The organism is Thiohalobacter sp. (assembly GCF_027000115.1).
Classification (GTDB): Bacteria; Pseudomonadota; Gammaproteobacteria; order Thiohalobacterales; family Thiohalobacteraceae; genus JALTON01.
The window spans coordinates 1-54958 of the sequence record NZ_JALTON010000029.1 but is presented as its reverse complement, the minus strand read 5'-3'; the positions used below and the strand labels follow the sequence as shown (position 1 = coordinate 54958).

Below are 54958 nucleotides of genomic sequence, written 5' to 3'. Positions count from 1 at the left end.
CAGACAGATCGAGGGCCGGCTCGGAGTCGAGATCAACAACCGCGGCAACCGCTTTCACGTCATCGGCGAGCCGGCCGCGGCGCGGCGCGCCGGTGCCGTGCTGCAGGCGCTGTACGACGAGGCCGGACGCAGCCCGCTCACGCCCGAGCGCGTGCACCTGTGCCTGCAGCAGGCCGAGGCCGAGACCGGGGAAGAGGCGGCCGATACCGAGGAAGTCGTCATCCGCACCCGTGCCGGCGAGATCCGCGGCCGCGGTCCCAACCAGCGCCGCTACCTGGCCGGCATCCGTGATTTCGATCTCAACTTCGGCATCGGTCCGGCCGGTACCGGCAAGACCTATCTTGCGGTGGCCTGTGCCGTGGATGCACTGCAGCGCGAACAGGTGCGGCGGCTGATCCTGGTCCGGCCCGCGGTGGAGGCCGGCGAGCGGCTCGGTTTCCTGCCCGGCGACATGGCGCAGAAGGTCGATCCCTACCTGCGGCCGCTGTACGACGCCCTCTATGAAATGCTGGGCTTCGAGCAGGTGGCGCGGCTGATCGAGCGCAACATCATCGAGGTGGCGCCGCTGGCCTTCATGCGCGGGCGTACCCTGAACGAATCCTTCATCATCCTCGACGAGGCGCAGAACACCACCGTCGAGCAGATGAAGATGTTCCTGACCCGCATCGGCTTCGGGTCGAGCGTGGTGGTGACCGGCGACGTGACCCAGATCGACCTGCCGCGCGGCACCCGGTCCGGGCTGCGCCAGGCCACCGAGGTGCTGCGCGACATCGAGGGTGTGAACTTCACCTTCTTCAATGCCCGCGACGTGGTGCGGCATCCGCTGGTGCAGCGCATCGTCTCCGCGTACGACCGCTATCGTCAGGGGAACGGGGACGATGCTTCCTGAGATCCGCGCCGACGTCGAGGTCGACCTGCAGGTCGCCAGTGCTGCCGGGGACTTGCCTGCGGCTGCCGATGTCCGGCGCTGGGCGCAGGCCGCCTGGCTGCGGGCGCGACCGGCCGAGGTGACGGTGCGCATCGTCGACGAGGCGGAGAGCGCGGAACTCAACGCGCGCTACCGTGGCCGGCAGGGGCCGACCAACGTGCTGTCCTTTCCCTTCGAGGCGCCGCCGGGCGTCCCCACCACCCTGATCGGCGATCTGGTAGTGTGCGCACCGGTGGTGGCACGCGAGGCGAAGGCGCAGGGCAAGACGCCAGACGCGCACTGGGCGCATATGCTGGTGCACGGCATGCTGCACCTGCAGGGTCACGATCACCTGGAGGCCGCAGAGGCCGAGCGCATGGAGGCTCTGGAACGCGAGATCCTTGCCGGGTTGGGCTATGGTGATCCTTACTGAGGGCGGCCCAGGACCCGATGCCATGCGTGCGTGGCATCGGGCCCTGTGCAACCTGTTCGAGGCAACATGAACGAAGACCGATCCAGCAACGGTTCCGGGCAGAAGTCCTGGCTGGAGAGACTGAGCCAGGCCTTCTCGGGCGAGCCCCGCAATCGCGAGGAGCTGATCGAGCTGCTGCGCGACGCTCAGCGCCGGAACCTGTTCGATGCCGATGCCCTGTCCATGATCGAGGCGGTGCTGCAGGTCGCCGACATGCAGGTCCGCGACATCATGATCCCGCGGGCGCAGATGGTGGTGGTGGAGCGCGATGACAGCCCGGAGGATATCCTGCCGGTGATCATCGAATCCGGCCACTCCCGCTTTCCGGTCATTGGCGAGAGCCGCGACGAGGTCGTCGGCATCCTGCTGGCCAAGGACATGCTGCGCTACCGGCTGGACGAGTCCGCCGGCTTCGACATCCGCGACGTCATGCGGCCGGCGGTGTTCATTCCCGAGAGCAAGCGCCTCAACGTGCTGCTCAAGGAGTTTCGCGCCAGTCGCAATCACATGGCCATCGTGGTCGACGAGTATGGCGGGGTCGCCGGCATGGTCACCATCGAGGACGTGCTGGAGCAGATCGTTGGCGAGATCGCCGACGAGCACGACATCGAGGAAGGCAGCTTCATACTGCGCCGTTCGGATACCCGGTATGTGGTCAAGGCGCTCACGCCGGTCGAGGACTTCAACGAGTATTTCGGGACCCATCTCGACGACGAGGAGTTCGACACCATCGGCGGCCTGGTGGCACGTACCTTCGGCCACCTGCCCAAGCGCGGCGAAACGGTGACCCTGGACGGCCTGCGATTCAGGGTGCTGCGCGCCGATACCCGTCGCATTCACATGCTGGAACTGGAACTGCCGGAACCCCTGCCGGCCTCCGATGCCTCCGCTGCGGGCTGAGGCGGGAAGGGCGTGAACGGGGTGCTGGCACGCTGGCTGTTGCCGCCGCTGCTGGGCGCCGTCTCGGTGGCGGGCTTTGCGCCCTTCGGGCTGCACCCGCTGCCGGTTGCTGCGCTGGCGCTGTGGCTGCTGTGGCGGCCGCAAGGCGTGCGCGCGGCCTTTCTTCATGGCTGGCTGTTCGGTCTTGGCCTGTTCGGTGCCGGAGTTTCGTGGGTGCATGTCAGCATCCACGTGTTTGGCCATTCCCCCCTGCCAGTCGCGATCGCCGTTGCCGCCCTGCTGGCCGCCTTCCTGGCCCTGTTCCCCGCCGCCGTTGCCGCCCTGCTGGCCTGGTGGCGCCGATCCGAGGCCGCGAGCCTGCTGCTGCTCTTCCCGGCCCTGTGGTTGCTGGCGGAGTGGCTGCGCGGCCGGTTGTTCACTGGCTTCCCCTGGCTGAGCCTGGGCTACAGCCAGATCGACGGACCGCTGGCCGGCATGGCGCCGCTGGTGGGGGTGTATGGGGTGGGCATGGCGGCAGCGGCGCTGGCCGGTGCGCTGGCCCTGCTGCTGCGGCGCGCCGGCCGCAGCCCGATGGCCTGGGCACTGGTGCTCCTGTTGCCGCTGCTCGGCACCCTGCTCAGGCCGGTGGAATGGACGGAGACGGACGGCGAGCCGCTGCGGGTGAGCCTGATCCAGGGCAACATCCCCCAGGAGCGCAAGTGGCAGCCCGAGGAACGGCTCGCCACCCTGGAACGCTACCTGCTCATGACCCGCAACGAGTGGCGCGCGCCGGGCTGGCATGCGCAACTGGTGGTGTGGCCGGAGACGGCCATTCCGGCCTTTCTGCACGAGGTGGCCGACAGCTTCCTGGCGCAGCTCCGGCGCGAGGCGGCGGCCGCCGACAGTGATCTGCTGGTCGGCATTCCGGTACTGGACCGCGAGGACTGGCGCTACTACAACGGGGTGCTGCATGTGGGAGCGGGCGGGGGCGTCTACTACAAGCGGCACCTGGTGCCCTTCGGCGAGTACCTGCCGCTGCGGCGCTGGCTGGGCGACCTGCTGGCGGTGATGCCGCTGCCGGTGGCGGACTTCTCCGCCGGTGATCCGCAGCAGCCACCGCTGCAGGTGCGCGGTGTCGCCGTGGGTCCCTCGGTCTGCTACGAAATCATATTCCCCGAAGAAGTCCGGCAGATGCTCCCGGAGGCGGGACTGCTGGTGAATGTCTCCAACGACGCCTGGTTCGGCGCCTCGCTGGGCCCCCCCCAGCACCTGGAAATGGCGCGGATGCGGGCGCTGGAGACCGGGCGTCCGCTGCTGCGCGCCACCAACACCGGCATCACCGCGGTCATCGATCACCACGGACGAATCCTGGGCCGGGCGCCGCAGTTCGAGCCGGCGGTGGTACGGGAGACGATCCAGCCGCGCCGGGGCGCGACACCCTATGTGCAGCTCGGCGAGCTGCCGGTGCTGGCGCTGGCCCTGGCGCTGGTGGGGGTGGCGCTGCGGCGGGGGCGGCGCGCATGAGCCTGCCCGCGCCGCTGGCCTCGCCGCGGGCCCTGCGCGATGCCTTCGCCCGCGGGCTGGGCGATCTGCTCGAGGGCGCGGACCTCAGCGGCTTCATCCTGGTGTGCGCCAACGCCACCGCCGAGCCCGAGCTGGCCGCGCGGCTGGGGCCCGTGCTCGAGGCCCGTTTCCGCGTGCTGGCATCCGAGGTGCGCGAGACCCTGGCCGAGGGTCGCCCCTTCGCCGTGGTCGATGAGGACCTGATGGTGTTCCTGAAGCTGATGGCGCTGGGTCTGGAACGGCTGGCGCCCACCGAGCAGCGCGCGGAGGGACCCTGGCAACTGGTGTTCAACCTGCTGCGGTCATTGCGCCCGCGCCGCATCACCGATCTCGTGCCGGAAGACATCCGCGCGCCCTTCGATCCCCACCGATTCAATTTCAACAAGCCCTTCATGCTCCGCGAGCGGCTCTGGTCGGGCGAGCTGCTGGGCCGGCCGCTGGATCTCTACTACAACAAGTATCCCTTCGCGCCGCTGCACGGCCTGCTGGTACCCGAGCGCGAAGCCGGTCATCCGCAGTTCCTCACCCCGGAACTGACGGCATACCTGTGGGCGCTCGGTGAGCTGTTGTCCGGCGCGCTGCCCGGGTTCGGCATCGGTTACAACAGTTTTGGCGGCTATGCCTCGGTCAATCACCTGCACCTGCAGCTGTTCGTCGATGCCACGCCGCTGCCGGTGGAATCGGATCGGTGGGTGCACAACGGGGGTGTTGAGGCCTATCCGCTCGAGGTGCTGCGCTGCAGCAGCGAGGCGGATCTTCGTGCGGCACTCCATGCGTTGCACGCGAGGGGCTGTCCTTACAATCTGCTGCTGAGGGGCTCGGGCGCCTGGGTGGTGCCACGTGCCATGCAGGGCACGGTCGAGGTGCCGGCCTGGAGCGTCGGACTCACCTGGTGCGAACTGTCGGGCCGCATGATCACGGCCAGCCGCGCTGCCTATGACGCGCTGTCGGCAGGCGAGATCGAGGCTGCACTGGCAGCAGTGGCCGTAACCGGCTGAAGGAACGGAATCCGGCCGGGGGGTATCTTTCAGGCGCTGACGCGCTGGAACTCGGTGCCGTGGCAGCGCGGGCAGGGCGGGATGTGGCCGGGCTCGCGGAAATGCAGTTCCTCGCCGCAGGTGGTGCAGCGCAGCACGCCGGGACCAGTGATCTCGCCGGTGTGGTAGCTGGCCGCCCGCTGCATCTGGCGCTCGAACTCGGCCAGCTCCAGGCGGGTGCGGTCGGCCACCGTGAGCAGCATGTCCAGCAGCCGGTCCTCGATCAGTTCCAGGTCGAAGCGCAGCCACTGCGCCAGCTCGCTGCCGGTGTCCTCGAGGTAGTGGGCGGCGTCCTCCAGATCGCGGCGGAGGTAGCCGGCGACCTTCTCGGCCTCCTCGCGGGTCAGTTCGCCCAGCTCGACCGCCTTTTCCTGGGCGCGGCGCAGGTTTTCCTCCAGCGTGGGTTTCGCCTCCTCGCCGGCCTCCTCGATGGCGGCCTTGAGGCGCTCCATCATGCGCCGGTAGCCCTGGACCAGTCGTTCGATCGAGCCTTCGTCGTGCTGCTGACCTTCGCTCATCGTCTGTCCGTCCACCTGCGGTTGAATCCGGGCCCATTGTAGCACCGCCACCCGCACCTGCCGTGTTGGCCGCGCCTCGGGCGCTGGGGTATGCTTCCGCCTTTGCATTTTCGAGGGTTGGCAGGCTCCGATGGACGATCACTACAGGCCCGGCGAGATAGAACCCGCGGTCCAGCGGCTGTGGGAGGCGGAGGGCAGCTTTCGTGCGGTCGAGGATCCGGCGCGGGAGAAGTTCTACTGCCTGTCCATGTTCCCCTATCCCAGCGGCCGGCTGCACATGGGGCATGTGCGCAACTACACCATCGGCGATGTCATCGCCCGCTACCAGCGCATGCAGGGCCGTTCGGTGCTGCAACCCATGGGCTGGGATGCCTTCGGGTTGCCGGCCGAGAACGCCGCCATCGCCAACCGGGTGCCGCCGGCCGAGTGGACCTACCGCAACATCGATTACATGAAGGGCCAGCTCAAGCGCCTGGGTTTCGGTTATGACTGGTCGCGGGAGATCGCCACCTGCCGGCCCGAGTACTACCGCTGGGAACAGTGGCTGTTCACCCGGCTCTACGAGAAAGGGCTGGTGTACAAGAAGATGGCGACCGTGAACTGGGACCCGGTGGACCAGACAGTGCTGGCCAACGAGCAGGTGATCGACGGCAAGGGCTGGCGCTCCGGGGCTCCGGTCGAGCGGCGCGAGATACCCCAGTGGTTCATGAAGATCACGGCCTATGCCGAGGAGCTGCTGGAGGGCCTGGACCGGCTGGAGGGCTGGCCCGAGGCCGTGCGCACCATGCAGCGCAACTGGATCGGCCGTTCCGAGGGCCTGGAGCTTTCCTTCGACATCGAGGGCAGCGATGAGCGGCTCACGGTCTTCACCACCCGTCCCGATACCCTGATGGGCGTCACCTACGTCGCGGTCGCCGCGGAACACCCGCTGGCGCAGCAGGCGGCGCGCGACAATCCCGAGCTGGCGGCCTTCATCGAGGAATGCCGCAGGAGCACCACGGCCGAGGCCGACCTCGAAACCATGGAGAAGCGGGGTATGCACACCGGCCTGTGGGCCCGGCATCCGGTCAGCGGCGAGCGGGTGCCGGTGTGGGTGGCCAACTTCGTGCTCATGGGCTACGGCACCGGCGCGGTGATGGCGGTGCCGGCGCACGACCAGCGCGATTTCGAGTTCGCCCGCAAGTATGGCCTTCCGGTTCGCCAGGTCGTGTTCCCGGCCGACGGCAGCGAGGCCGGCGTCGAGGCGGCGGCCTATACCGAGCGCGGCGTGCTGCGCAATTCGGGACCCTTCGACGGTCTGGATTTCGATGCGGCCTTCGATGCCATTGCCACCCACCTGGAGGCGGCAGGCCGGGGCCGGCGCACCGTCAACTACCGGCTGCGGGACTGGGGCGTGTCGCGCCAGCGCTACTGGGGCTGTCCCATTCCCGTCATCAACTGCCCGGACTGCGGTTCGGTGCCGGTGCCCGAGGATCAGCTGCCGGTCGTGCTGCCCGAGGACGTGGAGATCGATGGCAGCGGTTCGCCGCTGAAGAAGCTGCGCAGCTTCATCGATACCGAGTGCCCGCGCTGTGGCGGACCCGCGGAACGGGAGACGGATACCTTCGACACCTTCATGGAGTCGTCCTGGTACTACGCCCGCTTCGCCTGCCCCGACAACGACCGCGCCATGCTCGACGAGCGGGCCGATCACTGGCTGCCGGTCGACCAGTACATCGGCGGCATCGAGCATGCCATTCTCCATCTCCTGTATGCGCGCTTCTATCACAAGCTGCTGCGCGACGAGGGGCTGGTGCACAGCGACGAGCCCTTCACCCGCCTGCTCACCCAGGGCATGGTGGTGGCGGAAACCTTCTACCGCGAGGACGAGGCCGGCCGGCGCAACTGGTACAACCCCGCAGAGGTCGAGGTCGAGCGCGACGACAAGGGACGCATCATCGGCGCCCGCCTCAAGGCGGATGGGCAGCCAGTCCAGGTGGGCGGCATCGAGAAGATGTCCAAGTCGAAGAACAACGGCGTCGATCCGCAGCAGCTCATCGACCGCTACGGCGCGGACACCGTGCGCCTGTTCACCATGTTCGCGGCGCCGCCGGACCAGTCACTGGAATGGTCGGACGCCGGCGTGGAGGGCGCCTTCCGATTCCTCAAGCGGCTGTGGAAGCTGGTCGCGGCCCACGTCGCTGCCGGCCCCGTCCCGGCGCTGGAAGCGGGCGCCCTGAACGAAGCGCAGAAGGCGCTGCGCCGCCAGACCCACGACACCATTGCCAAGGTCAGCGACGACATCGGTCGCCGCTATACCTTCAACACGGCCATTGCCGCGGTCATGGAGCTCATCAACGCCCTGTCGCGCTTCGAGGACGAGTCGCCCCAGGGGCGAGCGGTGATGCACGAGGCCTGCGAGACGGTGGTGTTGCTGTTGTCGCCCATCGTGCCGCACATCTGCCACGAACTCTGGAAGGCGTTGGGTCACGAGGATCCTGTGGTCGATGCCGCCTGGCCGAAGGCCGACCCGGCGGCGCGGGTGCAGGACGAGATCCAGCTCGTGGTGCAGGTCAATGGCAAGGTGCGGGCGCGGATCCTGGTGCCGGCCGCTGCCGACCGGGAGCAGGTCGAGGCGGCGGCGCTGGCCGATGCCAACGTGCAGCGCTTCATCGAGGGCAAGCCACTGCGCAAGGTGATCCTGGTGCCCGGCAAGCTGGTCAATCTGGTGGTCTGAACAGGGACAGGAACATGCCGTTGATGCAGGTGTTCTTTCGCAGCCTGGTGCTGCTGCTGGTACTGGGTGGACTGAGCGCCTGCGGATTCCATCTGCGCGGAGAGGTCAAGCTGCGCCCGGGGCTGGAGCAGGTACGCCTGTCCGGCGTCAGCCCCCATTCCGAGCTGGGGCGGATGCTGGTCCGCGGGCTCGAAGGTGCCGGTGCCCGGGTGCTGGGCCCCGACGCAACCGGCCCGGCTACCGAACTGCGCATACTCGATACCGGTCGCCAGCGGCGGGTGCTGTCGGTGCGCGCGACCGGCAAGGTCCAGGAATACGAGTTGGCGCAGCGCCTGGCGTTCGAGGTGCGGGCCGCGGACGGCAGCACCCTGTTGCCGCGGCAGACCCTGCGCGCCACGCGCGACTATCTCTACGACCCCAACGATCCGCTGGGCAAGTCGGGGGAGGAGGCGATCCTGTATCGCGAGATGCAGTCCGATCTGGTGCGCCTGCTGCTGCGGCGGCTCGAGGGCCGGGACTGAGCCATGCAGCTCCGTCCAGACCAGCTTGCGGAGCATCTGGGCGGAGCGCTCGCGCCCCTCTATTTCATTCATGGCGACGAGCCCCTCCTGGTGCAGGAGGCCGCCGATGCCGTGCGCCATGCCGCGCGCAAGGCCGGCCATGCGGAACGCGAGGTCTACACGGTGGAACCGGGCTTCGACTGGGCCAGGCTGGACGAGGCGGCGGCCAGCCTGTCGCTGTTCGCCGAGCGACGCATCCTCGAGCTGCGCATGCCCGGCGCGAAACCCGGTGATGTCGGTGCCCGCACCCTGCGGGCCTGGGCCGAGCGTCCGCCCGAGGACACCCTGCTGCTGATCGTCAGCGGCAAGCTGGACGCCGGCCAGCGCAAGTCGAAATGGGTGCAGGCGCTGGAGGGCGCCGGGGTCAGTGTGCCGGTTTGGCCGGTGGGCATGCGCGAACTGCCGGGCTGGATCCGCCAGCGCATGCAGGCCCGGGGCCTGAAGCCCACCCCCGGCGCGGTGCAGCTGCTGGCGGAACGGGTCGAGGGCAATCTGCTCGCCGCGGCACAGGAAATCGACAAGCTGGCGCTGCTGGTCGCCGGCGAGGTGGACGAGGCCGCGGTTGCGGCGGCGGTGGCGGACAGCGCGCGCTACGACGTGTTCGGGCTGGTCGACAGTGCCCTTGCCGGAGAGGCAGCCCGGGCCCTGCGCATGCTGGAGGGCCTGCGCGGCGAGGGTGTGGAACCGGTGCTGGTGCTGTGGGCGCTGGCGCGCGAGATCCGCAACCTTGCCGGCATGGCCGAAGCGGTCGCCGGCGGCGAGGCGCCGGCGGCGGTGCTGCGGCGTTTCCGCGTCTGGCAATCCCGGCAGGGGCCGGTCGGCGCGGCCCTGAAGCGCTTCCGGCCGCGGGCCTGGCAGGCCCTGCTGGCGCGCTGTGCCCTGATCGACCGGGTCATCAAGGGCCAGGCGCCGGGCAACCCCTGGGACGAGCTGGTACAATTGAGCCTCGCCCTGGCCGGCCGCCGGCTCGGGCTGCCGCCGCGCCCGGCCGCCTGAGCAATCGCCGGGTTGCCTTTCAACTAACTGATTTATTTGTAATTATTCGACGCGGATGAACGCAACACCGGATACCCTCGATCTGAACATCCCTGCCTACATGCAGGCCGTGGGCGAGCGCGCCCGCGCTGCCTCGCGACGCATGGGCGTGGCGTCGACCGCGGCCAAGAATGCCGCGCTGCTGGCCATGGCCGACGCCATCGAGGCCGATGCCGAGCGGCTGAAGGTCGAGAATGCCCGCGACCTGGAGGCCGGCCGCGCCCGCGGCCTGGACGAGGCGCTGCTGGACCGGCTGGCACTGAACGATGCCCGCATCGCCACCATGGCCGAGGGCCTGCGCCAGATCGCCGCGCTGGCCGATCCCGTGGGGGCCATCACCGGCCTCGACTACCGCCCGTCGGGCATCCAGGTCGGACGCATGCGGGTGCCGCTGGGTGTCATCGGCATCATCTATGAGTCGCGGCCCAACGTGACCGCCGATGCCGCCGGCCTGTGCCTGAAGTCGGGCAATGCCGCTATCCTGCGCGGCGGTTCCGAGGCTCTGCACTCCAACCAGGCCATCGCCGCCTGCATCCGTCGCGGGCTCGAGGCCGCCGGCCTGCCGCTGGACGCGGTGCAGGTGGTGGAAACCACCGACCGCGCCGCCGTCGGCGAGCTGTTGCGCATGAAGCAGTACGTGGACGTGATCGTGCCCCGGGGTGGCAAGGGACTGATCGAGCGCGTCGCCGAGGAGTCGCGCGTGCCTGTCATCAAACACCTGGATGGTGTCTGTCATGTGTATCTCGACGCCGCCTGCGATCCGGACAAGGCGATACGGGTGGCGGTGAACGCCAAGACCCAGCGCTACGGCACCTGCAACACCATGGAGACCCTGCTGGTGGATGCAATGGTGGCGGAGACGTTGCTGCCGCGGCTGGCCGAGGCCTATCGCGAGGCCGGGGTGGAGCTGCGCGGATGCCCGCGCACCCTCGAACTGGTGCCCGATGCCGTGCCTGCGACCGAGGCGGACTGGGGCACCGAGTACCTGGCGCCCATCCTCGCCATTCGCGTGGTGGACGGTCTCGATGCCGCCATCGAGCACATCACCCGCCATGGTTCGGGCCACACCGACAGCATCGTCACCGAGGACTATGGCCATGCGCGGCGCTTCCTGCGCGAGGTCGATTCCAGTTCGGTGATGGTCAATGCCTCCACACGCTTTGCCGACGGCTTCGAGTACGGGTTGGGTGCCGAAATCGGTATCAGCACCGACAAGCTGCACGCCCGCGGCCCGGTCGGCCTGGAGGGGCTGACCACGCAGAAGTTCGTCGTGCTCGGCGATGGCCACATCCGCGAGTGAGCGCCGGGCGCCCGTGCGGGCTGCCTCAGCCGTGCCTGTCAGTGGCCCGCCGTCCCGGTTGCCGGCCCCATGATCTGCATCTACGGCGGCACCTTCGATCCCATCCACTTCGGACACCTGCGCACGGCCTTCGAGGTTGCCGAGACGCTGGAGGCCGAGGTGCGGCTGCTGCCCGCGTACCGGCCCCCGCATCGGGCGCAGCCCGTCGCCAGTCCCTCGCAGCGGCTGGCCATGCTGGAGCGTGCGCTGCCTGGCCAGAACCGGCTGCGCGTCGACACCCGGGAACTCGATCGTGGCGGTGTCTCCTACATGGTGGATACCCTGGCGTCGCTGCGCGAGGAAGCCGGGCAGACACCGCTGGCGCTGGTGCTGGGTCTGGATGCCTTTGCTCATCTGGACCGCTGGCACCAATGGGAGCGGCTGATCGAACGGGCGCATCTGGTGGTCATGACCCGGCCGGGCGGTGCGCTGCCGGTGTCGGGACCGGTCGCTGACCTGCTCTCGGCGCACCGGGTGGACGACGCCGAGGCCCTGCGCGCGCGGCCCGCGGGGGATATCTGGCCCTGCCCGGTGACGGCGCTGGACATCTCGGCGACCCGTATCCGCGCACTCTGCGCCGCCGGCCGCAGCCCGCGCTGGCTGCTGCCGGATGCCGTGCTGGACTACATCGAGGCCGAGGGCCTGTATCGGAACTGAGGCCGTCCCCGGGCGGCAGGAGCTGGAAGACGACGTGAAACCCTTCAACGAAACCACCGACCGGATCCGCGGCTGCGTCATCGACGCGCTCGAGGATCTCAAGGCCCAGGACATCTGGGTCGCGGACGTGCGCGACATGACCTCCATCGCGGATCTCATGATCGTCGCCAGCGGCACCTCCGACCGCCATGTGAAGGCCATTGCCGACAATGTGGTCGAGCAGGCGAAAAAGGCCGGTTTCCCGCCGCTGGGTGTGGAGGGCGAGGGCGGCAGCGACTGGGTACTGGTCGATCTGGGCGACGTGATCGTGCACCTGATGCTGCCGCAGACCCGTGCCTTCTACAATCTGGAAAAGCTCTGGTCGGTTTCCGAGGAGGCCGCCGGCCATCGTGGCGAAGAGGCGCGCTGAGGCCGGCGCATGCGCATCCGGCTGATCGCCGTCGGCACCCGCATGCCCGGTTGGGTGAACGAGGGCTACGAGACCTATGCCCGGCGGCTGCCGCGCGAGTGCCGGCTGGAACTCACCGAGATCGCGGCCGGCCGCCGCGGCAGGCATGCCGATGTCGCGCGGCTGCTGCGCGAGGAAGGCGAGCGCATGCTGGCCGCCGTGCCGCGCGGAGCGCTGGTCGGGGCGCTGGAGGTCGAGGGCCGCGCCTGGAGCACCCCGCAGCTGTCACGGCAACTGGAAGGCTGGATGAGCGATGGCCGGGACCTTGCGCTGATGGTGGGCGGCCCCGAGGGCCTGGATGCGGCCGTGCGCGAACGCGCCGACTTCGCCTGGTCGCTGTCGCCGCTCACCCTGCCGCACCCGCTGGTACGGGTGCTGGTCGCCGAGGCGTTGTACCGGGCCTGGACCCTGCTCACCGGTCACCCCTACCATCGGGAATGAGGTCATGAGCCCTGATGCGCCCCGCCTGTGCCTGGCCTCCGCCTCGCCGCGGCGCGCCGAACTGCTGCGCCAGATCGGCGTACGCCACCGCGTGGTACGGCCCGGGGTCGACGAGTTGCGGCGTCCCGGCGAGTCGGTGGCGGCGCTGGTGCAGCGGCTGGCAGCGGCCAAGGCCCGGGCCGGTCTGGCGCTCCGGCCCGATGGCCTTGCGGTACCGGTACTGGGGGCCGATACCCTGGTGGTGCTCGATGGCGAGCCGCTGGGCAAGCCGGCCGGAGCCGAGGAGGGCCTGGCCATGCTTGAACGCCTGTCCGGGCGCACCCACGAGGTACTGACGGCGGTGGCGATGACGGACGGTGATCGTTCCGAGGTGTGCCTCAGTCGCAGCGAGGTCCGTTTCCGGGAGATCACCCCCGAGGAGCGGCGGGCCTACTGGGCGAGCGGCGAGCCGCGCGACAAGGCGGGAGGGTATGCCATCCAGGGACTGGGTGCCATTTTCGTCGCGGACCTGGTGGGCAGTTACTCCGGCGTGATGGGGCTGCCCCTGTTCGAAACCGCGGAACTTCTGGGCCGCTTCGGCGTCCCGGTACTGGAGTCCTGAAGGCAACTGCATGAGTGAAGAAATCCTGATCAATGTCACCCCGCAGGAGACCCGCGTGGCCGTGGTCGAGAACGGTGTCCTGCAGGAGGTGCTGATCGAGCGCGCTCGCTGCCGCGGACTGGTGGGCAACATCTACAAGGGCGTGGTCTGCCGGGTGTTGCCCGGCATGCAGGCGGCCTTCATCGACGCGGGGCTGGAGCGCGCGGCCTTCCTGCATGCCTCGGACATTGCGACCTCGGAGATCGAGGGCGTGGCCACCGCCCGCAACGGCGGCACCATCAACGAATTGCTGCACGAGGGCCAGGAACTGCTGGTCCAGGTGATCAAGGACCCCCTAGGCACCAAGGGCGCGCGCCTGACCACCCACATCACCATTCCCTCACGCTACCTGGTGTTCATGCCCAATGCCGGCAATGTCGGGGTTTCCCAGCGCATCGAGGACGAGGCCGAGCGCCAGCGCCTGCGCCAGATCATTGCCGAAGGTGCGCAGGCAGAGGGGCACGGCTTCATCGTGCGCACCGCGGCCGAGGGCGTCGATGCCGACGCCCTGCGCGCCGACATGGATTTCCTGATCCGCCTCTGGCATTCGATCCGCGATCGCGCGGCCGGGGCCAGTCCGGGCAGCATCGTCCACGAGGACCTGCCGCTGGGCTCGCGGGTGCTGCGTGACCTGGTCGGCAGCGAGGTCGAGAAGGTGCGGGTGGATTCGCGCGAGACCTTCCAGAAGCTGCAGTCCTTCGCCGCCGAATATGTGCCCGAGGTAGCCGACAAGCTCGAGTACTATCCGGGCGAGCGACCCATCTTTGACCTGTATGGCATCGAGGACGAGATCCAGAAGGCGCTGGAACGCAAGGTGCAGCTCAAGTCCGGCGGCTATCTCATCATCGACCAGACCGAGGCCATGACCACCATCGACGTCAACACCGGCGCCTATGTGGGGCATCGCAACCTCGAGGAGACCATCTTCAAGACCAACCTGGAGGCGGCCCAGGCCATCGCCCGGCAGCTCAGGCTGCGCAATCTCGGCGGCATCATCATCATCGACTTCATCGACATGACCGACGAGGAGCACAAGCGGCAGGTGCTGCGGGCGCTGGAAAAGAGCCTGGAACGCGATCACGCCAAGAGCCACATCAGCGAGGTGTCCAGCCTGGGCCTGGTGCAGATGACGCGCAAGCGCACGCGAGAGAGCCTGGAACACGTGCTCTGCGAGACCTGTCCCACCTGCGGCGGCCGTGGCTCGCTGAAGACGCCCGAGACGGTCGTCTACGAGATCTTTCGCGAGATCCTGCGCGAGGCACGCCAGTTCGATGCCCAGGAACTGCTGGTGCTGGCCTCCCAGGAGGTGGTCGATCTGCTGGTCGACGAGGAGTCCACCAGTCTTGCCGAACTGGAGACCTTCATCGGCCGCCCCATCCGTTTCCAGGTCGAGTCCCTGTACACCCAGGAGCAGTATGACGTCGTACTGCTCTGACCGCCCGCGCCCGATGGCGCCGGGGGCAGCATGCGCACGCTGATGCGTGCCCTCTGGTACGGTGTCGCGGCGCTGGTGATCCTGCTGGCGGTGCTGCTCAGCACGGCACGCCTTGCCCTGCCGCTGATGGAGGGATACCAGTCGTGGCTGGAGGACTGGGTCCATGACCGCAGCGGCCAGCGTGTCCGCATCCGCGAACTCGATCTCGCCTGGCATGGCCTGGGGCCGGAGCTGCGCCTGCTTGGCGTGCAGTGGCGGCATCCCGTGGATGGCCGGCCGCTGCTGGACGCAGCCGAGGTCGGGGTGGGACTGGACCTGTGGCCGCTGCTCTCCGGCGGTCAGCCCCGCGTCCGCCAGTTGCGGCTTTCCGGTGTCGACCTGCGGCTGGTGCGCGACGAAGCGGGGCGCCTGCGGCTGGCGGGCACCGAGGCGCTGCCCCCGCATGCCGATCCCTGGGGGCTGCTGCTGGGCCAGTCGCGGCTGCAACTGAGTGACATCAGTCTGGTCTTCCACGACCGGCAGCAACGGCTGCCCGAGCTGCGGGTGACCGACATGGCCGGCACGCTGCGTCGCCTGCGCCAGCGGCGCCAGCTCAATCTTTCCCTGGTGCTCGATTCGCAGCGGGGGTCGACGCTGGAGCTGGCGGCCGATGTCACTGGCGACCCCCGCAAGCCGGCGTCCCTGTCCGGCAACATCCATGTGGCTGCCTCCGCCTTTCGGCTGGCCCGGCTTGCAGAGTGGCGGCTGCTGGACGAACTGCAGGTCGGGGGACTCTCCGATATCAATGTCCGGGCCGCCCTCGACCAGGGGCGCTTGCGGGCACTGGCCGGGGTGCTGGATGTGCGGTTGCCGATGCTGTCGCGAGCGGATACGCCCCTGCCCCTGTTCGCGGCGCGCCGACTCAACGGAGCCTTCGAGTGGACGCGTGGTCCGGAAGGCTGGTCACTGGCACTGCGCTCGCTGGAGATCGAGTCCGAAGACGGTGGCCGTTCCGGCAACCGGCTGGTGCTGGCCGTTGCCGGGGCAGCAGAGGAACGCCGCATCAATCTGCGGGTGGGCCGCCTCGATATCGGCTTGTTGCGACGGCTGGCTGCCGGGTTCATGCCCCTGGCACCGGGCGATCGCGAGCTGCTCGAAGGACTGGCACCACGCGGTGCCCTGCGCGACCTGCGCCTGACCGCGGCGTTGGTCGGGCACAGGCTGCAGGACCTGCGTTACCAGGGTCGGCTGGACGCCTTCTCCACCCGACCGTTCGGAGGCCTGCCGGGCCTGGCCGGGGGCGAACTGGCTATCGAGGGCACGGACCGTGGCGGTCGGCTGACCCTGGAAGGGACGCCGCTGGTTCTCGTGGCACCGGGGCTGTTCCGTGGTGCGCTCGGGCTGACTGCGGTCGATGGCCGGCTCGACTGGGGGCGTGACGAGACGCACGGGATCTGGCTGCATGCCGGCGAACTGAAGATCCGCAATCCCGATCTCGCCGGCGCCCTGCGGCTGACGCTGCAACGGCTGCCGGGTCAGTCGCCGCTGCTGGACATGCAGGCCCAGGTGACCGGTGCCCGGGTGGCGGCCGTGCGCGACTATCTGCCCGTTGGCCGCATGCCGGCCCGGACCCTGGCCTGGCTGGACCGGTCACTGGTGAGCGGGGACATCCCGGTCGCCGCCATGCTGTTCCGTGGCCGGCTCGCCGACTTTCCCTTCCGCCATGGCGAGGGGCGCATGGAGATTCGTGCCCAGGTGCGCGACGGGGTGCTCGACTACCATCCCGACTGGCATCGCATCGAGGAAATCGAGGCCGAGGTCGCCTTTGTCAACGCGTCCATGGACATCCACGCACCGTCGGCGCGTCTGCTGGGCGCGACGGCCGAAGACGTGCGGGTGACCATCGCCGACCTCAGGCGCGCCCGGCTCGGGATCAGCGGCCACGCCACGGGACCCTTCGACGACATGCTGCGCTATGTGCGCGAGAGTCCGCTGGGCCGGCGCGGCTATCCGTTGGATCCGCTCAGGGGGCGGGGGCAGGCGCGTCTCGAACTTGTGCTCGATCTGCCCATCCGTCGCGTCGATCGCCGGCCGCTGAAGCTCGATGGGCAGGTGACGCTGGCCGGCAATGCCCTCGAGCTGCGCGACTGGGGACTCGTGCTGAGTGATTTGCGTGGCGAGCTGGGTTTCAGCGAGGCGGGCCTCGATGCCTCGGGTATCGAGGCGCGGCTGTGGGAGACGCCGACCCGGCTCGACATTGGTCCGACGTCCCAGGGCCGGCAGGTGCGCCTGCGCGGGCGCTGGCCGCTCTACGACCACCTGCCTGCGGCGCTGAGCGGTCTGCGCGATCGCATACGTGGCCGCAGCGAATGGATGCTGGCGCTGGATCTGCGACCCGGCGAGGCCGACCTGGGCCTGTCCCTGTCCAGCGACCTGCGGGGCACGGCGCTGGCGTTCCCGGAACCTTTCAGCAAGGCTGCCGACGCGGCCATGCCCTTCCGGTTGCAGACCCGGCTGGTCGATGGCCGGCCGGACCTGTTCCGGGCGCGGCTCGACGGCCATTCCGCCGTCTTCCTGCTCAGCGGCGATACGCGGCGGCTGGCGCTGGAACGGGCCGAACTGGTGCTGGGCGGAAACGATGCGCGGTTGCTGGACGTGCCCGGCATACGCATCCGCGGGCGGCTGGCGGTGTGTCCGGTCGATGCCTGGCGGGCACTGGCACCGGGTTCGGGTAGCAGCTTCGAGACCAGGCGCCTGCTGGGGGTCGATGTCCAGTGCGGCCGGATTCGCTACGCCGGCAGGACATTCGGCGCCGCGGCGATTGCCGCCCGACCCGCAGCCGGTGGCTGGGAGATCGCGCTGACGGGCGAGGACCTGAGGGGCGAAGTGCGGCTGCCCGGGGTTGCGACCGTCGCGCGCCCCCTGTCGGCGCGCTTCGCGCGGCTGGTGATACCCGAGCCGGATGGCAGGCTCTCCGACCGTGACCTGGACCCCCGCAGCCTGCCGCCGCTGGACTTCTCTGCCGACGCCCTGCGGCTGGCCGGTCGCGAGCTGGGCAAGGTGCGCCTGCGGACCCGGCCGCTGGACGACGGCAGTGGCCTGGCGGTGGCACCACTGGAAGTGGACAGCGAGTGGCTGCAACTGACGGCACGCGGACAGTGGCAAAGGGACGCGAAGCGCGAACGCTCGCGGTTCGACATCAACATCACCGGCGGCGATCTCGGCCGGCTGCTGGAGGCCTTTGGCTATGCCGGCAACGTGCGGGGCGGCGAAACGCGCGCCGAGATCAACGCCAACTGGCCGGGTGCGCCCATGGACTTCGAATTGGCGAAGGTGGAGGGTACCCTGGCGTTGCGCATCGGCAAGGGCAGCCTGACCTCGCTCGATCCGGGCGCCGGCCGCGTGTTCGGCCTGCTCAGCCTGCATGCGCTGCCTCGGCGTCTGAGCCTGGACTTCTCCGATCTGTTCAGACGGGGCTTTTCCTTCGACCGCATCGAGGGGCGCTTTACCCTGATAGACGGCAACGCTTATACCAACGACCTGGTCATCGAAGGGCCGGCAGCGCGCATCGAGATCTCCGGACGCACCGGACTGGCCGCACGTGACTACGACCAGCTCGTGACAGTCATTCCCGAGGTGACTTCGGGTCTTCCGCTGGCCGGTGCCATTGCCGGTGGGCCGGCGGTGGGGGCGGCCCTGTTCCTGGCCGACCGCCTGCTGTCGAAACAGGTGGAGGCCCTGACCCGTTACCAGTACAGCGTGACCGGAAGCTGGGAGGCACCCGTGTTCACGCGAATCCAGGACGACGAAGCGGAAACGGAGGGACGGCGATGAGCAGGCGTGCGGCTGTGGTATTCTCTCGTTCATGAAAACGAGGCTGTTCATGACCCTACTGTTCGCGACCATCCCCGCCGTCCAGGCGGCGGGCTGGCGCATTGCCGGAGAGGATTGGGCGCGGCCACGTGGCGGCGAGGAGATCCTGCAGATGCCCGCCTTGCGTTCGGCGCTCGCGGCACTGGATTCGGCGCCGGCAGCCGAGCTGGCCATTCGTTATCCCGGTGGCGAGACCGGCGGGCTGTGGGCGCATGAACTGCGCGGCTGGCTGATCGCCCTGGGCCTGCCGGGGCAGCGCATACGGCTGCTGCCGGGCGGCGTGGACGGCGCCGAGCTGCGCCTGGAACTGTTGCACGGGCGGGCGCCGTGAGCCGGGTGGCGAGCATTCAGATGGCGTCCAGCCCGAAGGTTGGCGCCAATCTGCTGGAGGCCGAGCGCCTGATCGCGCGCGCGTCGGAGACCGGCGCCGAGTTGGTGGTGCTGCCCGAGAATTTCGCCATCATGGGCATGACCGAGCAGGAGAAGGTCGCCATCCGCGAACCCGACGGCGAGGGTCCCATGCAGAATTTTCTCGCCCAGCAGGCGCGCCAGAACGGCGTGTGGCTGGTCGGGGGCACCCTGCCGCTGGAGGCGAGCGTGCCCGACAAGGTGCGTGCTGCCTGCCTGGTCTATGATGCCGCGGGAGAACGGGTTGCGCGTTATGACAAGATGCACCTGTTCGATGTGCAGGTCGGGGACGAGGAGCGCTATGTCGAGTCCGAGACCATCGAGCCGGGCGACCGGGTGGTGGTGATCGACAGCCCCGTCGGCCGCCTTGGCCTCGCGGTCTGCTACGACCTGCGCTTTCCCGAGCTGTTCCGTGCCATGCTCGATCAGGGCGCGGAGGTGCTGGCCGTGCCCTCGGCCTTCACCGCGGTCACCGGCAAGGCGCACTGGGAACTGCTGGTGCGGACCCGTGCCCTGGAGAACCTCTGCTATGTCATCGCCGCGGCGCAGGGCGGCTATCATGTCAACGGCCGCGAGACCTTCGGCGACTCCATGGTGGTCGATCCCTGGGGCAATGTCCTCGACCGCCTGCCGCGCGGTACCGGCGTGGTCAGCGCGGCCATCGACATCGAGCAACTGCGGACCACGCGGCGCAACTTTCCCAGCCTGGACCATCGACGCCTGCACTGTTCCTGACGGCCCGGCCGCTTTCTGCCTGCGGGGCGGAATAGCCGCGCGCCCGCTGGCGGATCTTTACTGTGGCAGGGGGACGCGTAAGCTGGAGCGGAACCTGAATCTTCGAATACACGCATGAACGACAACCGACTGCAACTGGCCACGCAACTGCTGCTCGAACCGGGCGGCCTGGATCAGGGCGACCTCGCCCGGGTGCTGGATCGCCTCATGGGGCGGCAGGTGGATGCCGCCGACCTCTATTTCCAGTCCACCCGTTTCGAGTCCTGGGTGCTGGAGGACGGCATCGTCAAGGAAGGCAGCCACAGCATCGAGCAGGGCGTCGGCGTGCGTGCCATCAGCGGTGAAAAGACCGGCCTGGCCTATTCCGACGAAATCGTGCTGCCGGCACTGCTGCAGGCCTCGGAGGCGGCCCGGGCGATCGCCCATGCCGGGCAGGCGGGCACGGTGCGGGCCTGGACACCCACGGCGGGGCGAAGCCTCTACGCCCCGGTGGACCCCCTGGAGACCCTGAGCGCTGACGACAAGGTGGACCTGTTGCGGCGGGTGGATGCCGAGGCGCGGCGCCAGGATCCCCGCGTGAAGCAGGTCATCGTCAGTCTCGCCGGCGTGCACGAGGCGGTGCTGGTGGCCGCTTCCGACGGTACCCTGGCCGGTGACGTGCGCCCGCTGGTACGCATGAGCGTAAGCGTCATTGCCGAGCACGACGGGCGGCGCGAACAGGGCAGTTCCGGTGGCGGCGGGCGCGGTGGCTATGCGCTGCTGACCGATGACGACAGCTGCCTGTGGCACGCACGCGAGGCGGTGCGCCAGGCGCTGGTGAACCTGGAGGCGGTGGAGGCGCCGGCCGGCAACATGACCGTGGTGCTCGGGCCGGGCTGGCCGGGCGTCCTGCTGCACGAGGCCGTGGGCCATGGCCTGGAGGGCGACTTCAACCGCAAGGGCACGTCCGCATTCGCCGGCCGTATCGGCGAGCAGGTGGCCTCGCCGCAATGCACGGTGGTGGACGATGGCACCCTCGAAGGCAGGCGCGGTTCGCTCAACATCGACGACGAGGGTACGCCCACCGAGTGCACGGTGCTGATAGAGAACGGCATCCTCAAGGGCTACATGCAGGACAAGATGAACGCGCGGCTGATGAACACCCGCTCCACCGGGAACGGTCGCCGCGAGTCCTATGCCCACCAGCCCATGCCGCGCATGACCAATACCTACATGCTGGCCGGCGAGCACGATCCGGAAGAAATCATCGCCTCGGTGGAGAAGGGGCTGTACGCCGTCAACTTCGGCGGCGGCCAGGTGGACATCACCTCGGGCAAGTTCGTGTTCTCGGCCAGCGAGGCCTACCTGATCGAGAAGGGCCGGGTGACACGGCCGGTCAAGGGTGCCACCCTGATCGGCAACGGCCCCGAGGTGCTCAAGCAGGTCTCCATGGTCGGCAACGACCTGGCGCTGGACCGCGGTGTGGGGACCTGCGGCAAGGAGGGCCAGAGCGTGCCGGTGGGCGTGGGGCAGCCGACCCTGAAGGTGGATAACCTGACGGTGGGCGGGACGAGCGCGTGAGGCATGAGCCGGCTTCGCGGATGTATTGCGTGTGCCCCGGCGGCTTCCGGTGTCAGTCCTCCTCCAGCGCCCGCAGGTGGCGAAAGAGTGCGCGCGGACCGGCCGCCTTGCCGGCGGCCTGATCGCGGCGGGCCTGCCGGATGAGCTGGCGCAACTGTTGCCGGTCCACGTCCGGGTGGCGCTCGATGACCTCGCCCAGCGCCGCATCGCCCATCTCGATCAGGCGGTCGCGCAGGGCCTCCAGTTCCCGCTGGCGGCGGGCTTCGGCCTGGCGGCCACGATCGAGATCGGCCAACGCGGCCTGGATGGCGGTCGTGTCGCGCTGGCGCATGAGCTTGCCGATGTACTGGAGCTGGCGACGGCGCCCGCCGCGGGCCTTGATGCGCCTTGCCAGTGCCACGGCTTCGCGCAGTTCTCCGTCCAACGGCATGCCGGCGAGGGTCGCAGCGGGCAGGGCGACCAGGCGTTCGCCCAGCGCCTGCAGGGCCCCGGCTTCGCGCTTGCGCTGCGATTTGCTCGGCGGCTGCTCGGGAGATTCAGTTTGGAGGGGTTCGTCGCTCACGGCAGCCCCATGTCTCGGGATTCGGGAAAACGATTATGAATGAACTGGAAGGCCTGTCCCATACCGAAGTGCCGTTGCCAGCGGTCGAGGCACTCGAGCAGACCATCCGCCAGGTACTGGATCTTGCCAGCGAACGGGGTGCGACGGCTGCCGAGGCCGGCCTGACCCTGGACCAGGGGCTCTCGGTCACGGTCCGCCTCGGAGATGTCGAGACGCTCGAGTTCCACCGCGATCGCGGCGTCGGCGTGACCGTCTACTACGGGTGGCGCAAGGGCAGCGCCAGTACCTCGGATCTTTCCGAGCGTTCGCTGGCGGAGACGGTAGAGGCTGCCTGCGACATCGCGCGCTACACCCACGAGGACGACTGCGCCGGCCTGGCGCCGGCCGAGCTGATGGCGCGCGAGGTGCCGGATCTGGATCTGTATCACCCCTGGCACATCGGACCCGAGGCGGCGACCACGCTGGCCCTGCGTTGCGAACAGGCCGCACGCGAGCTGGACCCGCGCATCAGCAACTCCGAGGGCGCGACCCTGTCCAGTCACGAGGGTCTGCGCGTCTACGGCAACAGCCATGGCTTCGTCGGCGGTTACCGTTCCAGCCGTCACAGCCTGAGCTGCGCCGTGGTCGCCGCCGAGGACGGACGCATGGAGCGCGACTACTGGTACACGGTGTCGCGCCGGCCCGATGCCCTGGAGGCGGCGGAGGCGGTCGGCGAGCGCGCGGCCCAGCGCACCCTGCGCCGGCTGGGCGGGCGCAAGATTGCTACCTGCAAGGCGCCGGTGATCTTCAGTGCCGAGCTGGCCTCCGGCCTGTTCCGCAGTTTCGTGGCCGCGGTGCGGGGTTCGAACCTGTACCGTCGTTCCAGCTTCCTGCTCGACCAGCTCGACCATGCCGTCTTTCCCGCCTTCATGCATATCCACGAGCAGCCGCACCTGCCGCAGGCACTGGGCAGCGCGCCCTTCGACAGCGAGGGCGTGGCCACCCGAGAGCGTGACCTGGTCAGCGAAGGCATCCTGCGCGGCTATGTGCTGGACAGTTACTCCGCCTGCAAGCTGGGGATGCAGACCACCGGCAACGCCGGCGGCGTGCACAATCTCACCATCGACAGCAACGGCCCCGGGCTCGACGGCCTGCTGCGTGAAATGGATCGCGGCCTGCTGATTACCGAATTGATGGGGCAGGGCGTGAACATCGTCACCGGTGATTACTCGCGCGGCTGTGCCGGCTTCTGGGTGGAGAACGGCGAAATCCAGTACCCGGTGGAGGAGATCACCGTGGCCGGCAACCTGCGTGACATGTTCCGTCAGATCCTGCGGGTCGGGTCCGATGTCGACCTGCGCGGCAACATCCGCACCGGTTCGGTGCTGATCGAATCCATGACCATCGCCGGGGACTGAACCTGCATATGCGTGTGAACCTGCTCTTGATCTGGGTCATGGGCCGCGGGGGTCCGCCACGGCACACTTCCCCGTATCAGAATAAGCTGATGCAGGAGGTGCCGGATGCCCCGGCCGCAGGTCATGGTCGTCGATACCGGGCTCGGATCGGCGCATAGCAATCTGCTCATCGATCGCAACTGGCTGGCGGAGGCCGCGCGTGGCGCCCGGCCCAACCTGTTGCGTTTTCACCGCAGTACGACATCCGTGTGGCTCGGCCGCCATCAGTGGCCGGACCGTACCCTGGATACGGCTTTCGTGCGCCGGCATCGTCTGCCGGTGCTACGCCGCGCTACCGGTGGCAGTGCGCTCTACGTCGATTCCCGGCAGCTTTGCTGGTCGCTGGTGCTGGGCCGCAGCCGCCGCGATCTCCCTGAAATGTTGGAGGCCGCTGGCCGGGCCATGGCCGTGGCCCTGTGCGAGACAGGGCTGGATGCGCGCTTCGAGGCACCGAATGACGTGCTGATCGGCGCGCGCAAGGTCGCCGGCGTGTTCGGCGCGCGCTACGGGGCCGCAGTGCTGCTGCAGGGCTTCGTGCTGGTCGACATAGATGGCGGGCGGATCGCGCATGTGCTCCGCTACGCCTCCGAGGGGCACGATGGCAGGCCGCGCCCGGCACGGGACTGGCTCACCGGTCTTGCGCAGGAGACTGGTCGCAGGCCCTCGCTGATGCGTCTGCGCCGACAGCTCACCGACGCGCTGCTGGAAGGGCTGCAACTCAAGTCGCGCAAGCCCAGCAAGAGCATCTACGTCGGACTGCGTTCCTTCGAAGACAGCCCCGAACGTCTCCCTACCGGCTTGCCGGCAGAGGTTGAAGAGCGAGCTGTCACCCGCGGGCCGTCACAGAGCGAGGCTATCCGGGTCACCTCGGCCGGTCTGCTGTATGCGCGGCTGGCGCTTTCAACGGATGGCGAAGTGGTTTCGGAGCTGACGCTGGGTGGCGATGTGCATTTCGAGCCCGCGGACCTGCCGCAACGGTTCGGCGATGCGCTGGCGGGTATTCCGGTGGCGGAACTCGCGGCACGCGCCCGCGCGCAGTGCGCGGCGCTGGATGCCCATGTGGCCGGTGCCGACACGGGGGACCTGGTAGCGGTATGTACCGAAGCCCTTTCGCATGCACTTCTGGCACGACGCCTCGGTCTGCCACCCGGGTTACTGGACGGGCTGCAGGCCGTCGGTGGCGAGGGTCGGACCGCGCTCGAGCTGGCGGCGCAGGCGGATGCGGTGCTCGTGCCCTATTGTGCGAAGGCCCCGGACTGCAGCGAGCGCCATGCCGATGGCTGCCATGAGTGCGGACGCTGCGAGGTGGGCGAGGTGCGCGCCCTGGCGCGGCAGGCAGGCCTCTCGCTGCATACCCTGGTGGGGCATGACGACCTGTTCGGCCAGCTCGAAGCGTTGCGTGAACAGGGTGCCCGTGCGGTCATTGTCAATCTCTGCGAGCCCTTTGTGGCCAAGCATCGGGAACGCCTGATTGCCATTGGTCTGCCGTTGGTGATGCTGGACCTGGCGGGTGCAAACTGCCACCGGCTGGGCCAGGAAGCCGAGGGCTATGCCGGCCGCTTCCGGCGCCAGGTCCGGCTGGAGCAGTCGCCGATCCGCCACCTGCTGCGACCGGAGCCGAAGCGCGCCGCCGCGGGGAAATGATTCACCCGCCGGCGCGCTGGAACATCTCGGCGTTGATCAGGAAGTGTACCCAGATGCTCGCGGCATAGCCCAGTGCAATGGCCCATGCCCACTTGAGATGGGCGAAGAAGGTATAGATCCCGCGCGCCTGGCCCATGACGGCCACGCCCGCGGCGGACCCGATGGACAGCATGGATCCGCCCACGCCCGCGGTGAGCGTGACCAGCAGCCACTGCCCGTGACTCATGTCCGGGTACATGGCCAGCACCGCGAACATCACCGGGATGTTGTCGATGATGGCCGACAGCAGGCCGACCAGAATGTTGGCCCGGGTTGCGCCCAGGTCGGTGTACATGAATTCGGACACAATGGACAGATAACCCAGGGTGCCCAGGCCGCCGACGCACAGGATAATGCCATAGAAGAACATCAGCGTGTCCCACTCCGCGCGTTCCATGGAACGGAACACGTTGAAGGCCTTGATACGGCTGCCACCTCCCCGCGGGCCCCCGCCCACCTCGTGCTCGCTTTCCAGGGCCTCGGTCAGCAGTTCGCTGTCTTCCGGATCGAAATGCACGCCGGCCTGTCGCTTCAGGTAGTAGCCATAGAGTTTGAGGAAGCCCAGGCCGGTCATCATGCCCAGCACCGGCGGCAGGTGCAGGAAATTGTGCGCGGACACGGCCATGGCGATGGTGACGATGAACAGGCCAACCACTACCCAGCCACCCGCCTGGACCTCGACCTCGGCCTCGATCGGGTCGGGCTGGGTTTTGGGTACGGTCAGGCTGAGAATCGCAGCAGGCACCAGCCAGTTGACCAGCGAGGGCACGAACAGCGCGAAGAATTCCTGAAACTGGACGATACCCTTCTGCCATACCATCAGCGTGGTGATGTCGCCGAAGGGGCTGAAGGCGCCACCGGCATTGGCGGCGACGACGATATTGATGCAGGCGACCACCACGAAGCCGGTGTTGCTGCCGCCCACTGCCATGGCGACGGTGGCCATCAGCAGGGCAGTGGTCAGGTTGTCGGCCACCGGCGAGATGAAGAAGGCCAGCACGCCGGTGAGCCAGAAGATGGTGCGCAGGGAAAAGCCGCGCGACACCAGCCAGGCGCGCAGCACATCGAAGATGCCGCGCTCGTCCATGGTGTTGATGTAGGTCATGGCCGCCAGCAGAAACAGGAACAGTTCGGCGAATTCCAGCAGGTTGTGGCGAACCTGGATCTCGGCGGTGTGAGTGTCGCCCGCCGCGCCGTAGAGCAGGGCCACGATCAGCCAGATGAAACCTGCCGCGACCATGACCGGCTTGGACTTGCGCATGTGGATGGCTTCCTCGGCCACCACCAGGGAATAGGCGGCCACGAACAGGCCGATGGCCAGCCAGCCTGCCCAGTGGGCGGTGAAATCCATGAGTTGTGCATTTTCCCCGGCCCAGGTCGAGGCAGGGAACGAGAGAAGGCTCAGCGCCAGAATGCTCTTGAGGGGGCGATTTCCGTTCATGTCGTGGTTGCTCCTTGAGAGGGTGCCTGTTCTGGGAGTTAACGGCCGTCGGTGATCGAGGTTTAGGGTCAAGCCTATGGAACCTCGGAAGTTTTTGCGGCATGCTCGGGTGGAAGACAGTATAGTCGGCGTTAGCCCGCCTGTTGCACCGAGGCGGGAGCGGAAGACGCTGCGGAGGAGAGATGCGGCCATTGATCGAACGGCTGGCACGAGGCCGGGCCTGGTGGGGATTCCTGCTGCTGCTTGGCATTGCCTTGGAGGCCGTCGCCCTTTATTACCAGTATCGGCTCGACTACGGCCCCTGCGTCCTCTGCATCCACGTCCGGTTGTGGATCGCGGCCTGGATGCTGCTGGCAGTGCTCGGCCTGTTGCTGGACGACCGTCCTCACGTGCGTCGCCTGTTGCACGGGCTCAATACTCTGGTCATGGCCATTCTGGTCGAGCGTTCCTGGCGGCTGCTGGGTGTGGAACGGGGTTTCATCGAAGGCAGTTGCGAGATGGATGCCGGCCTCCCCGACTGGCTGGCGCTGGATCGCTGGTGGCCGCAGGTGTTCGAGCCCTGGGAGCCCTGCGGCTATACCCCGGAACTGGCCTTCGGCATCACCATGGCCGAGGCGCTGCTGGTGATGAGCCTGCTGTTGGGCCTGGTTTCTGCACTGCTCGCCTGGGCAAGCCTCCGGGCTAGAGCAGGATGAGCGTGCCCAGGCCCAGGAAGGCCATGAAGCCGATGACGTCGGTGACGGTGGTGAGCAGCACGCTGCCGGCCAGTGCGGGGTCGATGCCGACCCGGTGCAGGATCATGGGGATACTGAAACCGGCCAGCGCGGCGGCCAGCAGGTTGAGGATCAGGGCAGCGGCGATGACCAGCCCTATGTCCATGTCCTGGAACCAGGCAGTGGCGATCACCGCTACTACCAGGGCCCAGAGAACACCGTTGAGAGCACCCACGGCCAGTTCCTTGAACATCAGCCAGCGGGCATTGCTCTGGCCGATCTGTCCCAGGGCCAGGCCGCGGATCACGATGGTCAGGGTCTGGCTGCCGGCGATGCCGCCCATGCTGGCCACGATGGGCATGAGCACGGCCAGGGCGACCACCTGTTGCAGGGTGCCCTCGAACAGGCCGATCACCCAGGAGGCCATGAAGGCGGTGACCAGGTTGATACCCAGCCAGACCGCGCGGCGGGTGGCGCTGGGCACCACCGGGGCGAAGATGTCGTCTTCCTCGTCCAGACCGGCCATGCTCATCAGCGAGTGCTCGGCCTCGTCGCGGATGACGTCCACCACGTCGTCGATGGTGATGCGACCGAGCAGGCGGCCGTTTTCGTCCACGACCGGCGCGGACACCAGGTCGCGGTCCTCGAACAGCTTGGCCACCTGGTCCGCGGGCGTATCGGCGGGTATGCCTTCCACGCCGCGTTCCATGACCTCGGCCACGGTCAGGTCGGGGTCCCGGGTGAGCAGGGTGGTCAGCGGCAGCAGGCCGAGATAGCGGTCCTCGCGGTCGACCACGAACAGGCTGTCGGTGAGATCCGGGATGCTGCCGCGCAGGCGCAGGTAGCGCAGCACCACGTCCAGGGTGACATCGGCGCGGACCGTCACCGTATCGACGTTCATCAGGCCACCGGCGGTATCCTCCGGGTAGGAGAGCACCGACTCGAGGCGGTGACGGTTCTGCTGGTCCAGCGAGCGCAGCACCTCGTCGATCACGGTGCTGGGCAGGTCCTGCAGCAGGTCGGCGAGATCGTCGGTATCGAGTCCCTCGGTGGCGGCGATCAGGTCGCCGGTCTCCATTTCCTCGATCAGGCCGGAGCGGACCTCGTCGTTGACGTGCAGCAGGATCTCGCCCCGGTCCTCGGGGTCGACCAGTTCCCAGAGTATGAAGCGGGGCCCCTTGGGCAGCGATTCCAGCAGGTGGGCGATCTCGGCGGGATGCAGGTTGTGGATCAGCCTGCGCACGCGGCCGGCGGCTCCCGAGGCCAGGGCCTCGGAGATCCGGCTGAGATGCTGTTGGGTTTCGTGCTGTTCGGTCTGGGTTTCGGGCATGGAAGGATCCGCGCGGTCCGTGGCTGGTCCGTGTGTTCTGGGCGTGCAGTTTAACAGGGCCGGCGAAAGCCCGTCACCGCGGAAACGCTGCGGATTGTCACACTCAGTGGGTCTGCCCCGGGCCGAGGTGTGCCAGCAGCCGTCGCCGCTCCGACGCCTCGTCGGCTTCGAGCAGGGCCAGTGCCAGCGGTCTCAGCCTGCTGGCCTCGCTGTTGTTGACGATGCCCTTGACTTCGAGCAGTGCCGCCGGCTGCATGCTGAACTCGGTCAGCCCCAGTCCGAGAAGCAGCCGGGTGTAGTTTGGGTCGCCGGCCATCTCGCCGCACATGGCGACCGGCGTGTTCTCGGCCCGGCCGGCCTCGATCACCCGGTGGATGAGTTCCAGCACGGCCGGGTGGGTGGGGTCGTAGAGATAGTTCACCTCGTCGTCGACGCGGTCGATGGCGAGGGTGTACTGGATGAGGTCGTTGGTGCCGATGGACAGGAAATCCAGCCGCCGCGCGAAGGCCCGCGCGGTGAGCGCCGCCGAGGGTACCTCGATCATGGCGCCGATCGGCAGCCTGGGGTCGTGTTCGAGACCCTCGGCATCGAGCTGGGCACGCGCCTCGCGGACCAGTGCCAGCACCTGTTCCAGTTCGCTGATGCCGGACAGCATCGGAATCATCATTCGCACCGGGCCGCGTGCCGAGGCGCGCAGGATGGCGCGCAGCTGGGGCAGGAACAGGGCCGGATCATGCAGGCACAGGCGAATGGCACGCAGGCCCAGGGCCGGATTGGTGCAGGGCCGCTCGTGACCCTCCAGCGGCTTGTCCGCGCCCAGGTCGAGGGTGCGGATGGTCAGTGGCCGGCCGCCGAGCGCCGCCATTACGCGGGTGTACTGTTCGAGCTGTTCTTCCTCGCCGGGCAGGTCGTCGCGGTTCATGAACAGGAATTCGGTGCGGTACAGGCCAACACCCTCGGCGCCGTTGTTCAGCACCTCCGCAACATCTTCGGTCAGCTCGATGTTGCCCAGCAGACGGATGGAGAGGCCATCGCGCGTGCGCGCGGCCTGATCGCGGAGGCTGACCAGGCCGGCGACCCGGGCCTGTTCCGCGGCCTGCCGGGCGCGGTACTCGGCCAGAGTGCGTTCGTCGGGATCTGCGATCACGACGCCGCGCTCGCCGTCGACGATCACCAGTTCCCGGTCGCGTACATAGCGCCGCACCTCGTGGGCGCCGACCACTGCGGGTATGTGCAGCGAGCGGGCGATGATGGCGGTATGGGACAGCGGGCCGCCATACTCGGTGACGAAGGCCGCGATGCCCTGGTGCTGCATCAGCACGGTATCGGCCGGAGTCAGTTCGTCTGCAAACAGAATGCTGCCTTCCAGGCTGACATCCTCGGTGATGCCGTTGTGCACGTCGCCGGACTGGAGGATGCGCTGGATGCGCGACACTACATGGTCGATGTCATCCTTGCGGGTGCGCAGATAGGGATCGTCCATTTCCTCGAACACCTGGACCAGAGCGTCACGCTGCTGTTTCAGTGCCCATTCCGCATTGACCTGCTGTTCGACGATCAGGTGTTCCGGTGCCACCGTGAGGGTGGAATCCTCGAGCATGAGCAGGTGGGTGTCGATGAATTCGACGATGTCGGCGCGGGTGCCCTCGGGGATGCGGTTGCGGATGTCGCGCAGCTGGCCGCGGGCGATCTCCAGGGCCTGGCGGAAGCGCCTTACCTCGTCATCCAGCAGTTCCTGCGGGATGGCATATTCGGTGACCTCGATCTCGCCACGTTGCAGCACATGGGCCTCGCCAATGGCGATGCCCCGGGATACCCCGATGCCTGTCAGTTGCACGCTCATGTGGCGCGACTTTCCCTCTGGTGGCGTTCGGCCTGTGCGTCTACTCGCCCTCGCCGAACTTGTCCTCGATCAATGCTTCCAGTTGCTCGATGGCCTCGGCCTCGTCCGGGCCGTCGGCACGAATCACGATGGGCGTGCCCTGGGAGGCTGCCAGCATCATTACCCCCATGATGCTCTTGCCGTTCACTTCCTGGCCATCGCGCGCAACCGTGATGTCGCTGGCGAACTGCGAGGCCAGGGTGACGAACTTGGCCGCCGCCCGGGCATGCAGGCCCAGCTTATTGCTTATGGTGACTTCCTTCTCAGTCATGGACTCGGTCCAGTCGGGGGCTGCACAGCAGAACGCCGTCCCGCCCGCCGCTCAGCGCCTTCTGGGCCAGTTCGTTCAGGCTGAGGCGCGGGTAGTTGAGAACGCGAACGAGCATCGGCAGGTTGATCCCGGCCACCACGGTGACCGGCAACTGCTCCGGCAGGCGGTTGGCGATATTGCTGGGGGTCGAGCCATACATGTCCGTCAATACCAGCACCCCGAGCCCGGCTTCCAGGCGCCGTGCCTTCTCCATGGCCTGTTCCAGCACGACATCCGGGTCGCAGTCGAAGGCGACGGCCAGGGTATCGGTGGCAAGCGGACACACCCCCAGCATCTGCGTGGCAGTGGCCAGAAGATCCTCGCCGATGGCGCCGTGGGTAATGATGAGGAGGCCTACGCTCATGAGAGTTCGCGGTGTCTGACCAGCACGGAAGGATAGCGGCTCGCGAAGTACTTGCCCAGCCTTTCGGCAAGATAGACGGAACGGTGCTGTCCGCCCGTGCAGCCCATGGCGACGGTCAGGTAGCGGCGTTTCTCGCGTTCGAACTGCGGGATCCACTCGACCAGGAAATCCCGGATCTGCTCGAACATCCGTTCCACGCCCGGCTGGGTTTCGAGATATTCCGCCACGGCCGCATCGCGGCCGGTGAGTGGGCGCAGGTGGGCTTCCCAGTGGGGATTCGGCAGGCAGCGGACGTCGAACACGAAGTCGGCGTCCTCCGGCACGCCATGCTTGAAGCCGAAGGACTTGAACAGCAGGGAGAGGCGCCCGCTGGCCTCGCCGGCCACGCGTTCCTGAACGAGATCACGCAGCTGGTGGACGTTGGTGTGGGTGGTGTCGATGTGCAGGGCGGCGCTGGCGGAGATGGGTTCCAGCAGATCGCGCTCGCGGCGGATGGCGTCGGCCAGAGAGACACCTTCCCCGGTGAGGGGATGGCGGCGACGGGTTTCGCTGAAACGCTTGAGCAGGGTTTCGTCATCGGCCTGCAGGAAGATGACCTCGACATCGATATTGTCACCCAGCTCACGCAGGATGTCGCGGAAGCGCTGCAGGTCCTCGGGGTGGTTGCGGGCATCGATGCCCACGGCGGCCAGTTCCTGGCTGGGATGCAGCGAAGCGTGGAGCTGGGCGGCAAATGGCGCCAGCAGGCCGACGGGCAGGTTGTCCACGCAGTAGTAGCCCAGATCCTCGAGGGTGTTGAGTGCTATGCTCTTGCCGGAGCCCGACAGGCCGCTGACGATGACCAGTTTCATGCGCCGCCGTTCTCGATGTGCTGGCGCTGGCGGGTGATGAAATCGGCGCCGGCGTCGTAGCCGCTCATCAGCAGAATATGGTTGCGCGCCGCGGCCTCCACCAGCACCGCGAGGTTGCGGCCGGGTGCGACCGGTACCGTGACCTCGGGGACTGCTACCCCAAGGATGTCACGGCTGCGGCGTTCGCCTGCGAGGCGGTCGATCGCTGCGAGTTCCTCGTCACTGAACTGGGCCAGGCGAATGATCAGTCGCAGGTACTTGGTATCCTTGATGGCATTGTCACCGAACATGGCGCGGATGTTGAGAATGCCGAGCCCGCGTACCTCCAGGAAGTCCTTGAGCACCGCCGGGCAGCTGCCCGCGATCAGGTCGGGCGCCACGCGTGCAAATTCCGGTGAGTCGTCGGCAATCAGCCGGTGGCCGCGGTTGATGAGTTCCAGTGCCAGTTCGCTCTTGCCGATTGCCGGGTCGCCGGTGATGAGGACGCCGATGCCCATGACCTCGAGATAGACGCCATGCAGCGTAACCCGCTCCGAGTAATGATGGGCATAGAAGTACTGCAGGTGGTTGATGACCTCGTGCGTGGGCCAGGGCGTGGTGAACAACGGGATGTCGCTGGCATCGGCGCGGGCGATGATGTCATCCGGCGGCGTCACGCCGTCGGCGACGATGATGGCGTCGGTGTTGGTGGAAAACAGCATCCCGATGGCTTCCTCGCGGAACACGGGATCCAGGTTTTCCAGATACTGCAGTTCGGTGGCGCCGATGGTCTGGATGCGATGGGTGTGGATGAAGTTCAGATGACCGATGAGCGAACTGGCGGCCGGGTCGCTACCGGGCTGGAAACGGATCGGGCGATCCCCTCCACCCCGACCTGCAATCCAGCTCAGTGCCAGCCTTTCGCCCAGCGTGCCATGCAGTTCGGCCGGACTGAAGGGTGCGCTGGTCATGCGCTGACGCGCTGAGGCTGTCCGCGTCGGATGGCTTCCATCAGATCGGCGCTGTCGTGGCAGGCGCGCAGTTCGGCACGGAATTCCGGTTTGCCGAACATCTGGGCGAGCTGGGCGAGCAGCCGAAGATGTTCCTCCGTGGCCGCTTCGGGAACCAAAAGCGCGAACAGCAGGTCGACGGGGCGCTTGTCCAGGGCATCGAAGTCGACCGGCTCGCGCAGTGTGATGCAGGCGGCAATGGGCTTGCTGATGCCATCGAGACGGCCATGGGGGAGGGCGACGCCTTCCCCCATGCCGGTGCTGCCCAGTCGTTCCCGTGCCAGCAGGGCTTCGAAGATTTCCTCGGTCGTGAGGTCCGGGGCGGCGCTGGCCAGTCGTTCACTGAGCAGTTCCAGCGCGCGTTTCTTGCTGCCTGCCTCGACACCGCAGGCGACGCGGTCGGGCGTGATGATATCGACAATGTCGGTCACGGACCTGTTCCCTTCGTGTGCGTCCCGCTCAGGTTTCCTGGTGCTTGAGCGGCGCCTCGCCGCGATGATGGTCCTTGAGCTTTTCCTTGTGTTTCTTGAGCTGACGGTCGAGCTTGTCGACCAGGCTGTCGATGGCGGCGTACATGTCTTCCTCGGTGTGGTCGGCGAACAGGTCGTTGCCGGCGAGGTGCATGGTGGCCTCGGCCTTGTGGCGAAGCTTCTCGACGCTGAGGACCACGTGAACGTCGGTGACATGGTCGAAATGGCGTTCCAGGCGCTTCATCTTTTCGTTGACGTAGTCACGCAGCGGCTGGGTGATGTCGACATGGTGCCCGGTGAGTATGATCTGCATGGTGCCACTCCTTCTTGGATCGTCATGCAAGGCGTTTGCGTTCGTTGGAGGGTGGAATGGCCAGGGCTTCGCGATACTTGGCAATGGTGCGGCGTGCCACCTTGATGCCTTCCTTCGCCAGCAAATCGGCGATCTTGCTGTCGCTGAGCGGCTTGGCCGGGTTTTCCGCGGCGACCAGTTTCTTGATCATCGCGCGGATGGCCGTGGCGGAGCATTCTCCCCCGTCGGCCGTGCCCACGTGGCTCGAGAAGAAGTACTTGAACTCGAAGATGCCCCGGGGAGTGTGCATGTATTTCTGGGTGGTGACGCGGGAGATGGTGGATTCGTGCATTTCCACCGCCTCGGCGACATCGCGCAATACCAGCGGCTTCATGGCCTCCTCTCCATAGTCGAAGAAGGCGCGCTGGCGCTCGACGATGCAGCGCGCCACCTTGAGCAGGGTCTCGTTGCGGCTCTGCAGACTCTTGAGAAACCAGCGGGCCTCCTGCAGGTGGTTGCGCAGGTAGTTGTTGTCGGCACTGTTGTCGGCGCGCTTGACCATCCCGGCATACTGCGCGTTGATGCGCAGCCGCGGCGCCGCCTCCGGGTTGAGATCCACCCGCCACACGCCGTTGCGCTTGGTGACGAACACGTCGGGAATCACGTACTGCGCATTGCTGGGCGAGATCTGCGAGCCGGGGCGGGGATTGAGTCCCTGGATCAGGGCGATGACCTGCTGCAGCTCCTCCTGCGACAGCTTCATGCGCCGCATGAGCTGGTTGAAGTCACGGCCGCCGAGCAGGTCCAGATGCTGTTCCACCAGGGTCAGTGCGGCATCGCGCCAGGGCGTGTCCTCCGGCATCTGGCGCAGTTGCAGGGCCAGGCACTCGCCGGGATCACGGGCGCCAACGCCGATGGGGTCGAACTGCTGCACCCGGTGCAGCACGGCCTCCACCTCGTCCAGCTCCAGTTCGGGAAAGCTTTCCAGTAGTCCCTGGTGGATCTCCTCCAGCGGCAGGGTCAGGTAGCCGTCGTCATTGATGGCGTCGATGATGGCATCCGCAACGGCCTGGTCGGTGTCGCTGAAGGGGGTGAGCTCCATCTGCCAGCGCAGGTGTTCCTGCAGGGTTTCCCCCCCGGCGTTGTGGGTCTCGAAGAAATCGCGGTCGTCGTCCCCGGCCGGCGCACTGTAGCTGGTGCTGCCGGAGTCGTAGATGTCGTCCCAGCCGGTGTCCACCGGCAGGTCGTCGGGGATCTGGTCGTCGGCGGTGTTGAGTTCCTGCTCGGTCTCGGCCTTCTCGGCAGGTGCCTCCTGGGTGTCTTCAGCGGTGGTTTCCGCCTCGGTTTCCGTGGTCTCGCTCTCGGCGACCTCGAGCATGAGGTTGGATTCCAGCGCCTGCTGGATCTCCAGCTGCAGTTCCACGGTGGACAGCTGCAACAGCCGGATGGCCTGCTGCAGCTGCGGCGTCATGGTGAGGTGCTGGCCGAGCTTGAGCTGGATCGACTGCTTCATCGGTGGTCGCTGGAAGCCCTGTTCATGACTGCCAATTTACCCCTATAGCATTTATTGTGCCAGTCATTCTTTTGATCCGGATCAGTTGCCCGCTACATCCGGAAGTCCTGACCCAGATAGATCTCCCGGACCCGCTGGTCGGCGAGGATTTCCTCCGGGCTGCCGGCCTTGATCAGGCGGCCCTCGCCGAGGATGTAGGCGCGGCCGCACAGGCCCAGCGTCTCGCGCACATTGTGGTCAGTGATGAGCACGCCGATGCCGCGGTCGCACAGGTGGGCGACGATGGCGCGTATGTCGCCGACCGAGATGGGATCGACGCCGGCGAAGGGCTCGTCCAGCAGCATGAAGCGCGGTTCGCTGGCCAGGGCGCGGGCGATCTCCACCCGCCGGCGCTCGCCGCCGGACAGGCTGATGCCGGGCTGGTCGGCGAGGTGGCCGATGTGCAGTTCGGCCAGCAGTTCCTCCAGCCGCCGCCGGCGCGCGGCGGCGTCCAGGCCGGGACGGGTCTCGAGGATGGCGAGGATGTTCTCGCGCACCGTCAGGCGGCGAAATACCGAGGCCTCCTGGGGGAGGTACCCCAGTCCCTGGCGGGCGCGCCGATGCATGGGGGCGGCGGTGAGGTCGCGGTCATCGAGCAGGATACGACCGCCGTCGCAGCCGATCAGGCCGACGATCATGTAGAAGCAGGTGGTCTTGCCGGCCCCGTTCGGCCCCAGCAGGCCGACCACCTCGCCGGGCGCGACCTCCAGCGACACCCCGTCGACCACGCGGCGGTCACGGTACTGCTTGACCAGGGAATCGGCGACCAGACCCGCCATCGGCATCAGGGCTGCTGACGTGGCTGGAGGATAATGCGTACCCGGTCATTCCCGCCGCCGCCGGCGTTGACCTGGTCGCGTTCGAGGTCGTAGACGATGCGCTCGCTGCGGAAGCGGTCGCCGTCCTGGCGGACCTCGGCCTTCTTCATGAGCACGATGCGACCCTCGCGGGCGAGGTAGTCCATTTCCAGCGCCTCGGCCTCGACGTCGGTGTCCTTGCCGTCCGGGCGCTGGCGGAAGGTCGCGGGGCTGCCGACGGCATGGGCCTTGACGATCTCGCCGTCCTCGCTGTGCACCGTGAGGCGGTCGGCGGTCAGGCGCATGCTGCCCTGGGTGATGCGCACGTTGCCGATATAAATGCTGACACCGGTACGGTCGTCGAGCTCCGCCCGGTCGGCCTCGATGTAGGCCGGCTGCTGGCGGTCGGTCGACAGCGCCGACGCCGGCGGGCTCCAGCCCAGCAGCAGGGCGAGCAGGGGCAGGATCGGCTTCATGCGCAGGATCGGGTTCATGTTCGGGGGCTGTCCGTGGGCCGGTAGGTGCCGCGCACCCGGGAGCGCAATTCTACCCGGCCCTGGCCCAGGAAGGCACGCATGCCCACGCTGTCCACTGCCAGGCCGGTGGTGCGGTAGTGTACGGCGACGTCGGTCTCGGCGTAGTCGCATTCGGGATAGAGCGTCAGCGATTCGGTGCGCAGCGAGACCGGGCGCAGGCGGGCTGCAGCCGGCCGCCGGATGTCCACCGCGCCCTCCAGCCTGATCCGTTCTCCATCGCTGGACAGCCAGCCCTGCCGCGCCCGCGCCTGCCAGGCCGGCTCGTCGGGCCGATAGAGTTCGGCGCGCGGGGCCTCCAGTTCGGTGCTGTCGTCGTCGGCGAAGTGGCGGCCGCGTTCGGCCCACACGCGGTGCCGCAGGCGACCGCCGGCATCCAGGGTGGAGAGGACCATGCCCTCGACGAAGGCATCGGGCACATGGCCCTCGCGGGATGCGGAGGCCCGGTAGTCCAGCGCCTCGCGATAGAGCCAGCCGCTCAGCGCGGCGGCGCCGAGCGCGGCAAGCAGCCAGAGCAGGGGGCTAGCCCGCATGGTGCACCAGGGGCTGCGGGTGATGGCGGATTTGCAGCCGGGCTCGGGGAGGGCTGGCGCTCAAGCCGTAGCCGTCGCTACGGCTTGAGTGAAGCGCCCCCGAGGCCGAGCGAAAATCCGCCAGGGCCGCAGCAGGAAGCGGGCGGTCCCAAATTGTGCTCTCGACTATAAGCATGACATCCGGCTCAACAGATGACGACGCAACAGGTTATCCGCCGCCCGCTTCCGCCCTGGAGCAATATGCGGGTTAGCAGCCTGTCGGGCTTTGGAGATCGTAGCGAGCAAGGTGGGAGAGCGAGAGCGAATTTTCACGATTGCGAGGCGCATAGTGGGTACTACGCAACGAGAAATCGGGGAAATTCGGGCCGCTCTCCCGCCTGCGCAGTAGATTCGGCCAGAGTCCGACAGGCTGCTAAGGTTCAAGGTAACTCTCGAACTCCGCGTTCAGCTTGCCGCGCGCCTCCAGCAGCAGTTCGCAGACGTCGCGGGCCGCGCCGCGCCCGCCGCAGCTGGGGGTGATCCAGTGCGCGTGCTGCTTGACGAAGGGATGGGCGTCCTGCACGGCGATGGCCAGTCCGACCTGGCGCATGATCGGCAGATCGACCACGTCGTCGCCGACATAGGCCGTGGCAGCGGCATCGATGCCCAGTTTGGCAATCAGTTCGCGGAATGCCGGGCGCTTGTCCAGCTGGCCCTGGTACACGTGCTCGATGCCGAGGTTCTTGACCCGGTGCTCGACCACCTGCGAGGTGCGGCCGGTGATGATGCCGAGTTCCACGCCATGTTTCTTGAGCATCTTCATGCCGTGGCCGTCACGCGAATTGAAGGCCTTGTATTCCTGCCCGTCGTCGCCGTAGAACAGCGAGCCGTCGGTGAGCACGCCATCGACGTCGAAGATGACCAGCTCGATGGCGGCGGCCCTTTCCATGATGTCTTGCATGATTTCCGGGTTCTCCTCTTGCCCTGTTGCGGGTTCAGACCACGCCGGCCCGCAGCAGGTCGTGCATGCCCAGGGCGCCGACCAGGTGACCCTCCGCGTCCGTGATCAGCAGGGCGTTGATCTTGTGCTTTTCCATCAGCGCCAGCGCCTCGGCCGCCAGCAATCCCGGCTGGACCGTCTTGGGATCGGGCGTCATCAGGGCCTCGACCCGGGTATCGTGCAGGTCGAGGTTGCGGTCCACGGCGCGGCGCAGATCACCGTCGGTGAAGATGCCGGTCACCCGCTCGTCCGCGTCCAGTACCGCGGTCATGCCCAGGCCCTTGCGCGTCATCTCGTGCAGGGCCTCGCTGAGCGGGGTGTCCAGCCGCACCCGGGGTATGCCCTCGCCGGTGTGCATCAGGTCGTCGATGCGCAGCAGCAGACGCCGGCCGAGGCTGCCGCCCGGGTGCGACAGCGCGAAGTCCTCCTCGGTGAAGCCGCGCACCTCCAGCAGGGCGATGGCCAGGGCGTCACCCATGGCCAGCGCCGCGGTGGTGCTGGCGGTCGGGGCCAGTCCCAGCGGACAGGCCTCGCGGGCCACGCTGACGTCCAGGGTGACTTCGGCGGCGCGGCCCAGGGTCGATTCCGGCTTGCCGGTCAGGGCGATCAGCGGCACGCCGAGGCGCTTGATCAGGGGCAGAATGGTGAGGATCTCGGGGGTCTCGCCCGAATTGGACAGGGCCAGCACCACGTCCTGGCCGGTGATCATGCCCAGATCGCCATGGCTGGCCTCTCCAGGGTGCACGAAGAAGGCCGGCGTGCCGGTACTGGCCAGGGTGGCGGCGATCTTGCCGCCGATGTGGCCGGACTTGCCCATGCCCAGCACCACCACGCGGCCGCGGCAGTCGAGCATGTGGCGGCAGGCCTGCACGAAGCGCTCGTCGATGCGCCCGGCCAGCGCCGCCACGGCGGCGGCCTCGGTGTCGATCACGGCGCGCCCCAGCCGGCGCAGGGTCTCGGCGGTCATTCAGGCTTCCGGGTAGCCGAGTTCCGCCAGCTTCGCGGCCAGAGCGGTGCGATCGAGCGCCTCGCCGGTGACCCGCACCCGGCCGCCGTCAATGGTGACCTCGACCTCGTCAACCCCGGGCAGGGTGGCGAGACCGTCCTGGATGGCCTTGACGCAGCCGCCGCACTTGACGTTCTGCACGGTGAATTCTTCCTGCATGACTACCCGTTTCCCGTTATCAGTCGTCTCACAATTGTCTGAACATGGAAATCCTGTGAATTTGTAGGATGGGCAAAGGCCCGAAGGGCCGTGCCCACCATGATGGTCACGGGATGCTGATGGGTACGTCGCTGCGCGCCTTTGCCCATCCTACCCAGTCCGCCACGATCAGACAGAACGCGTTCAGACAATGATGAGACTCCTGAAGCATGATGATCAGAATTGAGGCTGGGACTGCCAGTATAACAGCCCCTGATAGGCCGCATAGCAGGCCAGCAGCAGCCCGCCCTCGAAGCGGTTGATGCGCCGCGGCCGGTCGCGGAAGCGGTAGGCCATGAGCAGGAACAGCACAGTGAGGCCGATCATGACCGGGTAGTCGCGTTCGAGCACGCCCGGAGATATGTCCAGGGGCGCGAGCACGCCCGGCAGGCCCAGCACGCCGAGCAGGTTGAACAGGTTGGAGCCAATGACGTTGCCCACGGCGATGTCGTGTTCGCCCTTGAGCGCGCTCATCACCGAGGCGGCCAGCTCCGGCAGGCTGGTGCCCAGGGCGACGATGGTCAGCCCGATCACCAGATCGGAGACGCCGATGGCCTCGGCGATGCCCACCGCGCCCCAGACCAGCATGCGCGAACTCGCCAGCAGCACGCCCAGGCCCAGCGCCAGCCAGGTCAGGGCCACCGGCAGGCGCATGTCGGCGGGGATTTCGTCGGTGAACTCGGCCAGCAGCGGGTCCGGCGTGCGATTGCGGTCGCGCAACCCCAGGTGGGTCATCCAGATCACCATCAGCACCAGCCCGCCGAGCAGGATGAGGCCGTCGCTGAAGTCGAGGCGCTGGTCGGAGAGCAGCAGCAGGCTGGCCAGCATGACGCCCAGCAGCACCGGCATCTCGCGGCGCAGGGTCTGGGAGGCGACCTTGAGCGGGCAGATCAGGGCGGTGAAGCCGAGGATCAGGGCGATGTTGGTGACGTTGGAGCCGATGGCATTGCCCACCGCCAGCCCGGGATTGCCCTGCCAGGCGGCCACCCCGGAGACCAGCATCTCGGGCGCGGAGGTCCCGAAGCCGACCACGGTCAGGCCGATGATCAGCGGGCTCACGCCCAGGTTGCGGGCGGTGGCCGCGGCACCGACCACGAAACGGTCTGCACCCCAGACCAGCAGGATGAAGCCGCCGATCACGGCGAGCAGGAACAGTGTCATGGATTCGATTGTCCGGTCGGGCTCGGGAAAGGCGGTCAGCGACCCTCGACCCGGGTGGCCCCACAGCGCTTGCAGCGGTAGCGGGTCACCAGCCGGCCCCGCTGGCTGTCGAAGGGCGTGCCCGGGACCACCTCCCACTTGTGAAAACCGCGCCGGCACAGGGTGTTGCCCTTGTGGCGGTCGCTGGCACGCGGGCGCTTGAAGGGGACCACGTCAGTCATGGCAATTGTCCTGGGCCGACCTCTGGGCACGCATGATACCCGTTTGCGGGCGACTGCCAAGGGCGATCATGAGGCGGTGCCGGGGTGTCTGTCGTGTTTTCACGACATGATTGCGGTCCGGGCGACACCAACGGTTGACGGCCCGGGGCGCTTGGCCAAGACTGGAGCCGGGATTTCGCCATAAGGGGCGGCCGGCAGGGGTGCGCGGCAGGCGAAACACAGGCAGAAACATGGATGCCCACGAAGAAAACCAAGAAAAACAGAATGATGTGCTCGTCCGCGTGCGCGGGCTGCGGTTCGCGCGGGGCAGTCGCTGGATCTTTGACGGAGTTGACCTCGACATTCCGCGCGGGCGCGTGACCGCCATCATGGGGCCCAGCGGCACGGGCAAGACCACGCTGCTGCGGCTGATCGGCGGTCAGCTCCGGCCGCATGCGGGCACGATCGAGGTAGACGGTCAATCAGTGCCGGACCTCGGACGGCGGGCGCTCTACCGGCTGCGCAAGCGCATGGGCATGCTGTTCCAGAGCGGGGCCCTGCTCACCGATCTCAACGTCTTCGACAACGTCGCCTTTCCGTTGCGCGAGCACACCGATCTGCCCGAGGCCATGATCCGCGACCTGGTGCTGATGAAGCTCCAGTGCGTGGGCCTGCGGGGGGCGCGCGACCTGATGCCCAGCGAGCTGTCGGGCGGCATGGCGCGTCGCGTGGCGTTGGCCCGGGCCATTGCCCTGGATCCGATGATGATCATGTACGACGAGCCCTTCACCGGCCAGGACCCGATCTCCATGGGGGCGCTGGTGCAGCTCATCCGCCTGCTCAACGATGCCCTGGGCCTGACCACCATCATCGTCTCCCACGATGTCCAGGAGACCGCGGCCATTGCCGATCACATCTATGTGCTGTCCGAGGGGCGGGTGGTCGATCACGGCACCCCGGAGCAGCTCAACAGTTCCAGCTCGCCCTGGGTGATGCAGTTCATGCATGGCCTGCCGGACGGCCCGGTACCCTTCCACTACCCGGCGCCGGACTACCTCGACGACCTGCTGGCGGGGGCCTGAACGATGCTGGAGGGACTGCGGCAACTGGGCCGGGCCGGGCTCGGCTTCTTCGAACGGCTGGGCCGGGGCAGCCTGTTCCTGCTGGCGGTGCTCGGCGGCATCCCCGAGACCCTGTGGCGGTTTCGGCTGCTGATCAAGGAGCTGTACTCGGTCGGCGTGCTGTCGCTGCTGATCATCCTGGTGTCCGGGCTGTTCGTGGGCATGGTGCTCGGCCTGCAGGGGTACAATACGCTGGTCGATTTCGGCGCCGAGGAGTCTCTCGGCGTGATGGTTGCGCTGTCGCTGGTGCGCGAGCTGGGGCCGGTGGTGGCGGCCTTGCTGTTCGCGGGTCGCGCGGGTTCGGCGCTGACGGCCGAGATCGGCCTGATGAAGGCGACCGAGCAGCTCTCGGGCATGGAGATGATGGCGGTGGACCCGGTCAAGCGGGTGGTGGCGCCCCGCTTCCTGGCCGGCTTCATCAGCCTGCCGCTGCTGGCGGCCATCTTCAGCGCGGTGGGCGTGGCCGGCGGCTATTTCGTGGGCGTTGGGCTGCTGGGCGTGGACGATGGCGCCTTCTGGTCGCAGATGCAGGCCAAGGTGGACCTGCACGAGGATGTCTACAACGGGGTCATCAAGAGCCTGGTGTTCGGTTTCGTGGTGACCTGGATCGCGGTGTTCGAGGGCTACGATGCCGTGCCCACGTCGGAAGGGGTGAGCCGGGCGACCACGCGCACAGTGGTGCATGCGGCGCTGGCGGTGCTGGGGCTGGACTTCGTGCTGACCGCGCTCATGTTCAACGAATAGGCAGGGGCCGATGACGGCCGCGCAGGGGCACAGGGTGCAATGGAACGAGTCAGGATAATGGAAATCGGGGTCGGGCTGTTCGTGGCGGCCGGGCTGGCGGCGCTGTTCGTGCTGGCCATGAAGGTCAGCAACCTGAGCACCTATGCCGACGAGAACGATACCTACCGGGTGACCGCCCGCTTCGACAATGTGGGCGGCCTCAAGGTCCGCTCGCCGGTGTCGGTGGCCGGGGTGCGCGTGGGGCGGGTGGCGGCCATCGACTTCGACAACGAGACCTTCGAGGCGGTGGTCACGCTGGCCATCGCCCGGCGCTATGACCGCTTTCCCGTGGATACCTCCGCCCAGATCTACACCGCCGGTCTGCTCGGCGAGCAGTACGTCGGGCTGGAACCCGGCGGCGCGGCCGAGGTCCTCAAGGAAGGGGACGAGATCAGGCTCACCCAGTCGGCGCTGGTGCTGGAGCAGATCATCGGCCAGTTCCTCTACGGCAAGGCGGCCGGGGGAGGCGCGCCATGAACCGGCGTGGTTTTCTTCTGCTGCTGGCGCTGCTCGGCTGGAACCCCGCCCTCGCCGCGCCGGTGTCGCCGCTGGAGGTGGTGCGCAGCACCTCGGAACAGATGCTCGACCGGTTGCGGGCCGAACGCAGCCTGATCGAGGCCGAGCCGGCGCGGTTGTATGGCCTGGTCGAGGACATCGTGTTGCCGCATTTCGACTTCCGGCGCATGGCGCAGTGGGTACTGGGCAAGTACTGGCGCAGGGCCACGCCCGAGGAAAGGGAACGCTTCACCTCCGAGTTCCGGACCCTGCTGGTGCGCACCTACAGCACGGCCCTGCTGGACTACACCGACCAGGAGATCCATTACCTGCCGCTGAAGCTGCCGGAGGGCGCGTCCGACGCGACCGTGCGGACCGAGGTCGTCCAGCCCGGCGGGCCGCCCATTCCCATCGACTACCGCATGTACTGGGACGGCAGTGAGTGGAAGGTCTACGACGTGGCCATCAATGGCGTCAGCCTGGTCACCAACTACCGCAGCACCTTTGCCGCCGAGATCAGGCAACGGGGGCTGGACGGTCTGATCGCCCGGCTCGCCGAGCGCAACCGGGACGGGACCCTGTGAATGGGCTGGTCATCGAAGCGGCACCGGATGGACGGGTCCGGGTCGGGGGCGAGCTGGGCTTCGCCACGGTCACCTCGGCACTGGCCGGGACCGAACCGCTGTTCGACGCCGGCGAGGGGACCCTGGTGTTCGATCTGAGCGGGGTCGAGCGGGCCGACAGTGCCGGCCTGGCGCTGCTGATCGAGTGGATGCGCCGGGCTCGGCGGGCAGGGCGGGCGGTGCGTTTTCTCAACCTGCCACCGCAGATGCTGGAGATCGCGCGGGCGGCCAGTCTGGACCGGGTCCTGCCCCTGGGGCGCGGCTGAGTCCGTGGCGCTTACCCGGCGCGTCCGATTTCGCTATCATTCCTCCCTTTGGGTGCCGACTGCCGGTGCCGGGATCCCGATTCGCGAGGAAGCCATGCAGGCCGAAGACGTCAAGAAGCTGATCCAGGAGGCCCTGCCGGATGCCGAGGTGACGGTGACCGGGGAAGGGGACCATTTCGAGGCGACCGTGGTCAGCGAATCCTTTCGCGGGCTGTCTCCGGTGAAGCAACACCAGCAGGTCTATGCGGCACTGGGCGACCGCTTCCAGGGCGAGATCCATGCCCTGGCGCTGCGCACCTACACGCCCGAAGACTGGGCCCGGCGCATCCAGTAGGGCGCCCATGGACAAGCTGATCATTACCGGCGGCGCCCGCCTCGAGGGCGAGATCCGCATTTCCGGTGCCAAGAATGCGGTGCTCCCGATCCTGGCGGCGACCCTGCTCGCCGACGGCCCCATGGTGGTCGCCAACGTCCCCCACCTTCACGATGTCACCACCACCATGGAACTGCTGGGCCGCATGGGCGTGGGTCTGGTGGTCGACGAGCGCATGAACATCGAGGCCGATCCGCGTTCCATCCGTGAGTTCCGGGCGCCCTACGAGCTGGTCAAGACCATGCGCGCCTCGATCCTGGTGCTGGGTCCGCTGCTGGCGCGCTACGGCCGCGCCGACGTGTCGCTGCCGGGGGGCTGCGCCATCGGTTCGCGGCCGGTCAACCTGCACATCAAGGGACTGGAGGCCATGGGCGCGGACATCCGCGTCGAGGGCGGTTATATCCGTGCCCGCGCCGATCGTCTGAGGGGCAGCCGGCTGGTGATGGAGCTGGTCACGGTGACCGGCACCGAGAACCTGATGATGGCCGCGGCACTGGCCGAGGGCGAGACGGTGATCGAGAATGCCGCTCGCGAGCCCGAGGTCACCGATCTGGCCAACTGCCTCAATGCCATGGGGGCGCGCATCGAGGGGGCCGGCACCGACACCCTGCACATCCAGGGGGTCGAGTCCCTGTCCGGTACCCGTTACCGGGTATTGCCCGATCGTATCGAGACCGGCACCTATCTGGTGGCAGCCGCCATCACCGGCGGCCGGGTCAAGGTCAAGGACACGCGCCCCGACATCATGGATGCGACCTTGCAGGCGCTGCGCGAGGCAGGTGCGACAATCGAGACCGGCGAGGACTGGATCAGCCTCGACATGGAAGGCCGCCGGCCGCGGGCGGTGAACCTGCGCACCGCGCCCTATCCGGCCTTTCCCACCGACATGCAGGCGCAGTTCACGGCGCTGAATGCGGTGGCCGAGGGCGCCGGTACCATTACCGAGACGGTGTTCGAGAACCGCTTCATGCACATCCAGGAGATGCAGCGCATGGGCGCGGACGTGCGCGTGGAGGGCAACACCGCCATCACCCGCGGCGTGGCGCGTCTGACCGGCGCACCGGTCATGGCCACTGACCTGCGGGCCTCGGCCAGCCTGGTGCTGGCCGGTCTGGTGGCGGATGGCGACACCTGTGTCGACCGCATCTACCACATCGACCGCGGTTATGAATGCATCGAGGAAAAGCTTGCCCAGTTGGGTGCCCGCATCCGCCGGGTGCCGTCCTGAGGGCCGGGGAGGATTCATGAGCCAGCCGCTGACCATCGCCGTTTCCAAGGGCCGCATCTTCAAGGACGCGTTGCCGCTGCTCGCCCATGCCGGCATAGAGCCGCTGGACGATCCGGCCACCAGCCGCAAGCTGATCCTCGACACCAGCGTGCCCGAGGTGAAGCTGGTCATCATCCGTACCACCGATGTGCCCACCTATGTCGAGCTGGGCGCCGCCGATCTGGGTATCGCCGGCAAGGACGTACTGCTCGAACACGGCGGCAACGGCCTGTACGAGCCGCTGGATCTCGGCATCGCGCGCTGCCGGCTGATGGTGGCTGGCCGCCCGGGTGCGGGCGAGGGGCCGGGACGGCTGCGCATCGCCACCAAGTACGTGGAGAGCGCGCGCCGCCACTACGCGGCGCAGGGACGGCAGGTGGAGATCATCAAGCTCTACGGCTCCATGGAGCTGGCGCCGCTGGTCGGGCTCGCCGACCTGATCGTGGACCTGGTCGATACCGGCAACACCCTCAAGGCCAACGGCCTGGTGCCGCTCGAGCACATTGCCGACATCAGTTCCCGGCTGATCGTGAACAAGGCCGCGATGAAGATGAAACACGCCGCCATCACCGCGCTGGTGGACCGTCTGCGCGAGGCGGTTAGCCAGGCCGCCTGAGGCCGGGAGCATCTCCATGATCGAACTGCGACAGCTCAACACCGCCGATGCCGGCTTCTGGCCGGAACTGGAGAACCTGCTGGCCTGGGAGGGCGTGTCCGATGCCGAGGTGCAGCAGCGGGTGCGCGACATCCTTGCCGACGTGCGTGCCCGCGGCGATGCGGCCGTGGTCGAGTACACCCGCCGTTTCGACCGCCTCGAGGCCGAGGACATGGCGGCGCTGGAAATCGGCACGGCAAGGATCGAGCAGGCGCTGGCCGCCATACCCGAGTCGCAGCGTGAGGCCCTGGCCCGGGCCGCAGAGCGCATCCGCGCCTATGCCGAACACCAGAAGCTCGAATCCTGGACCTACACCGAGGCCGACGGCACCGTGCTCGGCCAGCAGGTCACGCCGCTGGACCGGGTGGGCCTGTACGTGCCCGGTGGCAAGGCCGCCTATCCGTCCTCGGTGCTGATGAATGCGGTGCCGGCCAAGGTCGCCGGCGTGCCCGAGGTCATCATGGTGGTGCCGACCCCGGATGGCGAGGTGAACGACCTGGTGCTGGCGGCTGCCGCCATCGCCGGCGTCGACCGCATCTTCGCCATCGGCGGCGCCCAGGCCGTGGCGGCGCTGGCCTATGGCACCGAGACGGTGCCGCAGGTGGACAAGATCGTCGGTCCCGGCAACATCTACGTCGCCACTGCCAAGGGCATGGTGTTCGGGACCGTCGGCATCGACATGATCGCCGGTCCTTCCGAAATCCTGGTCATCTGCGACGGCGGCACCGACCCGGACTGGATCGCCATGGACCTGTTCTCGCAGGCCGAGCACGACGAGGATGCCCAGCCGCTGCTGATCAGTCCCGATGCCGGGTTCCTCGATGCCGTGCGCGCCAGCATCGAGCGCCTGCTGCCGGAGATGGAACGCGCCGACATCATCCGCGCCTCGCTGACCCGGCGCGGCGCGCTGATCCAGGTGCGTGACCTCGACGAGGCCGCCGAGGTCGCCAACTTCATCGCTCCCGAGCACCTCGAACTCTCGGTCGCCGACCCCGAGGCCCTGCTGCCGCGCATCCGTCACGCCGGCGCCATCTTCATGGGCCGTTATACCGCCGAGGCGCTGGGCGACTACTGCGCCGGCCCCAATCATGTGCTGCCGACCTCGCGCACCGCGCGCTTCTCCTCGCCGCTGGGCGTGTACGACTTCCAGAAACGCTCCAGCCTGATCTTCTGCTCGCCCGGGGGCGCGGCCGATCTGGGCCGCACCGCCTCGGTGCTGGCGCGGGGCGAGGGACTGACCGCGCACGCGCGTTCCGCCGAGTACCGGCTGGGCGAGGGCGACGATGACTGACGGTCGCGCGGAGCGGGTGGCGCGCTGGATCCGGCCGGAGGTGCGGCGGCTGTCCGCCTATCATGTCCCCGATCCCGGCAGTGCCATCAAGCTGGATGCCATGGAGAATCCCTACCGCTGGCCGGAGACCCTGGTCGATGCCTGGCTGGAGCGGCTGCGCCAGGTCAGCCTCAACCGCTATCCCGATCCTGCCGCCCGCGCCCTGCGCCGGCGGCTGGGCGAGGCCATGGACATGCCGCCCGGCATGGATATCCTGCTGGGCAACGGCTCCGACGAGCTGATCCAGATGCTGATCCTGGCCGTGGCCGAACCGGGGCGAACGGTGCTGGCCCCGGAACCGACCTTCGTCATGTACCGGATGCTGGCCGAGATCATCGGTCTGCGCTATGTCGGCGTGCCGCTGGGCGAGGGCTTTGCACTGGACCTGCCGGCCATGCACGAGGCCATCGAGCGCGAACAGCCGGCGCTGGTGTTCCTGGCCTATCCCAACAACCCCACCGGCAACCTGTTCGATACCGAGGCCATGCGCGCCGTCATCGAGGCCGCGCCGGGCATCGTGGTGGTGGACGAGGCCTATGCCGCCTTTGCCCGCGACAGCTTTGTCGATGCGCTGGCGGAATACGACAACCTACTCCTCCTGCGCACCCTGTCCAAGACGGGACTCGCCGGATTGCGGCTGGGCATGTTGATCGGCGCGCCCGAATGGCTGGCCGAGATCGACAAGACGCGGCTGCCCTACAACATCAACGTGCTCACCCAGGTCAGCGCCGAGTTCGCGCTCGAGCACCGCGCGGTGCTCGACGAACAGACCGCGGCCATCCGCCGCGATCGTGGCCTGCTGTTCGAGGCCCTGGCCGCGCTGCCCGGCATCGAGCCCTTCCCCTCCGAGGCCAACTTCATCCTGTTCCGGCTGCCGGCCGGGCGCGCCGATGCCATCCACCGAGGCCTGCTCGAACGGGGCGTGCTGATCAAGAACCTGAACGGCGCCGGTGGTGCGCTCGCCGATTGCCTGCGGGTGACGGTCGGTACGCCCGAGGAAAACCGGGCCTTCCTCGAGGCCTTGCAGTCCTGCCTGGCCTGAAAAAATCGATAGCCACGGAACCCACCGAAACCACTGAAGACCGATTGTCGCCTGGCGTGTGTCGCGCAAAATCAACCAGGTTGGCGCATCCAGGTACCTGTCATATCACGCGACCGGCTGGTCCTTTGCTTCTTTTCCGTGCCTTCGGTGGATTCCGTGGCGCTCTTCAGGGCAAGGCCAATCGATAGCCACGGAACCCGCCGAAACCACTGAAAGTCGATTGTTGCCTGGCGTGTGTCGGGCGAAATCGACCAGGTTGGCGCATCCAGGTACCTGTCGGATCACGCGACCGGCTGGTCCCTTGCCTCTTTTCCGTGCCTTCAGTGGATTCAGTGGCGCTCTTGATCTTCGAGCTGCATCAGGGCCGCATCTGCGGCCGCTGGCCGATGCGGGCCTCGAGTTGCAGGGGCTGGCCGCCGCGCAGGATCGAGAGCCCGACCCGGCTGCCGGGCGGAGTCTGGGCGATGCGGTTCATGGCGTCGCGGGCATTGGCGACGGGCTTGCCGTCGATCTCCAGTACCAGGTCGCCGGGTTCCAGGCCGGCGCGGTCGGCCGGCCCGCCGCGCAGCACGCCGGCGATGAGCATGCCGCGCGGCCGGTCCAGGCCGAAGGACTCGGCCAGCGCGGGGGTGAGGTCCTGGGCCTCGATGCCCAGCCAGCCGCGCACCACGCGGCCGTGCTCGATGATCTGTTCCATCACCCCGCGCGCCAGGCTCACGGGGATGGCGAAGCCGATGCCCTGGGAACCGCCGGAGCGGCTGAAGATGGCGGTGTTGATCCCGACCAGTTCGCCGAAGGCATTGACCAGGGCGCCGCCGGAGTTGCCCGGGTTGATGGCGGCATCGGTCTGGATGAAGTTCTCGAAGGTGTTCAGCCCGAGCTGGTTGCGGCCGGTGGCGCTGACGATGCCCTGGGTGACCGTCTGGCCTACGCCAAAGGGGTTGCCGATGGCCAGCACCACGTCGCCCACCCGCAGCGCCTCGGAATCGCCGATGACGATGCTGGGCAGATCGTCGGCCTCGATGCGCAGCACGGCGAGATCGGTATCGGGGTCGGAGCCCACCACCTCCGCGGCCAGGCCGCGGCCGTCGGCCAGCAGGACCTGGATCTGGTCGGCACCCTTGACCACATGGTGGTTGGTAAGCAGATAACCCTGGGGGCTGAGGATGACACCGGAACCCAGGCTGGTCTGCAGCCGCTTGCGCGCACCGGAGAAGCGGTCGCCGAAGAAATAGCGGAACAGGGGATCGTTGAACAGCGGGTTGCCGGGTTCGGTGACCACCTTGGCGGTGTAGATGTTCACCACCGCCGGCGCGGCGCGGTCCACGGCGTCGGCATAGGACACCGGGCCGCTGGCGACCGCCGGGCGGGGCGCGGGGGCCGCTTCGTGCACCTCGACCACGGCACCGTTGCCGCGGAACAGTTCGGGCTTGATCAGGAACAGCGCCACGGCGGCGAGCAGGCCGACGAACAGGGACTGGAACAGGAAGCCGATCAGGTTGCGCAGTTTCATGAGTGGGGTAGGCTGTTGACGGGGGTCCGATTTGAGCATGATTCGGGCCGGGAATCCATGTTGTGGAGGGCAGGGGCGTGGTGAAACGGGACGAACTGGTGAGCTACTGTGACACGCTGCTCGATGTCGCGGGTTTCAGCGACTACTGTCCCAACGGCCTGCAAGTCGAGGGGCGCGAGGAGATCCGCCGCATCGTCTCCGGCGTCACCGCCAGCCAGGCACTGATCGACGCGGCGGTGGCGGCCGAGGCCGATCTGCTGCTGGTCCATCACGGCTTCTTCTGGAAGGGCGAGGATGCGCGCATCACCGGCATGAAACGCCGCCGCATTGGCGCCCTGCTGGCCGCGGACATGAACCTGCTGGCCTACCACCTGCCCCTGGATGCCCATCCCGAGCTGGGCAACAATGCCCGGCTGGCGCGGTTGCTGGAGCTTCCGGTATCCGGCCACTTCGGTCTGCCGGGCGGGCCCGCGCTGGCCTGCTGGGGCGAGCTGGCGGAGCCGCTGGCCACCGAGGCGCTGATGGAACGGCTGCGGGTCCGACTGGGTCACCCGCCACTGCATCTGGGGCCACGTGGCCCCATCCGCCGGCTGGGCTGGTGCACCGGCGCAGCCCAGTCCTTTATCGACGCCGCCGCCGATCTGGGGCTGGATGCCTTCATCAGCGGCGAGGTATCCGAGCCCACCGCTCATGTGGCTGCCGAACGCGGCATCCAGTTTCTGGCCGCCGGCCATCATGTCACCGAGCGCCACGGCCCGCGTGCCCTGGGGGAACATCTGGCCCGGAAGTTCGATCTGGATCACCGATTTATCGATCTCTACGTGCCCGTCTGAGCGCGCCCCGCGTTTGACCTCGCGCCCCTGTTGTTGGAAAATTCCGGCCTTTGCGAGACCCGCCCCGGCTGGCTGCCTGATCCACGTCAAATGCCGGGCGGGGGGATCGTCTACAATGTCCCGCCAGTTCCGGGCCCGATCCGAACCGAATTCTTGGGTAACCAAATCTGGAGATCCGTTCAATGAGTGATGGCGTAGATACCAGCCGACGCCGCTTCCTGACTGCGGCGACCACGGTGGTTGGCGGCGTCGGGGCGGTCTTTGTCGCCGTACCCTTCGTCAAGTCCATGATGCCCAGCGCACGCGCCCAGGCCGCCGGTGCCCCGGTCGAGGTGGACATCAGCAAGCTGGAACCGGGCCAGAAGATCAACGTCGAGTGGCGCGGCAAGCCGGTGTGGATCGTCAGGCGCACCGACGAGATGCTGGGCCTGCTCAAGGAAATGGATCCCGTCGTTCTCGATCCCGCTTCGGAAATGCCGCAGCAGCCCGAGTACGCGAAGAACGAGTACCGCTCCATCAAGCCCGAGATCCTTGTGCTGGTGGGTATCTGCACCCACCTGGGCTGTTCGCCGACCTATCGGCCCGAGGTTGCCCCGGACGATCTGGGCAAGGACTGGAAGGGCGGCTTCTTCTGCCCCTGCCATGGTTCCAAGTTCGACCTTGCCGGCCGTGTCTTCAAGGGCGTGCCGGCGCCGAAGAACCTGGTGGTGCCGCCGCACCGTTACATTGGCAAGACCGTGATTCTGGTCGGTGAAGATCAAGGAGCTGCGTAATGGCTGGTTCGAGCACTGAAAAGTGGCAGGGCGGCATTCTCGGCTGGATCGATGCCCGCTTCCCCCTGAGCCAACTCTGGAACGAACATCTGGCGAAGTACTACGCCCCCAAGAACTTCAATTTCTGGTACTTCTTCGGCTCGCTGGCGCTGCTGGTGCTGGTTATCCAGATCGTCTCCGGCATTTTCCTCACCATGAATTTCAAGCCGGACGCGGAGCGTGCCTTTGCCTCGGTCGAGTACATCATGCGCGATGTGGACTGGGGCTGGCTGATACGCTACATCCATTCGACCGGAGCATCGGCCTTCTTCGTGGTGGTCTACCTGCACATGTTCCGGGGGCTGCTCTACGGTTCCTACCGCAAGCCGCGTGAGCTGATCTGGATCTTCGGCATGCTGATCTACCTGTGCCTGATGGCCGAGGCCTTCTTCGGCTATCTGCTGCCCTGGGGACAGATGTCCTACTGGGGCGCGCAGGTAATCATCAACCTGTTCGCGGCCATTCCGGTCATCGGTGACGACCTGGCGCTGTGGATTCGCGGTGACTATGTGGTGGCAGACGCGACGCTCAACCGCTTCTTTGCATTCCATGTCATCGCCGTGCCGCTGGTGCTGATCGGCCTGATCGTGGCGCACATCATGGCCCTGCACGAGGTGGGTTCGAACAACCCCGACGGCATCGAGATCAAGCAGAAGAAGGACGCGAATGGTGTTCCTCTGGACGGTATTCCCTTCCACCCCTATTACACGGTGAAGGACATCGTCGGCGTGGTGGTGTTCCTGATGTTCTTCTCTGCGGTGGTGTTTTTCGCGCCGGAAATGGGCGGCTTCTTCCTTGAGCATCCCAACTTCGAGGCGGCCAATCCGCTGAAGACGCCCGAGCACATCGCGCCCGTCTGGTACTTCACGCCTTTCTACGCCATCCTACGTGCGGTGCCTTCGATTGCCGGCTCCGCCTTCCCGGGCGTGGCCGCGATGGGTGCCGCGGTAGTCATCCTGTTCTTCCTGCCCTGGCTGGATCGCAGTCCGGTGAAGTCCATCCGCTACAAGGGGCCGCTGTTCAAGGGTGCACTGGCGCTGTTCGTGGTGGCCTTCGTCGTTCTGGGCTATCTCGGTACCCAGCCGGCGACTCCGGGCAAGACGCTGCTGGCACAGGTCTGCACCGCCTACTACTTTGCCTTCTTCCTGCTGATGCCCATCTACACCAAGATCGACAAGACCAAGCCGGTACCGGAAAGGGTGACGCACTAATGAAAAAGATGATCCTGAGCTTCGTTATTGCCTTTTTCCCGGCGCTGGCGATGGCTGCCGGCGGGGGGCACCTGCCGCTGTACAAGGCGGACGTGGATGTCAGCAACAAGCAGTCACTGCAGCGGGGTGCGCGGCTGTTCGTGAACTACTGCCTGAGTTGCCACTCCGCCCAGTATCAGCGCTATAACCGCATGGCGCGCGATCTGGGGCTGACCGACCAGCAGGTCATCGACAATCTCATGTTTGCCAGCGAGAAGATCGGCGAGCAGATGACCATCGCCATGGATCCGAAGGAAGCCAAGGCGTGGTTCGGCGCGCCGCCGCCCGATCTGACCCTGGTGGCACGGGTGCGGGGCGAGGACTGGCTCTACACCTATCTGCTGACCTTCTACCTGGACGACAGCCGTCCCTTCGGCGTCAACAACTGGCGCTTCCCCAATGTCGGCATGCCGCACGTGCTGTGGGAACTGCAGGGCTGGCAGAAGCCGGTCTACAAGACGGTGACCGATGCCGACGGGCACGAGAAGCAGGAGATCGAGAAACTGGAACTGGTCAGCGAAGGCAGCATGACCCCGGCCGAGTACGAGCAGGCGGCCCGCGATCTGGTGGCCTTCCTGTCCTACATGGGCGAGCCCGTGCAGCTGGAACGCAAGCGCATCGGCATCTGGGTGCTGCTGTTCCTGGCCGTGCTGTTCGTGTTTGCCTACTTCCTCAAGAAGGAGTACTGGAAAGACGTCCATTGAGCGGCGTTTCCGGAACCCGTGAAGAGCCGGTGGCGGGCCTGACCCGCCCCGGCTCATTGTGTTTTGATTCGCTCGGCAAGAGCGATGTGTGCCGTCTGGGAGGGATCGCATGGCAGTGGTTGCCAACCGTCGTTCGGTGATGACGCTCTATTCCAATCCGACCTGTCCGTACAGCCATCGTGCTCGCATGGTGCTGGCGGAAAAGGGTATTACGGTCGAGATCGTCAACATCGATCCGGACAACAAGCCGGAAGATCTGATCGATCTCAATCCCTACCAGTCCGTGCCCACGCTGGTGGACCGGGAGCTGGTGCTCTATGATTCGCGCGTCATCATGGAGTATCTGGACGAGCGTTTCCCGCATCCTCCGCTGATGCCGGTGGACCCTGTATCGCGTGCCAAGGCGCGCCTGGCCATGCACCGCATCGAGACGGACTGGTACGGCCTGCTCGAGGAAATCGAGAACAAGGGCGAGAAGGCCGCGGCCAGGGCGCGCAAGATGCTGCGTGAGAGCATAGCCTCCAGCGCCGAGGTGTTCGCCGCCATGCCGTTCTTTCTGAACGAGGAATTCAGCCTGGTCGACTGCTACGTCGCGCCGCTGCTGTGGCGGCTGCCGGCGCTGCGGGTCGATCTGCCCAGGCAGGCGAAGCCCGTGCTCGACTATGCCGAGCGCATTTTTTCACGGGAATCCTTCCGCGAGAGTCTCACCGAGGCCGAGCGCGAGATGCGGGACTAGCCCGAAAATTGCACCGAGGCGGAAGCAGGCGATGAACCGGATTTCAGTCCCCTTGTTCCAGAGTGCATCTCGGGTCCGGCTGCAGATCCGCCATCATCCGCAGCCCTCGATGCAGTATGCGGGGCTGGCCGCGGCAGGCCGATGACGCCCAGCCGTCCCTATCTGCTGCGGGCCATCAACGAGTGGATACTCGACAATGGCCTGACGCCCTATCTGCTGGTGGATGCCGATGCGCCCGGCGTCGAGGTGCCCCGCCAGTTTGTCGAGAACGGCAAGATCGTGCTCAACATCAATCCGCAGGCCGTTCATGGCCTGCATCTCGGCAACGACGAGATCACTTTCAGTGCGCGATTCCAGGGCACGCCCTGGCAGGTGCTCATCCCCACCCGTGCCGTGCTGGCCATCTATGCCCAGGAAAACGGCCGCGGCATGATGTTCAACGAGGAAGAGGGCGACGAGCCGCCGCCGCAGGGCGATGACGGTGCCGGCGGTGGCCGGCCCGCGCTCAAGGTCGTGAAGTAAGCGCGCGGCGGCCTGGTGGATATTGCCGGGCTGCCCGACAGCCGTGTGGCACAGCATCCACCATGCATGATAGCCACGGTATCCACTGAATCCACGGTAATGGCCGTTCAGCGTCCGGGTCAGCGGAACGGGGACGTTGATTGCCCCTT

General features: G+C 67.4%; 58 protein-coding genes (1 of these 58 cut by a window edge). 37 read left to right on the top strand and 21 right to left on the bottom strand.

Annotated elements, in window-relative coordinates:
• The 5 genes from MVF76_RS04520 to MVF76_RS04500 all read left to right on the top strand — a co-directional run.
• Nucleotides 1–889: the 3' portion of a PhoH family protein gene (locus MVF76_RS04520; protein WP_297527601.1), read on the top strand. Its footprint begins 92 nt before the window's first position; only the last 889 of its 981 coding nucleotides appear in the window; the start codon falls outside the window, past its left edge; it ends in the stop codon at nucleotides 887–889.
• Nucleotides 879–1340: an rRNA maturation RNase YbeY gene (gene ybeY, locus MVF76_RS04515; protein ID WP_297527600.1), complete on the top strand. Its 462-nt coding sequence runs from the start codon at nucleotides 879–881 to the stop codon at nucleotides 1338–1340. The genes MVF76_RS04520 and ybeY overlap by 11 nt, the downstream gene beginning before the upstream one ends.
• A gap of 66 nt (nucleotides 1341–1406) precedes the next feature.
• A complete protein-coding gene (locus MVF76_RS04510) occupies nucleotides 1407–2279 on the top strand; it encodes an HlyC/CorC family transporter (RefSeq protein WP_297527599.1) in 873 nt (290 codons plus the stop codon).
• 12 nt (nucleotides 2280–2291) lie between these two features.
• On the top strand, nucleotides 2292–3782 hold the full coding sequence (gene lnt / locus MVF76_RS04505) for an apolipoprotein N-acyltransferase (protein ID WP_297527598.1): 1491 nt from the start codon (nucleotides 2292–2294) through the stop codon (nucleotides 3780–3782).
• Complete coding sequence (locus MVF76_RS04500) at nucleotides 3779–4819, top strand: hypothetical protein (protein WP_297527597.1); 1041 nt, start codon at nucleotides 3779–3781, stop codon at nucleotides 4817–4819. Before lnt ends, MVF76_RS04500 begins: the two co-directional genes overlap by 4 nt.
• A gap of 29 nt (nucleotides 4820–4848) precedes the next feature.
• Here the strand turns inward: MVF76_RS04500 and MVF76_RS04495 are convergent, their stop codons facing one another.
• Nucleotides 4849–5376 carry a zinc ribbon-containing protein gene (locus tag MVF76_RS04495; RefSeq protein ID WP_297527596.1) on the bottom strand — a complete coding sequence of 176 codons (528 nt, stop codon included), beginning with the start codon at nucleotides 5374–5376 and terminating at the stop codon, nucleotides 4849–4851.
• Between the two features lie 130 nt (nucleotides 5377–5506).
• On the opposite strand from MVF76_RS04495, the gene leuS reads away from it, so the two are divergent.
• From leuS to tldD, 13 genes are all read left to right on the top strand, one after another.
• Complete coding sequence (leuS, locus tag MVF76_RS04490) at nucleotides 5507–8092, top strand: leucine--tRNA ligase (protein ID WP_297527595.1); 2586 nt, start codon at nucleotides 5507–5509, stop codon at nucleotides 8090–8092.
• Nucleotides 8093–8106: 14 nt separating this feature from the next.
• Entirely contained in the window at nucleotides 8107–8613 is a 507-nt protein-coding gene (locus MVF76_RS04485; RefSeq protein WP_297527594.1) for an LPS-assembly lipoprotein LptE, read from the top strand.
• Nucleotides 8614–8616: 3 nt separating this feature from the next.
• Nucleotides 8617–9648: a DNA polymerase III subunit delta gene (holA, locus tag MVF76_RS04480; protein WP_297527593.1), complete on the top strand. Its 1032-nt coding sequence runs from the start codon at nucleotides 8617–8619 to the stop codon at nucleotides 9646–9648.
• Between the two features lie 100 nt (nucleotides 9649–9748).
• Entirely contained in the window at nucleotides 9749–10987 is a 1239-nt protein-coding gene (locus tag MVF76_RS04475) for a glutamate-5-semialdehyde dehydrogenase (protein WP_317622929.1), read from the top strand.
• 69 nt (nucleotides 10988–11056) lie between these two features.
• The gene (gene nadD / locus MVF76_RS04470; RefSeq protein WP_297527591.1) at nucleotides 11057–11683 is read left to right on the top strand and encodes a nicotinate-nucleotide adenylyltransferase; all 627 of its coding nucleotides are present in this window, start codon (nucleotides 11057–11059) and stop codon (nucleotides 11681–11683) included.
• 34 nt (nucleotides 11684–11717) lie between these two features.
• The gene (gene rsfS, locus MVF76_RS04465; RefSeq protein ID WP_297527590.1) at nucleotides 11718–12092 is read left to right on the top strand and encodes a ribosome silencing factor; all 375 of its coding nucleotides are present in this window, start codon (nucleotides 11718–11720) and stop codon (nucleotides 12090–12092) included.
• Between the two features lie 9 nt (nucleotides 12093–12101).
• Nucleotides 12102–12572 carry a 23S rRNA (pseudouridine(1915)-N(3))-methyltransferase RlmH gene (gene rlmH / locus MVF76_RS04460; protein WP_297527589.1) on the top strand — a complete coding sequence of 157 codons (471 nt, stop codon included), beginning with the start codon at nucleotides 12102–12104 and terminating at the stop codon, nucleotides 12570–12572.
• Nucleotides 12573–12576: 4 nt separating this feature from the next.
• Nucleotides 12577–13173, top strand: a complete 597-nt coding sequence (locus MVF76_RS04455) for a Maf family protein (RefSeq protein WP_297527588.1) — start codon at nucleotides 12577–12579, stop codon at nucleotides 13171–13173.
• 10 nt (nucleotides 13174–13183) lie between these two features.
• Nucleotides 13184–14647: a ribonuclease G gene (rng, locus tag MVF76_RS04450; protein ID WP_297527587.1), complete on the top strand. Its 1464-nt coding sequence runs from the start codon at nucleotides 13184–13186 to the stop codon at nucleotides 14645–14647.
• A gap of 30 nt (nucleotides 14648–14677) precedes the next feature.
• Nucleotides 14678–18460, top strand: a complete 3783-nt coding sequence (locus tag MVF76_RS04445; RefSeq protein WP_297527586.1) for a YhdP family protein — start codon at nucleotides 14678–14680, stop codon at nucleotides 18458–18460.
• Nucleotides 18461–18509: 49 nt separating this feature from the next.
• Nucleotides 18510–18830, top strand: a complete 321-nt coding sequence (locus MVF76_RS04440; RefSeq protein WP_297527585.1) for a hypothetical protein — start codon at nucleotides 18510–18512, stop codon at nucleotides 18828–18830.
• The gene (locus tag MVF76_RS04435) at nucleotides 18827–19642 is read left to right on the top strand and encodes a carbon-nitrogen hydrolase family protein (RefSeq protein WP_297527584.1); all 816 of its coding nucleotides are present in this window, start codon (nucleotides 18827–18829) and stop codon (nucleotides 19640–19642) included. Before MVF76_RS04440 ends, MVF76_RS04435 begins: the two co-directional genes overlap by 4 nt.
• Before the next feature lie 114 nt (nucleotides 19643–19756).
• Nucleotides 19757–21202 carry a metalloprotease TldD gene (gene tldD, locus MVF76_RS04430; RefSeq protein ID WP_297527583.1) on the top strand — a complete coding sequence of 482 codons (1446 nt, stop codon included), beginning with the start codon at nucleotides 19757–19759 and terminating at the stop codon, nucleotides 21200–21202.
• Between the two features lie 52 nt (nucleotides 21203–21254).
• On the opposite strand, the gene yjgA is transcribed toward tldD, so the two are convergent.
• The gene (gene yjgA / locus MVF76_RS04425; protein ID WP_297527582.1) at nucleotides 21255–21764 is read right to left on the bottom strand and encodes a ribosome biogenesis factor YjgA; all 510 of its coding nucleotides are present in this window, start codon (nucleotides 21762–21764) and stop codon (nucleotides 21255–21257) included.
• A gap of 35 nt (nucleotides 21765–21799) precedes the next feature.
• On the opposite strand from yjgA, the gene pmbA reads away from it, so the two are divergent.
• Together pmbA and MVF76_RS04415 are read left to right on the top strand one after the other, a co-directional pair.
• Complete coding sequence (gene pmbA, locus MVF76_RS04420; RefSeq protein WP_297527581.1) at nucleotides 21800–23161, top strand: metalloprotease PmbA; 1362 nt, start codon at nucleotides 21800–21802, stop codon at nucleotides 23159–23161.
• Between the two features lie 105 nt (nucleotides 23162–23266).
• Nucleotides 23267–24844: a lipoyl protein ligase domain-containing protein gene (locus MVF76_RS04415; RefSeq protein WP_297527580.1), complete on the top strand. Its 1578-nt coding sequence runs from the start codon at nucleotides 23267–23269 to the stop codon at nucleotides 24842–24844.
• A 1-nt stretch (nucleotide 24845) separates the two neighbouring features.
• On the opposite strand, the gene nhaD is transcribed toward MVF76_RS04415, so the two are convergent.
• Nucleotides 24846–26324, bottom strand: coding sequence for a sodium:proton antiporter NhaD (gene nhaD, locus MVF76_RS04410; protein ID WP_297527579.1), 1479 nt, complete (start codon nucleotides 26322–26324; stop codon nucleotides 24846–24848).
• Nucleotides 26325–26506: 182 nt separating this feature from the next.
• On the opposite strand from nhaD, the gene MVF76_RS04405 reads away from it, so the two are divergent.
• Nucleotides 26507–27019 carry a disulfide bond formation protein B gene (locus MVF76_RS04405; RefSeq protein ID WP_297527578.1) on the top strand — a complete coding sequence of 171 codons (513 nt, stop codon included), beginning with the start codon at nucleotides 26507–26509 and terminating at the stop codon, nucleotides 27017–27019.
• Here the strand turns inward: MVF76_RS04405 and mgtE are convergent.
• The 17 genes from mgtE to MVF76_RS04320 form a co-directional block, all read right to left on the bottom strand.
• Nucleotides 27006–28367: a magnesium transporter gene (gene mgtE, locus MVF76_RS04400; protein WP_297527577.1), complete on the bottom strand. Its 1362-nt coding sequence runs from the start codon at nucleotides 28365–28367 to the stop codon at nucleotides 27006–27008. The genes MVF76_RS04405 and mgtE overlap by 14 nt on opposite strands.
• A 103-nt stretch (nucleotides 28368–28470) precedes the next feature.
• Nucleotides 28471–30210, bottom strand: coding sequence for a phosphoenolpyruvate--protein phosphotransferase (gene ptsP, locus MVF76_RS04395; RefSeq protein ID WP_297527576.1), 1740 nt, complete (start codon nucleotides 30208–30210; stop codon nucleotides 28471–28473).
• 40 nt (nucleotides 30211–30250) lie between these two features.
• Nucleotides 30251–30520 (bottom strand): HPr family phosphocarrier protein, encoded by a 270-nt coding sequence (locus tag MVF76_RS04390; RefSeq protein ID WP_297527575.1) that lies wholly within the window; start codon nucleotides 30518–30520, stop codon nucleotides 30251–30253.
• Nucleotides 30513–30923 (bottom strand): PTS sugar transporter subunit IIA, encoded by a 411-nt coding sequence (locus tag MVF76_RS04385; protein WP_297527574.1) that lies wholly within the window; start codon nucleotides 30921–30923, stop codon nucleotides 30513–30515. Before MVF76_RS04385 ends, MVF76_RS04390 begins: the two co-directional genes overlap by 8 nt.
• The gene (gene rapZ, locus MVF76_RS04380) at nucleotides 30920–31774 is read right to left on the bottom strand and encodes an RNase adapter RapZ (protein ID WP_297527573.1); all 855 of its coding nucleotides are present in this window, start codon (nucleotides 31772–31774) and stop codon (nucleotides 30920–30922) included. Before rapZ ends, MVF76_RS04385 begins: the two co-directional genes overlap by 4 nt.
• Nucleotides 31771–32724, bottom strand: coding sequence for an HPr(Ser) kinase/phosphatase (gene hprK / locus MVF76_RS04375; RefSeq protein WP_297527572.1), 954 nt, complete (start codon nucleotides 32722–32724; stop codon nucleotides 31771–31773). The genes rapZ and hprK overlap by 4 nt, the downstream gene beginning before the upstream one ends.
• Entirely contained in the window at nucleotides 32721–33194 is a 474-nt protein-coding gene (gene ptsN / locus MVF76_RS04370) for a PTS IIA-like nitrogen regulatory protein PtsN (RefSeq protein ID WP_297527571.1), read from the bottom strand. Before ptsN ends, hprK begins: the two co-directional genes overlap by 4 nt.
• A 28-nt stretch (nucleotides 33195–33222) precedes the next feature.
• The gene (gene hpf / locus MVF76_RS04365) at nucleotides 33223–33546 is read right to left on the bottom strand and encodes a ribosome hibernation-promoting factor, HPF/YfiA family (protein ID WP_297527570.1); all 324 of its coding nucleotides are present in this window, start codon (nucleotides 33544–33546) and stop codon (nucleotides 33223–33225) included.
• A gap of 22 nt (nucleotides 33547–33568) precedes the next feature.
• The gene (locus MVF76_RS04360) at nucleotides 33569–35038 is read right to left on the bottom strand and encodes an RNA polymerase factor sigma-54 (RefSeq protein WP_297527569.1); all 1470 of its coding nucleotides are present in this window, start codon (nucleotides 35036–35038) and stop codon (nucleotides 33569–33571) included.
• Nucleotides 35039–35130: 92 nt separating this feature from the next.
• On the bottom strand, nucleotides 35131–35856 hold the full coding sequence (gene lptB, locus MVF76_RS04355; protein ID WP_297527606.1) for an LPS export ABC transporter ATP-binding protein: 726 nt from the start codon (nucleotides 35854–35856) through the stop codon (nucleotides 35131–35133).
• Nucleotides 35857–35861: 5 nt separating this feature from the next.
• A complete protein-coding gene (gene lptA / locus MVF76_RS04350) occupies nucleotides 35862–36368 on the bottom strand; it encodes a lipopolysaccharide transport periplasmic protein LptA (protein ID WP_297527568.1) in 507 nt (168 codons plus the stop codon).
• Nucleotides 36365–36940: an LPS export ABC transporter periplasmic protein LptC gene (gene lptC, locus MVF76_RS04345; RefSeq protein WP_297527567.1), complete on the bottom strand. Its 576-nt coding sequence runs from the start codon at nucleotides 36938–36940 to the stop codon at nucleotides 36365–36367. Before lptC ends, lptA begins: the two co-directional genes overlap by 4 nt.
• 412 nt (nucleotides 36941–37352) lie before the next feature.
• Nucleotides 37353–37880, bottom strand: a complete 528-nt coding sequence (gene kdsC, locus MVF76_RS04340) for a 3-deoxy-manno-octulosonate-8-phosphatase KdsC (protein WP_297527566.1) — start codon at nucleotides 37878–37880, stop codon at nucleotides 37353–37355.
• 34 nt (nucleotides 37881–37914) lie between these two features.
• A complete protein-coding gene (locus MVF76_RS04335; RefSeq protein WP_297527565.1) occupies nucleotides 37915–38886 on the bottom strand; it encodes a KpsF/GutQ family sugar-phosphate isomerase in 972 nt (323 codons plus the stop codon).
• Nucleotides 38887–39084, bottom strand: a complete 198-nt coding sequence (locus MVF76_RS04330) for a heavy-metal-associated domain-containing protein (protein WP_297527564.1) — start codon at nucleotides 39082–39084, stop codon at nucleotides 38887–38889.
• 216 nt (nucleotides 39085–39300) lie between these two features.
• Nucleotides 39301–40284, bottom strand: coding sequence for a calcium/sodium antiporter (locus MVF76_RS04325; protein ID WP_297527563.1), 984 nt, complete (start codon nucleotides 40282–40284; stop codon nucleotides 39301–39303).
• Nucleotides 40285–40319: 35 nt separating this feature from the next.
• Complete coding sequence (locus MVF76_RS04320; protein ID WP_297527562.1) at nucleotides 40320–40505, bottom strand: hypothetical protein; 186 nt, start codon at nucleotides 40503–40505, stop codon at nucleotides 40320–40322.
• A 230-nt stretch (nucleotides 40506–40735) separates the two neighbouring features.
• On the opposite strand from MVF76_RS04320, the gene MVF76_RS04315 reads away from it, so the two are divergent.
• The 10 genes from MVF76_RS04315 to hisC all read left to right on the top strand — a co-directional run bounded on the left by MVF76_RS04315 (nucleotide 40736) and on the right by hisC (nucleotide 48439).
• A complete protein-coding gene (locus MVF76_RS04315; RefSeq protein ID WP_297527561.1) occupies nucleotides 40736–41566 on the top strand; it encodes an ABC transporter ATP-binding protein in 831 nt (276 codons plus the stop codon).
• A 3-nt stretch (nucleotides 41567–41569) separates the two neighbouring features.
• Nucleotides 41570–42349, top strand: coding sequence for a lipid asymmetry maintenance ABC transporter permease subunit MlaE (mlaE, locus tag MVF76_RS04310; RefSeq protein WP_297527560.1), 780 nt, complete (start codon nucleotides 41570–41572; stop codon nucleotides 42347–42349).
• Nucleotides 42350–42388: 39 nt separating this feature from the next.
• Nucleotides 42389–42865, top strand: coding sequence for an outer membrane lipid asymmetry maintenance protein MlaD (gene mlaD, locus MVF76_RS04305; RefSeq protein WP_297527559.1), 477 nt, complete (start codon nucleotides 42389–42391; stop codon nucleotides 42863–42865).
• Nucleotides 42862–43467, top strand: a complete 606-nt coding sequence (locus tag MVF76_RS04300; RefSeq protein ID WP_297527558.1) for an MlaC/ttg2D family ABC transporter substrate-binding protein — start codon at nucleotides 42862–42864, stop codon at nucleotides 43465–43467. Before mlaD ends, MVF76_RS04300 begins: the two co-directional genes overlap by 4 nt.
• The gene (locus tag MVF76_RS04295) at nucleotides 43464–43772 is read left to right on the top strand and encodes an STAS domain-containing protein (protein WP_297527557.1); all 309 of its coding nucleotides are present in this window, start codon (nucleotides 43464–43466) and stop codon (nucleotides 43770–43772) included. The genes MVF76_RS04300 and MVF76_RS04295 overlap by 4 nt, the downstream gene beginning before the upstream one ends.
• Before the next feature lie 94 nt (nucleotides 43773–43866).
• Nucleotides 43867–44106 carry a BolA family protein gene (locus MVF76_RS04290; RefSeq protein WP_297527556.1) on the top strand — a complete coding sequence of 80 codons (240 nt, stop codon included), beginning with the start codon at nucleotides 43867–43869 and terminating at the stop codon, nucleotides 44104–44106.
• Nucleotides 44107–44113: 7 nt separating this feature from the next.
• Nucleotides 44114–45373 (top strand): UDP-N-acetylglucosamine 1-carboxyvinyltransferase, encoded by a 1260-nt coding sequence (gene murA, locus MVF76_RS04285; RefSeq protein ID WP_297527555.1) that lies wholly within the window; start codon nucleotides 44114–44116, stop codon nucleotides 45371–45373.
• 16 nt (nucleotides 45374–45389) lie between these two features.
• Complete coding sequence (hisG, locus tag MVF76_RS04280; RefSeq protein ID WP_297527554.1) at nucleotides 45390–46028, top strand: ATP phosphoribosyltransferase; 639 nt, start codon at nucleotides 45390–45392, stop codon at nucleotides 46026–46028.
• A 16-nt stretch (nucleotides 46029–46044) separates the two neighbouring features.
• Nucleotides 46045–47358 carry a histidinol dehydrogenase gene (gene hisD / locus MVF76_RS04275; RefSeq protein WP_297527553.1) on the top strand — a complete coding sequence of 438 codons (1314 nt, stop codon included), beginning with the start codon at nucleotides 46045–46047 and terminating at the stop codon, nucleotides 47356–47358.
• Nucleotides 47351–48439, top strand: coding sequence for a histidinol-phosphate transaminase (gene hisC, locus MVF76_RS04270; protein ID WP_297527552.1), 1089 nt, complete (start codon nucleotides 47351–47353; stop codon nucleotides 48437–48439). The genes hisD and hisC overlap by 8 nt, the downstream gene beginning before the upstream one ends.
• Nucleotides 48440–48797: 358 nt before the next feature.
• Here the strand turns inward: hisC and MVF76_RS04265 are convergent, their stop codons facing one another.
• Complete coding sequence (locus MVF76_RS04265) at nucleotides 48798–49952, bottom strand: Do family serine endopeptidase (protein WP_297527551.1); 1155 nt, start codon at nucleotides 49950–49952, stop codon at nucleotides 48798–48800.
• Nucleotides 49953–50029: 77 nt separating this feature from the next.
• On the opposite strand from MVF76_RS04265, the gene MVF76_RS04260 reads away from it, so the two are divergent.
• From MVF76_RS04260 to MVF76_RS04235, 6 genes are all read left to right on the top strand, one after another.
• Nucleotides 50030–50785 carry a Nif3-like dinuclear metal center hexameric protein gene (locus MVF76_RS04260; RefSeq protein WP_317622928.1) on the top strand — a complete coding sequence of 252 codons (756 nt, stop codon included), beginning with the start codon at nucleotides 50030–50032 and terminating at the stop codon, nucleotides 50783–50785.
• Between the two features lie 182 nt (nucleotides 50786–50967).
• Complete coding sequence (gene petA, locus MVF76_RS04255; RefSeq protein ID WP_297527550.1) at nucleotides 50968–51558, top strand: ubiquinol-cytochrome c reductase iron-sulfur subunit; 591 nt, start codon at nucleotides 50968–50970, stop codon at nucleotides 51556–51558.
• Nucleotides 51558–52808 carry a cytochrome b gene (locus MVF76_RS04250; protein ID WP_297527549.1) on the top strand — a complete coding sequence of 417 codons (1251 nt, stop codon included), beginning with the start codon at nucleotides 51558–51560 and terminating at the stop codon, nucleotides 52806–52808. Before petA ends, MVF76_RS04250 begins: the two co-directional genes overlap by 1 nt.
• Nucleotides 52808–53551: a cytochrome c1 gene (locus MVF76_RS04245; protein ID WP_317622927.1), complete on the top strand. Its 744-nt coding sequence runs from the start codon at nucleotides 52808–52810 to the stop codon at nucleotides 53549–53551. Before MVF76_RS04250 ends, MVF76_RS04245 begins: the two co-directional genes overlap by 1 nt.
• Before the next feature lie 109 nt (nucleotides 53552–53660).
• A complete protein-coding gene (sspA, locus tag MVF76_RS04240; RefSeq protein ID WP_297527548.1) occupies nucleotides 53661–54287 on the top strand; it encodes a stringent starvation protein SspA in 627 nt (208 codons plus the stop codon).
• Nucleotides 54288–54428: 141 nt separating this feature from the next.
• The gene (locus MVF76_RS04235) at nucleotides 54429–54809 is read left to right on the top strand and encodes a ClpXP protease specificity-enhancing factor (RefSeq protein ID WP_297527547.1); all 381 of its coding nucleotides are present in this window, start codon (nucleotides 54429–54431) and stop codon (nucleotides 54807–54809) included.
• Nucleotides 54810–54958 lie beyond the last annotated feature (149 nt).

What these genes read in the sequence shown, in the direction of transcription:
- ybeY (WP_297527600.1), top strand. Translation starts at nt 879, where the DNA reads ATGCTTCCTGAGATCCGCGCCGACGTCGAGGTCGACCTGCAGGTCGCC.
- MVF76_RS04510 (WP_297527599.1), top strand. Translation starts at nt 1,407, where the DNA reads ATGAACGAAGACCGATCCAGCAACGGTTCCGGGCAGAAGTCCTGGCTG.
- MVF76_RS04500 (WP_297527597.1), top strand. Translation starts at nt 3,779, where the DNA reads ATGAGCCTGCCCGCGCCGCTGGCCTCGCCGCGGGCCCTGCGCGATGCC.
- MVF76_RS04495 (WP_297527596.1), bottom strand. Translation starts at nt 5,376, where the DNA reads ATGAGCGAAGGTCAGCAGCACGACGAAGGCTCGATCGAACGACTGGTC.
- leuS (WP_297527595.1), top strand. Translation starts at nt 5,507, where the DNA reads ATGGACGATCACTACAGGCCCGGCGAGATAGAACCCGCGGTCCAGCGG.
- MVF76_RS04485 (WP_297527594.1), top strand. Translation starts at nt 8,107, where the DNA reads ATGCCGTTGATGCAGGTGTTCTTTCGCAGCCTGGTGCTGCTGCTGGTA.
- holA (WP_297527593.1), top strand. Translation starts at nt 8,617, where the DNA reads ATGCAGCTCCGTCCAGACCAGCTTGCGGAGCATCTGGGCGGAGCGCTC.
- MVF76_RS04475 (WP_317622929.1), top strand. Translation starts at nt 9,749, where the DNA reads ATGCAGGCCGTGGGCGAGCGCGCCCGCGCTGCCTCGCGACGCATGGGC.
- nadD (WP_297527591.1), top strand. Translation starts at nt 11,057, where the DNA reads ATGATCTGCATCTACGGCGGCACCTTCGATCCCATCCACTTCGGACAC.
- rlmH (WP_297527589.1), top strand. Translation starts at nt 12,102, where the DNA reads ATGCGCATCCGGCTGATCGCCGTCGGCACCCGCATGCCCGGTTGGGTG.
- MVF76_RS04455 (WP_297527588.1), top strand. Translation starts at nt 12,577, where the DNA reads ATGAGCCCTGATGCGCCCCGCCTGTGCCTGGCCTCCGCCTCGCCGCGG.
- rng (WP_297527587.1), top strand. Translation starts at nt 13,184, where the DNA reads ATGAGTGAAGAAATCCTGATCAATGTCACCCCGCAGGAGACCCGCGTG.
- MVF76_RS04445 (WP_297527586.1), top strand. Translation starts at nt 14,678, where the DNA reads ATGCGCACGCTGATGCGTGCCCTCTGGTACGGTGTCGCGGCGCTGGTG.
- MVF76_RS04440 (WP_297527585.1), top strand. Translation starts at nt 18,510, where the DNA reads ATGACCCTACTGTTCGCGACCATCCCCGCCGTCCAGGCGGCGGGCTGG.
- tldD (WP_297527583.1), top strand. Translation starts at nt 19,757, where the DNA reads ATGAACGACAACCGACTGCAACTGGCCACGCAACTGCTGCTCGAACCG.
- pmbA (WP_297527581.1), top strand. Translation starts at nt 21,800, where the DNA reads ATGAATGAACTGGAAGGCCTGTCCCATACCGAAGTGCCGTTGCCAGCG.
- MVF76_RS04415 (WP_297527580.1), top strand. Translation starts at nt 23,267, where the DNA reads ATGCCCCGGCCGCAGGTCATGGTCGTCGATACCGGGCTCGGATCGGCG.
- nhaD (WP_297527579.1), bottom strand. Translation starts at nt 26,324, where the DNA reads ATGAACGGAAATCGCCCCCTCAAGAGCATTCTGGCGCTGAGCCTTCTC.
- MVF76_RS04405 (WP_297527578.1), top strand. Translation starts at nt 26,507, where the DNA reads ATGCGGCCATTGATCGAACGGCTGGCACGAGGCCGGGCCTGGTGGGGA.
- mgtE (WP_297527577.1), bottom strand. Translation starts at nt 28,367, where the DNA reads ATGCCCGAAACCCAGACCGAACAGCACGAAACCCAACAGCATCTCAGC.
- ptsP (WP_297527576.1), bottom strand. Translation starts at nt 30,210, where the DNA reads ATGAGCGTGCAACTGACAGGCATCGGGGTATCCCGGGGCATCGCCATT.
- MVF76_RS04390 (WP_297527575.1), bottom strand. Translation starts at nt 30,520, where the DNA reads ATGACTGAGAAGGAAGTCACCATAAGCAATAAGCTGGGCCTGCATGCC.
- MVF76_RS04385 (WP_297527574.1), bottom strand. Translation starts at nt 30,923, where the DNA reads ATGAGCGTAGGCCTCCTCATCATTACCCACGGCGCCATCGGCGAGGAT.
- rapZ (WP_297527573.1), bottom strand. Translation starts at nt 31,774, where the DNA reads ATGAAACTGGTCATCGTCAGCGGCCTGTCGGGCTCCGGCAAGAGCATA.
- hprK (WP_297527572.1), bottom strand. Translation starts at nt 32,724, where the DNA reads ATGACCAGCGCACCCTTCAGTCCGGCCGAACTGCATGGCACGCTGGGC.
- hpf (WP_297527570.1), bottom strand. Translation starts at nt 33,546, where the DNA reads ATGCAGATCATACTCACCGGGCACCATGTCGACATCACCCAGCCGCTG.
- MVF76_RS04360 (WP_297527569.1), bottom strand. Translation starts at nt 35,038, where the DNA reads ATGAAGCAGTCGATCCAGCTCAAGCTCGGCCAGCACCTCACCATGACG.
- lptB (WP_297527606.1), bottom strand. Translation starts at nt 35,856, where the DNA reads ATGGCGGGTCTGGTCGCCGATTCCCTGGTCAAGCAGTACCGTGACCGC.
- lptA (WP_297527568.1), bottom strand. Translation starts at nt 36,368, where the DNA reads ATGAACCCGATCCTGCGCATGAAGCCGATCCTGCCCCTGCTCGCCCTG.
- lptC (WP_297527567.1), bottom strand. Translation starts at nt 36,940, where the DNA reads ATGCGGGCTAGCCCCCTGCTCTGGCTGCTTGCCGCGCTCGGCGCCGCC.
- kdsC (WP_297527566.1), bottom strand. Translation starts at nt 37,880, where the DNA reads ATGCAAGACATCATGGAAAGGGCCGCCGCCATCGAGCTGGTCATCTTC.
- MVF76_RS04335 (WP_297527565.1), bottom strand. Translation starts at nt 38,886, where the DNA reads ATGACCGCCGAGACCCTGCGCCGGCTGGGGCGCGCCGTGATCGACACC.
- MVF76_RS04330 (WP_297527564.1), bottom strand. Translation starts at nt 39,084, where the DNA reads ATGCAGGAAGAATTCACCGTGCAGAACGTCAAGTGCGGCGGCTGCGTC.
- MVF76_RS04325 (WP_297527563.1), bottom strand. Translation starts at nt 40,284, where the DNA reads ATGACACTGTTCCTGCTCGCCGTGATCGGCGGCTTCATCCTGCTGGTC.
- MVF76_RS04320 (WP_297527562.1), bottom strand. Translation starts at nt 40,505, where the DNA reads ATGACTGACGTGGTCCCCTTCAAGCGCCCGCGTGCCAGCGACCGCCAC.
- MVF76_RS04315 (WP_297527561.1), top strand. Translation starts at nt 40,736, where the DNA reads ATGGATGCCCACGAAGAAAACCAAGAAAAACAGAATGATGTGCTCGTC.
- mlaE (WP_297527560.1), top strand. Translation starts at nt 41,570, where the DNA reads ATGCTGGAGGGACTGCGGCAACTGGGCCGGGCCGGGCTCGGCTTCTTC.
- mlaD (WP_297527559.1), top strand. Translation starts at nt 42,389, where the DNA reads ATGGAACGAGTCAGGATAATGGAAATCGGGGTCGGGCTGTTCGTGGCG.
- MVF76_RS04300 (WP_297527558.1), top strand. Translation starts at nt 42,862, where the DNA reads ATGAACCGGCGTGGTTTTCTTCTGCTGCTGGCGCTGCTCGGCTGGAAC.
- MVF76_RS04290 (WP_297527556.1), top strand. Translation starts at nt 43,867, where the DNA reads ATGCAGGCCGAAGACGTCAAGAAGCTGATCCAGGAGGCCCTGCCGGAT.
- murA (WP_297527555.1), top strand. Translation starts at nt 44,114, where the DNA reads ATGGACAAGCTGATCATTACCGGCGGCGCCCGCCTCGAGGGCGAGATC.
- hisG (WP_297527554.1), top strand. Translation starts at nt 45,390, where the DNA reads ATGAGCCAGCCGCTGACCATCGCCGTTTCCAAGGGCCGCATCTTCAAG.
- hisD (WP_297527553.1), top strand. Translation starts at nt 46,045, where the DNA reads ATGATCGAACTGCGACAGCTCAACACCGCCGATGCCGGCTTCTGGCCG.
- hisC (WP_297527552.1), top strand. Translation starts at nt 47,351, where the DNA reads ATGACTGACGGTCGCGCGGAGCGGGTGGCGCGCTGGATCCGGCCGGAG.
- MVF76_RS04265 (WP_297527551.1), bottom strand. Translation starts at nt 49,952, where the DNA reads ATGAAACTGCGCAACCTGATCGGCTTCCTGTTCCAGTCCCTGTTCGTC.
- petA (WP_297527550.1), top strand. Translation starts at nt 50,968, where the DNA reads ATGAGTGATGGCGTAGATACCAGCCGACGCCGCTTCCTGACTGCGGCG.
- MVF76_RS04250 (WP_297527549.1), top strand. Translation starts at nt 51,558, where the DNA reads ATGGCTGGTTCGAGCACTGAAAAGTGGCAGGGCGGCATTCTCGGCTGG.
- MVF76_RS04245 (WP_317622927.1), top strand. Translation starts at nt 52,808, where the DNA reads ATGAAAAAGATGATCCTGAGCTTCGTTATTGCCTTTTTCCCGGCGCTG.
- sspA (WP_297527548.1), top strand. Translation starts at nt 53,661, where the DNA reads ATGGCAGTGGTTGCCAACCGTCGTTCGGTGATGACGCTCTATTCCAAT.
- MVF76_RS04235 (WP_297527547.1), top strand. Translation starts at nt 54,429, where the DNA reads ATGACGCCCAGCCGTCCCTATCTGCTGCGGGCCATCAACGAGTGGATA.